The following is a 55,597-nucleotide window of genomic DNA, read 5'->3' as shown; positions in this document are numbered from 1 at the left end:
CGCGCCGCGGGCGCCCTGACCATTGGGCTGCTTGCCTCCCTGACCATCGTCAACACGGTCGCCAGCGGAAGCAGCGTGGAATTCGACGCCAGGCTTGCGGCCTTGGCTGCGGCCGCAGTCGCACTGCTGTTGCGCGCACCTTTCCTGGTGGTGGTCATTGCCGGCGCCGGGGCGGCCGCGCTGGTGCGTTATCTGGGCTGGGCCTGAACCGGCCGCGGCGCCCGATTCCTACTTCTGCGGCCCCGTTGCTCCAGGGCCCGTGGAATAGACGAGCGTCGAGTACGTATTGCCGGGCTCGAGCGCCATTGACACTTTGCTCGGCCGCACCTGGGCGGTGACGGGGATGTCGACGGTGGCAATATTCCTGTCGCAGGGGACCACCAGACCATCCGCGTGGTCCAGGGAAAGCCGCAGATTGCCTTCTCCTTGGCAGACGGCAACCACGGTCAGCCGGGTTCCCCGGTAGGTGCCGAGCTCAGCGGTTGCCATGACCTGGGCGTGGTCGTCCGATCCCATGCCCATGAGTACCTGGGCATCGCCGGGAACCAAGGTCAAGAGGTCCTCCAGCACGGCCGCGGAGGAGGAGGCCGCCGGCGGTTGCGTCGAAGCGGCACACCCGCACATGGCACACGCCAGGCCAAGCGCCGCGCCGACCCGTATGAGCTGTCCCAAGTTCCCGCCCCCAAACTTTGTCACGTGGATCGAGCTTCGCAGAGCCCTTGGCACTTGGCAAGGAAAATGCCAAGGGTTTGCGCCGCAAGTCTTTTTCGCGATGCCGACAAGTGACATGTCGGGGCGGCGGTGGCAAAGTGGAAGCATGATTGTTGCCTTTTCCGTAGCCCCCAGCACCGACAACACCGATGGATCGGTCCACGATGCAGTGGCCGCCGCCGTCAAGGTCGTCCGCGAGTCGGGCCTGCCCAACTCCACCTCCTCGATGTTCACCGAGTTGGAGGGCGAGTGGGACGAGGTCATGGATGTCGTCAAGCGCGCCACCGAGGCCGTTGCCGCCTACGGCTCGCGCGTTTCGCTCGTCCTGAAGGCCGACATCCGGCCCGGCTACAGCGGGGAGATCACCGGAAAGATCGAGCGTCTGGAAAAGGCCATTAGCGAGCAGGAGTAGCAACAATGGACACCTCGGCGACCTCCGCCAGCCCCGTCGACGTCGACAGATTCCTTGTGGAAAAGCTGCTTGCCCCGGAACCGGAAATGGCGGCGGCCCGCGAGCGCGCGCACCAGGCGGGGCTTCCCCGGATTGAGGTCAGCGAGGTGCAGGGCAAGTTCCTGATGCTGCTGGCGCAGATCGCGGGAGCCAAGCGGGTGCTGGAAATCGGAACCCTTGGCGGCTATTCCACCACCTGGCTGGCGCGCGGGGTGGGCCCCGACGGGCACGTGACCACCTGCGAATTCGAGCCGCTGCATGCCCGGGTGGCCGCGGACAACCTGGCCGCCTGCGGGGTCGAGGACCGGGTGGAAATCCGCATTGGCGCGGCCCTCGACACCCTCGACGCGCTTTTGGCCGAGGACGGGGAACCCTTTGACCTGTTCTTCATCGATGCCGACAAGGAAAACAACGCCCACTACATCGACCTGGCGATCATGCTGGGACGTCCGGGCAGCGTCATCGTGGTGGACAACGTGGTGCGCGAGGGAGCGGTCCTGGAGGACGGGGATCCGCTCACCGATGCCGGCCGCCTGGTCAATGGCGTGCGGCGCGGGATCGACGCGCTGGGTGCCAACCCGCGCGTGGATGCCACGGCGCTCCAGACCGTGGGCGTCAAGGGCTGGGACGGTTTTGCCATGGCGGTCGTCCGCTAGCGGCGCCAGGTGCGCCCGCCGCACCGCGGCCACCCGTTGAGGTGCATCACGGCTTTCGTCGCCCGGCCCCCGAAGCACATAGGCTTGCCCCTGTGACTACAGAGCCCTATGCCATTCGCCTTGCCGTGCCCGAAGACATCCCTGCCGCCCTTCAGATGAAGCTGAAGGCCTGGGAAGAGGCCTATGGCAGCCAACGGCCCGCATCATTCTTTGCCAATGCCCGCGCCGCCCTTGAACAGCAGGCCGACTGGTGGATCCGCGGGCTGGCCCAGGGCGCCGAGCTGTGGATCGCCATCGACACCGCCGGGGACATCGTCGGTGTCGCCGGCGGCGGCCCGGCAGCCGACGACGACGCGGACACCGGGATCGGCATCGAATTGCAGCTGCTCTACGTCCTGTCCGCCCACCACGGGACCGGGCTGGGCGGACAGCTGCTGGAGGCCGTGCTGGGGGACCGTGCCGCGGTGCTCTGGGTCCTCGAGCACAACCCGCGCGCCCACGCCTTCTATGCCAAGCACGGATTTGCCGCCGACGGCAGGGTCGAGGCGCTCGCCGACGACTGGAGCGGACTGAACGAGCTCCGCATGGTCCGCCGTGGCGCACACCGTGGCTAAGGGCAAGAACAAGCGCGCCAAGAACGCCTCGGTCGTCCAGGCCGACGCCCCCGCGGCGCCCCAGGACGGCCCCGTCGAGGGGATCTACCCCATCGACACCGGCACCGCCGAACTGGAACGCGACCACTATTCGCCCACCGGCTGGCTGCTGCGGATCAACGACGTTCCCTCCTCGCACGTCGACCTTGCCGCGCCGGGGCACCTGGACTTCGAATACATGCGCTGGATCGCCGCGCTCATCCGCTCCCGCTTCAACCCGGCGCAGGTCGAGGCGCAGGGGCACAAGCTGCGCGCCCTGCACCTGGGCGGCGGTGCCTGTTCCATGGCGCGCTGGGCGTCGGTGACCTACCCCAATGCCCGCCAGGTCGTGGTGGAGCTGGACGGCAAGCTCGCCGCCCTGGTGCGGGCCTGGTTCGACCTGCCGCGCGCCCCGCTGCTGCGCATCCGCGTCGGGGAGGCAGGCGCAGTGCTTGCAACGCTCACCGACGCCACGCGCGACCTGGTCATCCGCGACGTCTTCGCCGGGGACCAGACGCCGCGGGACCTGACCACCCTGGCCTTCACCGCGCATGCGGCCCGGGTGCTGGACGAGACGGGCCTGTATGTGGTCAATTGCGGGGACACCCCGGCGCTGGAAAACGCCCGGCGCGAGGCAGCCACCATCGGCGCGGTCTTCAAGCACGTGGCCATCGTGGCGGACCCGACCATGCTCAAGGGCAGGCGCCACGGAAACGTCATCATTGCCGGCTCCAACGCGCCGATCCCGGCGGGCCCGGAGTTCATCCGCGAACTGCTCGGCGGCGGCGTCCCCGCCCAACACTGGGACGACGCCACGGTGCGCACCTTCGCGCGCCACGCCACCGCGGTGTAGCGATGCGGCAGGGCCAGGCCCGGCAGCGGTGCCGGCCCGCCGCCCACTATAGGCTTGGATCCACTGCGCCGACGTTTCGCGGCACCCATCCCACCCCCGTTGAGCAGGAGCGCCAGCACCGCCATGAACACCCCCGCAACAGTTACCTGGACACATAGCGGCCTGGACCGGACGGCGTTGTGGTCCTCGGCCAACGCCGCCCCGCCGCCGAAGAACATCGTCGTGGTCGACGACTCCCTGGGGGCCGACGAGGCCTACCGGATGGCCACCAACGGCACCGGCATGCTGTTCACCGGGGACTACCACAACGCCCGCCAGCTGCTGAGCGCCATCGCCCGCCGCATCCCGGCCGGGACCAAGGCCAAGCGCAACGCGGCGGCCCCCACCACCGCCGAGCGCTTCTACAAGTACCGCCAGGCACGCACGCACCGGGCGCGGATCCTGTCCATGCTGCTGGTCCCGGTGGGCCCCGGACCCGCCGTTTCCTTGCGCCGCGCCCCGGATGTCACCGAGGCCTGGACCAACGCCTTCGGGCCCGTGGCCGAACCCGCGGTGGTTTCGCTGCAGGAACTGCTCGGTGCCATCGGCGCCCAGCAGTGGCGCAGCACCGGGCTGCACGTCCCGGCGCTGGATGCGAGGATCCACCCCCATTACGGCACCTTCGCCCCGGTGCGCGGCGAATACCTGGACCTGGTGGCGCGCGCCGAACTTCCCGGCCTCGGGCTGGCCTTCGACATCGGCACCGGAACCGGGGTGCTGGCGGCAATCCTGGCCCGGCGCGGGGTTGCCGAGGTCATCGGCACCGACTCGCAGGACCGGGCCGTGGCCTGCGCGCAGGCGAACCTGGCGGCGCTGGGCCTGGGGGACCGGGCGCGGGCCGTGAAGCAGGACATGTTCCCCGAGGGCCGTGCGGACGTCGTGGTGTGCAACCCGCCGTGGCTGCCGGGCACCCCGCAGACACTGCTTGACTACGCGGTCTACGACCCCAAGTCGGCGATGCTGCGCGCCTTCCTCGCGCAGTTGCCCGACCACCTGGCCGAGGGCGGGCAGGGCTGGCTGGTCATCTCCGACCTGGCCGAGCGGCTGGGGTTGCGCACCCGCGGGGAACTGCTGGGATGGATCCAGGACGCAGGCCTGGTGGTGCTGGGGCGCGATGACACCGTTCCGGCCCACGGGCGGGCGGCCGATGCCTCGGACCCGTTTCACGTGGAACGCTCCGGCGAGGTCACCTCGCTGTGGAAACTCGGCGTGAGGTAGCCGCCCCTCCGGGTCGCGGGGCAAAGGGGAAGCGGGCAGGGGACTTGAGTCCCCTGCCCGCTTCCGTGGCCTTGTGCGTGGTTGGCGTGCCTAGATGCCGATGGCCTGCTCGATGACGCCGATGCCGAAGAACAGCACGAAGGCGCCTGCGACGGCCCACATCAGCGGGTGCACCTCGCGGGCCCGGCCCTGGACGGAGCGGATGAAGACGTAGGCGACGAAGCCCGCCCCGATGCCGTTGGCGATCGAATAGGTGAACGGCATCAGCACGAACGTCAGGAACGCCGGAATGGCAACGCCCCAGTCGCTCCAGTCGATCTTGGACACGTGCGAGATCATCATGAACCCGACGACCACCAGGGCCGGCGCGACGGCCTCGAAGGGCACCAGGTGGATCAGCGGGGTCAGGAACATTGCGGCCAGGAACAGGACACCGGTGACGATGGAGGCCAGGCCCGTGCGGGCGCCCTCGCCGATGCCGGCGCCGGATTCGACGTAGATCTGGCTCGAGGAGCCCGAGGCGCCGCCGCCGACGACCGCGCCCATGGCGTCAACCAGCAGCACCTTGTCCACGTCCGGGATGTTCCCGTTCTCATCCACGGTGCCGGCCTCGTTGGCCAGGCCCACCATGGTGCCCATGGCGTCGAAGAAGATCGACAGCAGGATCACGAAGGCCAGCAGCAGGGCGGAGGTGGCGCCCAGGGTGCTGAAGGCGCCGAAGACGTTTGCCTGGCCCACCAGGGACAGGTCGGGAAGCGCCCAGGTGGGCATCGAGGGGGCCACCAGCGACCAGCCCTGCGGGTCCGCCGTGCCGGTGGCCGCGTCGAAGGAGGGGCCGATGTCGAAGACGGCCTCGAGGATGTTTGCCAGGATCGCCGAGACCACGATGCCGATGAGGATGGCGCCCTTGGTCTGGCGCACCACCAGGGCGATGGTGAGCAGCAGGCCAACGATGAACACCAGGATCGGCCAGCCCACCAGCGAGCCGTCAAAGCCCAGGCCCACCGGGACGGTGGTGCCGGCGGCGTCGGGGACGCGGCGCACGAAACCCGCATTGACCAGGCCGATGAGGGCGATGAACATGCCGATGCCGACCACGATGGCCGACTTGAGGCTGGTGGGGACCGCGTTGAACACGGCGGTCCGGAAACCGGTGAGCACCAGCACCAGCATGGTGACACCGGAAATGATGACAAGACCCATGACGTCGGGCCAGGTGAGTCCCGGGTTGGCGGCAACAGTGACGGCGATGAAGGCGTTGACGCCCAGTCCGGCGGCCATGGCGAACGGGTGCTTGGCCCAGGCCCCCATGAGGATCGTCATGATGCCGGCAACCAGCGCGGTGACGGCGGCGACGCGGGCCGAGCCCAGCGCGTCGCCGTTGGAGTCGGCACCGGAAAGAATCAGCGGGTTGAGCACCACGATGTAGCTCATGGCGAAGAAGGTGGCGAAGCCGCCGCGGATCTCCCGCGAGTAGTTCGAGCCGCGTTCGGTGATCTTGAAATACCGGTCCAAACGCGACAGGTCGGTCCTTTGGGGGAGGGTTTTTTCCTGAGGGGGCATGTGGGAATTATAGTGCGGGTTTACGCCGCTAGGCGAAAAAACCGGGGAGAAATGCGCCACGCTCGATTGCGGATAGACCCACGTCACACTGTGGTGAACAATGGGAGTACGGGACCTCGTACGGGGGAAGCCCGGGAGGACTCAGACCGTTACACGTAGGAGTGAAGACGATGAGCGAAAACACCAAGTCCCAGGGTGGCGCCGAGGTCATCGAAGGAATCGTTGTCGGCGTCGACGGTTCGGACCAAGGCCTTTGCGCCCTGAAATGGGCGGCACAGGAAGCCAAGCGGCGCGGAAGCGTCCTGAATATCGTGACCGCGTACACGATCCCGGTTTTCGCCGCGTCCTCCATGGATGCCGGCTACGCCACGCTGGATGACCAACTGATCCGCAACGGCGCGGAGGAGGTCGTCCGCCAGGCACGGGCCACGATCACCGACATGGACATCACGGTGCGCACCTACATCGAGTCGGGCGATCCCGCCGGGGTACTGCTGGACCTGAGCCGCCAGGCCGAACTTGTCGTGGTCGGAACCCGCGGCCGCGGAGGCTTCGTGGGCAGGCTGCTCGGCTCGGTTTCCAGCGCGCTGCCGGCACACGCAAAGTGCCCCACGGTCGTGGTTCCATTGTGCGTGTCCAAGCGCGACGAGGATGCCACGATGGTCCAGGACCGGATCGTCGTCGGTGTCGACGGGTCCGACCGGGCGCGCCTGGCGGTGCTGGTTGCCGCCGAGCTCGCGGCCTCCCGCGGCCTGGCCTTGCGCGTGGTGTGTGCCCTGGCCCCGATCAGCGGAGCGCTGGCCTGGATGCCGGCAACCGTTGACCAGGAGGCCGTCACCGCCGACGTGCGCCACCAGATGGGGATCGGCAAGGCCTGGCTGCAGAGCCTGTTCCCGGGCCTCGAGATCGAAACCGACGTCATCGACGGTGCCCCGGTGGAAATCCTGATCCGCGAATCCGAGTCCGCACTGCTGCTGGTCACCGGCTCGCGCGGCCGCGGCGGCTTCGCGGGGATGCTGCTGGGCTCGACCAGCCAGGGCGTGCTGCACCACTCGAAGGGCCCGGTCATGGTGGTCCCCGACGGGGACGACCCGCGGCTGGCCTCCCGCCAGGAATTCGAGGACAGGGCCAATGGCCTCTAGGCCTTTCGAGCCATCCAATGCGTGAGGGCGTGGCAACCATTGGTTGCCACGCCCTCACGCATAAGTCCCTGGTGCGGTGTGTCTCCTAGTAGCGTCCCGCGTAGGAGTGCAGGTTGTTGACGTAACTCAGAGGCGTCACGGAGATGCCGCTGTTCGGGTTCCGCGCGTGCAGGACCTGTCCGCCGCCAAGGTAGATGGCGACATGGTAGAACGAGTTCCCGCCATTGGACGAGGAGAAGACCAGGTCGCCGGGGCGCAGCTGGCTCAGCGGGACCTTCGTCGGAGCGGCCGCATACTGCTGCGACGAGGTCCGCGGCAGGTAGATGCCTGACTTGGCGTATGCCGCCTTGGTGAAGGACGAGCAGTCGTAGTAGTCGGGGCCGTTGGCACCGTACCTGTACTGCTTGGATTCATCGTTGGCGATCATGCGGCCCCAGGAGAAGGCGGCGTTGTAGTTGCCGGACGACTGCGGCGCCTCGGGCTCCTGGGTGGGCTCGGGCGTCGGCTCGGGCTTGGGCTTGATTGACGGTTTCGGGGCCTGCGGAGCAATCGTCGGCTTGGGCTTCGGCTTGACCGTTTCCTTCGGGGCCTCGGGCTCGGGAGCCGGCTTGGGTTTGGGCTTCGGCTTGACCGTTTCCTTCGGGGCCTCGGGCTCCGGGGCCGGCTTGGGCTTCGGCTTGACGGTTTCCCGTGGCGGCTCGGGCGCGGGAGTTGGCTTCGGGGTGGCCTTGGGCTTCTCCTCGACGGGCTTGGCCGGTGCCGGTTCTTCGGTCGGCGGAATCGCGACGGTGAGCTGCGGGGCCTTGGGTGCGGCAGGCTTGGGAACCAGTGACTGGTTCTGCGGGCGTTCGGTGGGGACCTTGGGCGGGGCAGCCAGCGGCTTGATCTCGGGTGCCTGGCTCCGCGTGGCCTCAAGGGGCTTGGCCTGGGGTGCGTTCTCGATCAGTTCCTGGAGTTTCCTGGCCTCGGCCTCCGCTTCCTTGGCGGCAATGCGCTCGGCTTCCTCGCTGGCGTCGACCTCGTGCAGGTAGGCCAGTTGCCCGATGAGCTCCTCTCGGAGTTGTTCCTGGGGCGCAACGGAGGCCTGGTAGCTGGAAAGCGTCGACGAGGCGTCTGCCGCGGCGATTTGCTGGGCGGCGGTGGCTTCGTCGGCGGCCTTGGCCGCGGCAGCGGCATAGTCCTGCCATGCGGTCCACAGTGCTGCGGCGTCCTCGGCGTTGCTGACCGTCAGGGTGCGGTTGGCGCTCAACGCGTCCATGGTGGAGGCCTTGTACAGGACGTCGTTGTCCTTGGAGTCTTCCAGCAAGGTGACAACGCCCGGATTGATGCCACCGTTGCGGTACAGGTCCGAGGCCAGCGCCCCGACGTCCTTCTTGCTCGAGAGCAGGTACTCGGTGGCCTTTTCCGCCTCGGTGGCGGCTTCGGTGGCGGCCTGGGTGCGTTCGGCGAGCAGTTCATCGGCGGCCAGCAAGTTGTCCTGGGCGTCCAGGGCGGCGGCCTCGGCGGTGATGATGCCCTGGCGCCCGGATTCGATGCGGGCCTCGAGCTGTTCGACCAGCGCCTTGAGCGCCTCCGGATCGGACTTGGCGCTCTGCAACTGTGCCTGGGTGGGGAGCGCGGTGTTGGAAGAGCTGGGCTCCGTCACGACACTAAGGGTTCTTGGTGCTGTAGGCGTTGCCGCTGCTGCCGGGAACGCGCCCGAAAAGCACGTGGCGGCCAATGCAATTGAGCAGGCGGCGACGCCCAGTGTTTCCCTGATTGCCATGCCGTGTTGTTCCTTACCTCGGCGATCGGTGTGCAAGTCCCGCAACAGATGCGGGAAATATGGCCGGAACGGTGCGGCCTGATCGCTGCTTCCTCTAGCACCTTATGGGAAAACTATTCACACTGGCAACACCAGTCACATCAATAACTACAATTACAACGGTGTAATTATTCGGTAATTTTCTCGGTTTTTTGGCGAATTTTCGAAATGGCCCAGCCTCCCTGGAGCGGGTCGCCATAGGTCAGGGCGGAGTGTCGAGTCCCTCGCCTTTTAGCCGGACGTCCGCCGACGCCGGCCGATGGGGGCTATCGGGGGCGCGTGGTGGATATCGGAACGGGCCGGACCAATGCATGCCGACAACCCGGAAATGACGTTCGTTGGCGGGCAACGGGGGATCCCGTGTTGGCCGCGAGCGCTTTCCGCCCGGGCCGCTGGCCTAGCCCCACCCGAGATCGTGCAGCCGTTCGTCGTCGATGCCGAAATGGTGGGCAATCTCGTGAACGATCGTGATGCCAACCTCTTCGACAACCTGTTTCTCGGTGGAGCAGATCTCAAGGATTGCGTCCTTGAAAATGGTGATGCGGTCGGGCATCGCCCCTGCGTCCCATCCCGAATCGCGTTCGGTGAGGGAGATTCCCTCATAAAGCCCCAGCAGTTTGGTTGCGGGATCCTCGCCGGGCAACGGCTTGTACGCATCCTCGATGAAGATGGCGACGTTCTCCATCATGGACAACAGGGCCCCGGGAATTTCATCCAGCGCGCGTTCGGCCACACGCTCAAACTCGTCATCAGTCATTTCGTACCCCATGCTTTGCACTCTACCTATTGCCTGACCGGGTTTCGAAGGCAGTTCAACGAGGTGAAGGGCGGGAAGCCGGGGCATAGGCAACTGTGCCGATCGTCACGCGCGCCCCGTTTTGCGCGGTGGGAAATTTACCTCTATAGTTATTTGAGTCCACTGCGGCGGAGTAATCCAACGCGGTGGTTCCTGGCCCCCATCGTCTAGCGGCCTAGGACACTGCCCTTTCACGGCAGCGGCACGGGTTCGAATCCCGTTGGGGGTACGCACGAAATCTGGATTTTGTTGGAGCGAAAAGCTCTGGTAGAGTTCTTGTCTTGTGAGCGAGGGAGACTTCGCGAATAAGGCCCTGTAGCGCAGTTGGTTAGCGCGCCGCCCTGTCACGGCGGAGGTCGCGGGTTCAAGTCCCGTCAGGGTCGCTTAGGTTTTCCGGTTCGCCGGAAGATCGGGTGATCATCTAGCCTGATGATGCCAGGCTCTGTAGCTCAGTTGGTAGAGCGTTCGACTGAAAATCGAAAGGTCACCGGATCGACGCCGGTCGGAGCCACCATCTAAAACCCCCTTGTTTTCAAGGGGGTTTTTGCTTTAACCGATCATGTGCGGAATCGTTCGCCCCTGCCGCCCCAGCGTCCCCGGAAAAGTGCCGGCGGCGTCCGCGGAACCCCAACCCACCCGCCAATTCTTGCGATGTCCATCACAATCGGCTGTAGGCTGGGGGCGTACGCCGAGCATGGCGAGGCGAGCGCAGAAAGGACCGGACCCATGGATCGTGAACTTTCGGTGCACAACCTGCCCGAAACCGAAGCCAGCGGAACAACGAGAATCACCGACCTGGCCGTCGCCAAGGTCGCCGCGGCCGCCGCGCGCGCCATTCCCGGGGTGCATTCCCTGGGGCTGGGAACCTCGCGGGCGCTGGGCGCCCTGCGCGGCGCGGTGGGTTCCGCCACCGAGCCCGCGCATGGGGTCAGCGTGGAAGTCGGCACACGCCAGGTCGCGATAGACATGATGCTCACCGCGACGTACGGGTACCGCCTGCACGACCTGGCGACGGCGGTGCGCGAGGCTGTATTCAGCGCCGTCCAGGACCTCACGGACTTCGAGGTCATTGAGGTAAACATCGAAATCGGGGACGTGCATATTCCCGCCCCCGAGCCCGTATCCGAAAAACGGCGGAACGCGGCGGCGGAAGGGTTGGCATGAAAGCAACACTCATTGGCGCGCTCGTGGGGGCCATCCTGGCCTGGGCCGCACTTGAGCACGGACTGGGAGGCTTCCTCCTGATGGCATTGTTCATGTCCATCGGCGCCCTGTTGTCCAGGGTCGCGGGCGGGCGGGTCGACATGCGGGCAATCCTTGACGCCCTGACCGGGCGACGATCCTCGTCATGAGCCAGGGCGTCCCACCTGCGGTGCAGCAGGCGGCGAGTGTTCCCCGCGCCGGGCACACCCGGGTCAGCGCACAAGCGCTCACCAGCACCGCGCGGGCTGTGGCGGCCAGCGTCTTTGGCGTGCGCCCCGGACTAGTTCGGGCGTTTCTGCGCGACGATGCCGGCTACCTGGCACTGACCGTCCACCTGCCACTGCCGTTGGCCGGGCCCACGGTGTCCCCCGGATCCACCGTCCTTGACCGGGTGCGCAGCCGGCGGGGCGAGATCGGCAAGCAGTTCAGCGAGTTGACCGGCTCCCTGGTCAGCCGGGTGGACGTGCGGGTCACCGGAATCGTGGACGCCGCCGCGGAACGGAGGCGCTAATGCGGGAGGACAACGCAGACATCAGGGAACGCGAGCTCACCAGCGGCCGCTCGCCGGCCGCCATCGCCGTGGCGCTGCTCGCCCTGCTGGGCTGCCTATACGCCCTTTTGGAGGTGGCGCTCAGGGCCCTGGGCCAGGAAGCATGGCTGGCCGCGCCGGACACCTGGTGGCACTGGGGCTCGACGCTGCCCGGGCGCCTGGAGCCCGCGGCCCAGGTGGCCATTGGCCTCTGTGCCGCGTGCCTTGGCCTGGTGCTGCTGCTGCACGGGCTGCGCCGCGGGCGCCACGCCCGCCACGCGCTTGCCTGCGAGGACGGTGTCCTCGTCGTCGACGACCAGGTGCTTGCGGCGTCGCTGGCCAGGCGAGCACGCGCCGAGGCGGGCGTGGGGCCGGGCCAGGCACTTGTCACCGTGAACCGCGACCGTGTCGACGTGCAGCTGAGCCCGACCTCCGGCACGCCCATCAACCCGGCACTCGTCGTGGCCGGCCTGGAGGACGAGCTGCGCACCAACCTGGTCGAGCCGCTGCCGCAGGTCCACATCAGGGTTGCCGAACGCGGGGTGATCGGCCAATGAACCGCACTCCGCGACTCCTCAACCGGATCCTGCTCACCGTCCTGGGTCTGGCGCTGCTGGCATGCGGCGCACACCTTCTGCTGGCCGGCATTTCGCCGGTCTACGCCGGCGGGTGGCGACGGGTCGCGGCCGACGTGGGTGCACGGGCCAACGACGTCCTTGCGGCCACGACCCTTCCGGGGCAGAGGGAGTCCTGGTTGTGGATCCTCATCGCCGCCCTGCTGCTCTGCCTGATCCTGTTGGTGCTGTGGTGGATCGCGGTGCAGGGCCGCGGCCGCGGCGGCGACTACGTGTCGGCGTACTTCGACGACGAGCCCATGCCCGGGCGCGTCGAAATCTCCCAAACCGCGGTTGAGCAGGCGCTGCGGCATGTCCTGGGGCGGCGCAACGACGTCATCTCGATCGGAGTCAGTGTCTGGGAGCTGGAACCGGCCGCCGGCCTGCGGATCAAGGTCCAGCCGCGCAAGGGCACCGCTCCCGGGCCGCTGGGCCGGGACGTGGCCCGGGCAGCGCAGGTGGTCCAACAGGCCCTGGGTGTCAGCGGGCCCGTGGTGGTGTACCTGGCGGTGGGCACCCGTTCCCGTTTCGCCCGGGTCGAGCGCGTCCTGTAGCCGGGCTCGGCTAGCCCTGGTTCGCGATGACCGCCATGACCAGCAAGGCGGTGAACCCCATGAAGGGCAGGCAGAGCAACGCGTGCAGCCACTTGTGCTCCACCAGCACCGCCACGTACTCGCGCAGGAATGCACTGGGAAGGTAGTACTTTGCGGTGGGCGAGCCCACCACCTCGGCCTCGATTCCCAGCCGGCGGGCCAGCAGGGCCGCCCGCAGCACGTGGTAGTTGTTGGTGACAGCCAGCAGCGGGCCGCTGCGCCCGGCTTCCGCAAAGAGCTTCGTGGAAAACATGAGGTTTTCCTCCGTGTTCACGGCCTTGTCCTCCACCGCGACGTCATCCCGCGCGGCCCCGGCGCCAACCAGGTAGTCCGCCATGGCCACGCCCTCTGGCAGGGGCTCGTCATGGCCCTGGCCGCCGGAAGGGATCAGCAGCGGGCGGGGCGTGGTGCGGTGGTAAATCTCCAGCGCCTTGTCCAGGCGGCTGCGCAGCAACGGCGGGACCCCGCCATCGACCAGCCGCGAGCCCAGCACCACGATTCCCTGCGGCGATTCCTTGAAGGGCATGCGCCCGTAGGCGACGGCATAGGCCAGGAAGACCACGAACACCACGCCGAAATAGCTGCAGAGGAAAAAGAGCAAGGCGGCCAGCCCGATCCCCAGGGGGCTCATGGTGAGCACCAGCAATAGCGCCAGGGGCGGTAACGCGACGAGCAGCAGCCCCGCCACAAGGGACAACAGGTTGCCCGGCCGCCTGCCTTCGGACTTGAGCATCACCGCTCCGTTGCGGAGCAGGGTGGCTGCCAGCGCCAGGATTGCCAGCGGGGCCAGTGCCAGGACCACCAGGAAAACGTATGACATGCCCGGAACCCAGCGGGAGAGCAGATTGCCGATCTCGATCAGGGCCAGGTAGCAGGCGGCCACCAGCACCACCCCGTTGCGCAGCATCCGGCGGTCGCGCCGGCGCAGGAGGAAATACAGGGCAAAGAGCAGCAACGCGGGGATGAACGACACCGTCCGAGACTATCAAGCGCGGGCGGCACCCCGGCCCGGGACGCGGACTAGTTGGCGCGCGCCAGCTGGCGAACCGCCAGCCACCGGTTCGAAAGCCGGCGGTAGGACGCGGCGGCCCCGGTCAGGTCGGATTCGGCCAGCGACTCGATGCCCAGACGCAGGTCGTGCGGTGAGTCGTCGGGCCAGACCAGCGCCGCGATACGCCCGTAGTCGAGCTCGACCACCGATTCCTGGTCAAAGAGCTGCAGCCATTCGCTCAGCGAGGCAAGCTCGTCCAGCAGGTCCATTTCCGGTGCATGGATGGCCAGGGTCGCCGCCGCATAGCGGACCCGGTCCAGGGCCTGGGGCAGGGGCGTGTAGATCCGGCTGGCAAGCAGCTCCTCGCCGTCCTCGATGACATCCACCTCGTCGTCCTCGTGCACCAGGATCAACCAGCCAAAGGGGATGCCCCAGGTCGCGGTGCGGGTATGCATGTGGGCCAGGTCGTCGGTGAAGCGCTGCCGGTCCACGCGCAGCGCGTTTGCCGCGCGGGCGGCGTCGGGAACCAGCAGTTCCAGCAGTGCCGGGCGCATGGATCCGTCGAGCTGTTCCGAGGCAAGGATGGTGCGGGTGGCCAGTTGGTCGGGGCAGTACAGGGTGTTGACGGTCCCGTCCCAGGAGGTGGTGACCAGCTTGCGGAAGGTCTCGTTGTGCAGGTGCGGGAACGGGTCGGAGGCCGGCCGGGTGAGGCGTTGCAGCGCCGCGGCGGCGCTCGCGTCTTCCATGGCCTCGCGGTTGGTCCGGCCGCTGGCCACCGCCAGCCGCTGGTCGGAATCCGAAAAGGCCCGCAGCGGCTCAAAAATGCGCAGGTAGGAGGTCGGCGGGAGGGCCCGCCGGTTGGCTCCGCTGACCTGCACCATGGCTAATCCAGCTCCACGATCACCGGGACATGGTCGGAGGCACCCTTGCCCTTGCGCTCGTTGCGGTCGATCTCGGCACCGATCACGCGGGCGGCCAGCGCGGGGGAGGCCAGCGTGAAGTCGATCCGCATGCCCTCGTTCTTGGGGAAGCGCAGCTGGGTGTAGTCCCAGTAGGTGTAGGTCTTGGGCGTGTCGGTGTACGGGCGCACCACATCGGTGAAGCCCGTTTCGAGGAAGGCCTCGAAGGCGGCGCGCTCCGGAGCCGAGACGTGGGTGAGTTCGTTGGCGAGGAAGAAGTCGATGTCCCAGACGTCCTCGTCGCGCGGGGCGATGTTCCAGTCGCCCATCAGGGCGACCTGCGCCTGGGGGTCCTCGGCCAGCCATCCGGCGGCCTGCTTGTTGAGGGTATCGAGCCAGGAGAGCTTGTAGGGCATGTGCTCGTCCTCAAGGGCCCGGCCGTTGGGCACGTACAGGCTCCAGACGCGCACGCCCCCGCAGGTCGCGGCGATTGCGCGCGCTTCCTGGACGGCGTCCTTGCCGCCCTTGCCGAAGGCCGGCTGGTCAACGAAGGTGCGTTCCACGTCGTCCAGGCCCACGCGGGAGGCGATTGCCACGCCATTCCACTGGCTGAGGCCGAAGTGGGCGACCTCGTAGTCGTTGTTTTCGAACAACTCCCACGGGAAGTTCTCGTCCTTGCACTTGGTTTCCTGGATCGCCAGGACATCGACGTCGGCGCGGCGCAGCCAGTCCTCGACGCGGTCGGCACGGGCACGAAGGGAGTTCACGTTCCAAGTAGCAATCTTCACCCTCCCAACCTATCAACTCTCATCACCGCGGTCAGTTTTGCGCAGCCGCCGGTTGCCCACCTGCCGGGTGGGGGCTCCGTGCCGCGGCGCACGTGCAATGTGCGGCCATGGGCAAGGCCCGGGTGCGGCAAGACCTAGCAATTTAGTAGGAAGTCCGAGTATATTTTTGGGTAACAGGCGTGGTGCGCATCACAGGCCGCTGCCGCGTTCAGGCGAATCTTGCTTAGGAGCATCCATCACATGACCCGCGAATTGACCCACTACGTGGGCGGCGCCCACGCCAAAGGAACTTCCGGCCGCTTCTCCGACGTGTACAACCCCTCCACCGGTGCGGTTCAATCCAGGCTTCCGCTGGCCTCGGCCGACGAGGTCGGCGCGGCCGTCGCCGTCGCCGAGGCCGCGCAGGTCGAATGGGGGCAGACAAATCCCCAGCGCCGGGCCCGCATCCTGAACAAGTTCGTCGAGCTCGTCTACGCAAACATGGACGAACTGGCGGCGCTGCTGACCAGCGAACACGGCAAGACCTTCCCGGATTCCAAGGGAGACATCCAGCGCGGGCTCGAGGTCATCGAGTTCTGTGCCGCCGCCCCGCACCTGCTCAAGGGCGAATTCTCCGACAGCGCCGGAACCGACATCGACGTTCACTCGCTGCGCCAGCCCCTCGGCGTGGTTGCCGGAATCACCCCGTTCAACTTCCCCGCCATGATCCCGCTGTGGAAGGCCGGCCCGGCCCTGGCCGCGGGAAACTCCTACATCCTCAAGCCCTCCGAGCGCGACCCCTCCGTGCCGCTGCGCCTGGCCGAGCTTTTCACCGAGGCAGGGCTGCCGGACGGCGTCTTCAACGTCGTGAACGGGGACAAGGAAGCCGTCGACGCATTGCTCGAGGACCCGCGCGTGAAGGCCATCGGCTTCGTGGGCTCCACCCCGATCGCCCAGAGCATCTACGCCACCGCAGCGGCCAACGGCAAGCGCGCCCAGTGCTTCGGCGGGGCCAAGAACCACATGGTGATCATGCCCGACGCCGACCTGGAAATGGTTGCCGACGCCCTCATGGGCGCCGGGTACGGTTCTGCCGGCGAACGCTGCATGGCCATCTCCGTCGCGATCCCGGTCGGCGAGGCCACCGCCGACGCCCTGGTGTCCAAACTGAAGGAACGCGTGGCGCAGCTCAAGGTGGGCGACGGCATGGACAAGGAATCCGACTTCGGGCCGGTCGTGGCCCAAAGCGCCAGGGAGCGCATCGAGAACTACATCCAGGTCGGCGTCGACGAGGGGGCCTCGCTGCTGGTCGACGGGCGCGGGTTGAAGGTCGAGGGCCGCGAAGGCGGATTCTGGGTCGGCCCCACCCTCTTCGACAACGTCACCGAAAACATGCGGATCTACAAGGAGGAAATCTTCGGCCCGGTGCTCTGCGTGGTGCGGGCCAAGGACTACGAGGAGGCCCTGCGCCTGCCCTCGGAACACGAGTTCGGCAACGGCGTCTCCATCTACACCCGAGACGGCGACACCGCCCGGAACTTCACCTCGCGCGTCCAGGTCGGCATGGTCGGGGTCAACGTGCCCATCCCGGTCCCGATCGCCTACTACACCTTCGGCGGCTGGAAGGCCTCGGGATTCGGGGACCTGAACCAGCACGGCGCCGACGCCTTCCGCTTCTACACCAAGACGAAAACCGTGACCACGCGCTGGCCCTCGGGCATCCGCGAGGGCGCCAGCTTCGTGATGCCGGAAGGAAGCTAGGCGACGTGGACGAACCACAGATCCTTTCCGAGGTGCGCGGCACCCTCGGCGTCATCACGCTGAACCGGCCGCGCGCCGTCAATGCCCTGACCGCTTCCATGGCGGCAACCATGCTCGAGACGCTGACCGCCTGGGCCGCCGACCCGGCGGTGAGCCAGGTGCTGGTGCGCGGATCCGGGGAACGGGGGCTGTGCGCCGGCGGCGACATCGTGGCCATCCACCGCGACATCGCGGCCGGCGGCACGGAGACCGAGGCCTTCTGGGCGACCGAATACCGGCTCAATTCGCTCATCAACGCCTATCCCAAGCCCTACATCGCCTACATGGACGGCCTGGTGCTGGGCGGGGGAGTCGGGATTTCCGCGCACGGTAGCCACCGGCTCGTTACCACGCGGACCCGCAGCGGCATGCCGGAGACCACCATCGGCTTCGTGCCCGACGTCGGCGGCACCTACCTGCTCTCCCGCGCCCCCGGGGAAACCGGCACCCATGCGGCGCTCACCGGCGAACACCTGGGCGCTGCCGAGGTGCTGTACCTGGGGCTCGCCGACCACCTCATCGACTTCGCCCGCGCGGAGGAGCTCTTCGAGGCGCTGGAGTCCACGCCGGTCCACGAGGCGCTGCCGGGATTCGTTCTTCCCGCCCCCGCCTCGAACCTGGAATCCTGGCGGCCCTGGCTTGACAGGGCCTACGGGCAGGACGACATCGAGGGCATCGTTTCCTCGCTGCAGGAGCTGGCACGGGGTGGAAACGAGGAAGCCGAATACGCCGTGGCGACGCTCGCCAAGAAGTCGCCGACCGCGCTGAAGCTCACCCTGGCCTCGCTGCGCCGCGCCAGGGAGCTGGATTCCCTCGAAGAGGCGCTGGAGCAGGAATACCGGGTCGGGCTGCGCCTTCTCGGATCCAGCGACTTCCCCGAGGGAATCCGCGCCCAGGTCATCGACAAGGACTACGCCCCGGCGTGGAATCCCGCCACCCTGGCAAAGGTGCGGCAGGAAGACATCGACGCGTGCTTCGCCCCGCTCGGGGAACGCGAACTCAAACTTAACCCACGCGCCCTGAGCGACGCGGTCGAATAACGCTGGAGGAAGAACATGCCTGAAAAATCGCCCGCCGCCGCGGGCCGGATAGCATTCCTGGGACTCGGGCACATGGGCGAGCCCATGGCCGTGAACCTTATCAAGGCCGGCTTCGACGTGGTGGGATTCGACGTCGTCCCCGCGGCCATGGACGCGGCGGCCAAGGCGGGGGTGCCCTGTGCTGCCTCGGCCATCGAGGCTGCCACCGGCGCACGCATCGTGCTCACGATGTTCCCCTCCGGGGACATCCTGCTCGACGCCTACCGCGGCGTGGGCGGACCCGGGCTGCTGGAAAGCGCCGAGCCGAACACCCTGTTCCTTGACTGCTCCACCATCGACGTGGCCCAGGCCCGCGAGGCCGCGGCGCTCGCACTGGCCGCCGGGCACCGCTCCGCCGACGCGCCGGTTTCCGGCGGCGTGGTCGGAGCCGAGGCCGGGACGCTGACGTTCATGATCGGTGCCGAGGAGGAAGACCTCGGGCACATCACACCGTTGCTGGAGGTCATGGGCAAGAAGCTGGTGCACTGCGGCGGGCACGGGGCAGGGCAGGCGGCGAAGATCTGCAACAACATGCTGTTGGGCATCTCCATGATCGGTGCCGCCGAGGCCTTCGTGCTGGGTGAAAAGCTGGGACTGAGCCACCAGGCGCTGTTCGACGTGATCTCCACGGCCTCGGGACAATGCTGGTCGGTGACGACCAACTGCCCGGTCCCCGGTCCCGTGCCGACCTCGCCGGCCAACCGCGACTATGTTCCGGGGTTTGCCGGGGCGCTGATGGCCAAGGACCTGGGCCTGGCACTGAACGCCGTGGAGAATGCGGGGGTCGCGGCCGAACTGGGCCCGATGGCCGCACAGATCTACCGCAAGTTCGCCGACGAGGGCGGGGCCGGCCGCGACTTCTCCGGCATCATCACCGAGATCCGGGACAGATCCGGAAGCTAGGCAAGGCAGCGTTTCAATCCAGTCGGGGCAGGCCGGGGACCGGCGACGTTCATGACAGGTTTTGTCCTGGACGGTCGTTGGGGCCCGCTCGCTGTGGCCACGCCCTGAAAATCGAGGGAAGCGGGACTTGATGACCATTTTCAGCTGTTCCACCTGCGCCATCGAGCACGCGGATGCCCCGGAGCCGCCCGGGCGCTGCGAGATCTGCGAGGACGAACGCCAATGGGTTCCCGCGTCCGGCCAGTCCTGGACCACCCGGGACGAGCTCGAAGCCCGGGGCTACAGCATGGAGGTCCGGGAGCTGGAGCCCAACCTCCATGCCATCACCACGACACCGAAACTGGGCATTGGACAGCGGGGACTGCTGGTCCGCACCCCCGGCGGCAACCTCCTTTTCGAGCCGCCCGGGTTCATCGATGCGGCCGGTGCGCGGCGCATCGACGAGCTCGGCGGGGTGGCGGCCATTGCCTCGAGCCACCCGCACCTGACCGGCTCGTCGATCCAGTACAGCCATCGCTTCGGACGCGTCCCCGTGTACGTTGCCGCGGCAGATGAGCAGTGGATCCGGCGCCCGGATCCTGTCATCAGGCTATGGGAAGGAAAGGTCGAGATGCTCCCCGGCCTCTGGATGTACCAATGCGGCGGGCACTTCGCCGGCAGCAGCGTCGTGCACTGGCCGGCCGGGCGGAAGGGTGCCGGGGTGCTGGTCAGCGGGGACACCATTGCCGTGGGCGGCGACAGGACATCGGCAAACGCCATGCGCAGCTACGTCAACAACATCCCGCTGCCCGCCAGTGCCATAGAACGCATCCTTGACATCGTGATGCCGCTGGAGTTCACCCGGATGTACAGCGCCTTCGGCGTATTGGAGGAGGACGCCCACACCGCGGTCAAACGGACGCTGCGCCGGTACATTTCGTGGGTCAACGGGGAGATGCCCGAGTAGCGGCAGGGGCGGCACCAATCGACCATATGGTCGATGTGCACGGGTGCGGGAAAACGGAGGATGGGAGATAAGAAGGGGGACATTGCCGCCGGCAAGGCCCCCGCACCATCCACTGAAAGGGAACCTCCCGCCGTGTTCCTCGCAATCCGCGACATCCGCTTCGCCAAGGGCCGCTTCGCTCTCATGGGCTCGGTGGTCGCCCTCATCACGCTGCTGCTGGTCATGCTCTCCGGGCTCACCGCCGGCCTGGGCGACCAATCCACCTCCGCGCTGAAAAACCTCGGCTCGGCGACCACGCCCGTTGACACCATCGCCTTCGGTGCCGCCAGCGGCAACGACCCCAAGGCCTCCTTCACCGAAAGCCAGGTCACCGCGGACCAGGTCGCGGCGTGGGGCAATCGTCCGGGCGTCGCGTCGGCCGAGGCCCTCGGCATCACCCAAACCCGCTTCCAGGGCTCGGCCGCCGGCTCGGAAACCAGCACCGGAACCACCAACGTGGCGGTCTTCGGCCTCCCGGAGGGCAGCTCCCTTGCACCCCTGCCGGTGGCCGGGGGAGAAGTCGTCATCGGCGCGTCCGTGGCCGAGGACCTGTCGCTGCAGACCGGCGACACCGTCTCCATGGCCGGGGTGGACCTGGTCGTCGGAGGGATTGCCGCGGACAACTGGTACTCGCACACCTCGGTGGTCTACACCGACCTCGACTCCTGGGCCAGGCTCGCCCACCTGGGGGACGACACCCAGGCCGGCACCGTCATCGCCGTCACCAACCAGGAGGGGTCCTCCGTTGACACCGACGCGGCGAACACCGCTGCCGCCACCGCCAGCACCACCCGCACCGGCTCCTATGCCGCGCTCGGGTCCTACAAGAGCGAAAACGGCTCGCTGCTGATGATGCAGGGCTTCCTCTACGGCATCTCGGCCCTGGTGATCCTTGCCTTCCTCACGGTCTGGACCGTGCAGCGCACCCGCGACATCGCCGTGCTCAAGGCCCTGGGCGGCTCCGGCCGCTATGTGCTCCGGGACGCCATCACCCAGGCCGGCATCGTCTTGCTGCTCGGTGCCGGGATCGGCGGCGGCATCGGCATTCTCGGCGGCTCCCTCGCCGCCAACGCGGCTCCCTTCCTGCTGGGCCCCACAACCACGCTGCTGCCCATCCTCGGGGTCTTCGCGCTCGGCCTGGCCGGGGCGGCGCTCGCCGTCTCCCGTGTCACCAAGGTCGATCCGCTGATCGCCCTGGGTGGCAACTAGCCCCTCGACAGGCCGCGGCCCACGTCCCTTTCCCGTCCCTTTCCCCGCCCTCCCCGCAAAGGATTCCCATGCGCACCCCTGCCACCACCATGCCCCTGCAACTGATCGACCTGACCCTGGAATATCCGGACGGGCAGGGCACCCTCAAGGCCCTGGACGGCGTCAACCTCGGTGTGGGCGCAGGCCGGATGCTCTCGTTGATCGGCCCCTCGGGCTCCGGAAAGTCCTCGCTGTTGGCCGCCGCCGCCACGCTGATCCGGCCCACCAGCGGCCTGGTCATCATCGACGGAACCACCGCCAGCGACCTGAACGATGCACAGGTGACCGCCCTGCGTCGCGAGAAGGTCGGCATCATCTTCCAGCAACCCAACCTGCTGGCCTCGCTGACCGCCGTCGAACAGCTGATGATCTCCGACCACCTGCGCGGCAGGCCGCTGAAGCCCGCCAGGTCGCGCGCCCTGGAGCTGCTGGACATCGTGGGGCTGGCAGACGCCGCCGGGAAGCGCCCGCATCAACTCTCCGGCGGGCAGCGCCAGCGCGTCAACATCGCCCGCGCCCTGATGGGACAGCCGAAGGTGTTGCTGGTCGACGAGCCCACCGCCGCGCTTGACCATGCGCGCAGCGAATCAATCGTGAGGCTTTTGGCCCAGGTGACCAAGGAGTTTTCGGTGGCCACCGTCATGGTCACGCACGACACCGAATTCATCCCGCTCACCGACTCCGTCGCCACCATGCGCGACGGAAGGCTCGGCCTCGCGCAGCTTGTCGACGCCTAGAAGGCCCCCGGCCAAGGAGACGGGGAAGGGCCCCGCCCTACTTGGGAGCCGGCTCGTCCGCGGAGAAGTCCCCGGCCTCGCGGCGGAACTTGCTGAAGATCCGGATCAACGTGGAAATGTCGCGGTCGGAAAAACCGGAGTCCGCGAAGACCTGGGCATTGAGCTCGACGGTGGCGGCCGCGGCCAGCTCCCTGCCCTGCCGCGTCAGGGCAATGAGCGTGGTGCGCTTGTCGGTCGGATGCTTGGTGCGTGCCACCAGCCCGGCGCCCTCCAGCCGGTCCACGGCGTTGGTCACCGAGGTGGCATGCACCTGCAGCAGGGCACTGGCCCGATTCATGGCCAGTTCGCCGTCGCGGGCAAAGCTCAGCAGTGCGAGCATCTCGTACCGGGCGAACGTCAGCCCGAATGGCTTGAGCACCGTTTCCGCGCGCTGCAAAAGGATCTGCTGCGTCCGCATCAGCGCGGTGATCGCCGCCATGGGTTCGGCGACGTCCTGCCACCCGTGGCGTTCCCAATTGCGTTGCGCTTCCAGGATCGGGTCGCGCGGTAGTGGTTGGCTCAATGTTCCCTCCGGATAGAACTCGTGCCCCAGCTTATCCAAGCCACCTCGGGCATCAGGATTTCAGGGACGGGAAATCGTCGTCGCGGTACTCGACCCCCTGGGGCAGGAGCCCCGCGGCGCCCTCGTGGCGTGCCACCTCGCTGTTGCGCAACTCCACCCGCCGGATCTTTCCCGAAATGGTCTTGGGAAGCTCGGCGAACTCCAGCCGGCGGATCCGCTTGAAGGGGGCCAGGTGTTCCCGGCAGAATCCCAGGATGCTTTCGGCCAGCTCCACCGAGGGCTCGTGGCCCGCGGCCGTGACCACGAAGGCCTTGGGAACCGACAGCCTGAGTTCATCGGGGGAGGGCACCACGGCTGCCTCGGCCACCGCGGGGTGCTGGATCAGCACCGACTCCAGCTCAAAGGGACTGAGCTTGTAGTCGCTGGACTTGAACACGTCATCCCCGCGACCCACGTAGGTGATGACCCCCTGCTCGTCCATTTCGGCCATGTCGCCGGTGTGGTAGACGCCGTCACGGAAGGCATCCGCCGTCTTTTCCGCATCCCCGTAGTAGGACTTCATCAGCCCCAGTGGACGTGGCTCCAGCCGCAGGCAGATTTCCCCCTCGTTGCCGGCTTCCCCGGTGGCGGGGTCGATGAGGACCACGTCGTAGCCGGGCATGGGACGGCCCATGGCGCCGATCTTGATGGGCATTCCCGGCGGGTTGGCGATCTGCACGGTGGTTTCGGTTTGCCCGAAGCCGTCGCGGATCGTTTGTCCCCAGGCGCGGTTGACTTGGTCGATGACCTCGGCGTTCAACGGTTCGCCGGCCGACACCAGCTTGGCCGGAGGGTTCTTCAGCGCCGTCAGGTCGGCCTGGATGAGCAGGCGCCACACCGTGGGCGGGGCGCAGAAGCTCGTGACGGCCTCGGCGTCCATCTGGGCCATGAGCGCCTTGGCGTCGAAGCGTTCGTAGTTGTAGAGGAAGACCGTCGCCTCGGCAATCCAGGGGGTGAAGAAGTTGCTCCACGCGTGCTTGGCCCAGCCCGGGGAAGCGACATTCAGGTGCACGTCCCCGGGCTCCAGGCCGATCCAGAACATCGTGCTCAGGTGCCCGGCCGGGTAAGAGGTATGGGTGTGTTCCACCAGCTTGGCCTTGGACGTGGTGCCGGAGGTGAAATACAGCAGCAGGGTTTCATCTGCCTTGGTTGCGACTTCCGGTTCGAATTCCGCGGGATGCCCGGTGCTCTCGGTGTAGTCCACGGCGCCCGCCGGTGCGTCGCCGTCGACGTGGACCACCGTGTAGTCGCCGGCGACCCGGTCGAACTTATCGGTGTCTCCGCGACCGGCCAGGGCCCAGCGCGCCCCGCCCCGTTCGACCCGGTCCTGCAGGTCCAGATGGGTCATCTGCGTGGTCGTGGGGATCATGACCATCCCCAACTTGATGCCGGCCAGCATGATCTCCCAGAGTTCCACCCGGTTCCCCAACATGACGATCATTTTCTCGCCGCGCTTCATGCCGATCGAGCGCATCCAGTTGGCGACCTGGCCGGAACGGGCAGACAATTCGGCCCACGTGCGGCGCGTTGACGTACCGTCCTTTTCGACAATGACCAGCGCATCGGTGTTTGCGCGCAGCGGGTCCCCGGCCACCTGGTCGAACCAGTCCAGGCCGAAATTGAACTCCGTGAACTCGGGCCACCTGAATTCCTGGCGGGCGCCGGTGTAATTGGTGCGCAATTCCAAAAGCCGGTCGCGTGCTGCACGGAATTCTTCGGTAACCGTCATTGCCGTCCTTTCGCCCGGACCCCAATTAGTAGGAAGCCCTAGTGATTTGAATCACTTGCAAATATACTTGGATATCCAAGGGTTTGGAAGGGCTTGCAAACATCGAGCCAAACATTTCACCGGACAGAAGGAGTCACCCTCTCATGCCATTGAGTGAGAACCAGGCAACCACCGCCGTAGCCGGCATTGAGCGAAACGCCGCGGGGCTGCCGTTTCCGGACGTCGACCTGATGCACATTTGGCAGCAGCTGGAGCCGTCCGAACGTCGGCGCCTGCGCGAAATCCGCACGTTTCTGCAGGACCGGGTGCGCCCCGAATCCCTCGGGTACTGGAACCGCGAGGAGTTCCCGCACCATCTCCTGCCCGAAATGGCAGCCCACGGGCTCGGCGGAATCCAGCTGGACGGCAGCAGCGAACTTTTCAAGGGCCTGGTCTATGTCGAGGCCGCACGCGCCGATGTCTCCCTCTCGGCCCTCATTGGCATCCACAACGAACTCATCGTCGGCATGATCCGGGAATTGGGATCGGCAGGGCAGCAGGAGAAATGGCTGCCCGCACTGACCCAATTCACGGCCCTGGGTGCCTTTGCCCTGACCGAACCCGAGCACGGCTCCGACATTGCCGGGGGACTGGCCACCACGGCCACCCGCGACGGCGACGAATGGGTCATCAGCGGGGCCAAGCGCTGGATCGGTGCGGCCACCATGGCCGACTTCTCCCTGGTGTGGGCACGCGACACGCAGGACCAGGCGATCAAGGCCTTCATCGTCGAATCGGATCGCCCCGGTTTCAGCGCGACCAAGATCTCCAACAAGATCGGCTTGAGGGTCATGCAAAATGCGGATATCCGGTTGGATGCGGTCCGTGTTCCCGAATCCAACAGGCTGCCCGGCGCCAGGAACTTCGCGGCAGCCAACGAACTGCTCAAGCACTCGCGCGCCTGGGTGGGGTGGCAGGCAGCGGGCGTGCAGCTGGGGATCTTCGACATTGCCAGGGACTATGCCCTGGCGCGCACGCAGTTCGGTGCACCCATTGCCGGCTTCCAATTGGTGCAGCTGCCGCTGGCCGAGATCCTGGGCAACGCCATGGCGAGTCTTTCACTCATGGCGGACCTGGCCAGGATCCAGGGGAGCGGGGACCTCGAAATGGTCCAGGCCGCCCTGGCCAAGTCGACCACCACCCGCCTGGCCCGGGAATCCGCGGCCAAGGGACGTGCGCTGTTGGGAGGCAACGGCGTGACCAGCGACTATGAGATGGCCAAGCTTTTCGGGGACGTTGAAGTCCTCTACACCTATGAGGGAACCTACGAAATCAATTCATTGATCGTCGGCCGGGCCGTCACCGGCATCTCGGCGTTCGTCAACCAACATTGACGAACGCCGTTGCGGAGCCCGGGGTGATCTCGGTGCGGCCGGCATCATGGATGACCGGGCCGCTGGCCGAGCGCGCATTCTTCCTGAATGCCTTGGAGTCCAGGCGCTCGATCGACAGCGGGCAGCCGGCCGCACGCCAGGTATCAAGGTCTTGCGGGTTTCCCTCCAGTACCCAGGCAAACAGCGCATGCGCCGCCTGCGCGGCGGCCTTGCCGGTGCTCATCCCCAATGAGTCGTTCAGCGTGATGCGTACCGCCGTCGGATCCATCGGGGAACCCGGCGGCAGGGTCGTTCCCGAGACCTGGAGTTTGGCCAGGCGCTTGGGCAGCGAGTCTGCCTGCATTGGCGCGAATCCCATGGCCCGGGCCGTCCCGATCTGCGCCAGGGTGTGTCCGGGGAATTCCCCGGCGACCTTGGCGAACATCTTGGCGTCGGCCCGGCGGACGCTCTTGGCAAACGCGCCCTGCGCCCACGGTCGCCAATATGGGTGGCGCGGGTTGGCGAGCAGTGCGCCGACCGAGGCAAGCGCCGCGACGGCAATGCCCTCGTCCTCGGGGCAGGGTTCCTCGCGGTCCACCAGCAGGATGATGGGCTGGACCAGCTCGCCGGTCGGCTCCGGAAATTCCGCCTCCGGATTTTCCGGTGCCTCGGGACGTGGGGATGGTTCGTTAAGGGTGCTTTCCACGGGGTCCAGCCTATGCGGTTCCGGCACCGCTCAGGCCTTCCACCAGGTGTCAAAGATGGTGACCGGGGTGGTGCGCTTGTGGCGCGTGCGCAGGAACTTGCCCTCGATCAGGGACGCGGCGGCTTCCGGGATCTCGCGGCCCTCCAGGTAGTCGTCGATGTTCTCGTAGGTGATGCCCAGCTCGTCCTCGTCGGTGCGCAGCGGCTGCCCGTCGAGCAGGTCGGCCGTGGGGACCTTTTCCCACAATTGCTTTGGGGAACCCAGGTGCCTCAGCAGCTCGCGGTTCTGGCGCTTGTTCAATCCGAAGAGCGGCAGGAGGTCCGCACCGCCGTCTCCGAACTTGGTGAAGAACCCGGTGACGGATTCGGCGCCGTGGTCGGTGCCGAGCACCAGGAGGTTCTCCTCGCCGGCCAGCGTGTACTGCGCGATCATGCGCATGCGCGCCTTGATGTTGCCCTTGTTGAAATCCGAGATCGGTGTGCCCACGGCCTTGTGGAAGGCGGATTCGAGGCCATCGACGCCGGCCTTGACGTTAAAGGTTCGTTCGACGTCGGCGGCCACGAAATCCAGGGCGGCCTGCGCGTCGTCCTCGTCGAGCTGGGTTCCGTACGGGAGCCGCACGGCAACGAACTTGGCGTCGGTTCCCGCCGCGCGGAGTTCCTCGACGGCAAGCTGGGCCAGACGCCCGGCCAAGGTGGAATCCAGCCCTCCGGAGATGCCAAGCACGAAACCGTTGGTGTGCGTGGCGGTGAGGTACTCCTTGAGGAAATCAATGCGGGCACGGACCTCCGCGGCGGGGTCGATCCGGGGCTTGACACCCATTTCCTTGATGATGGCAGCCTGTAGTTCGCGCATGTGCCAAGCCTAGCCTGTCACCGGGACGGGAACGTGATGGAAATGCCCTACGCGTCTGCCGGTGGCCTGTTGGGGTCCCAGCCAAGGTTGCCGGCCATCTTCCTCAGGGACTCAACGGTGGTGGCGTACTCCTGGGTGGTGATCCCCGCGCTGGATTCCTCGCGCATGGAGTCGACGATCTCGGTCAGGCGGTCCAGTGACACCGTACCCCGCTCGGTGAGTGTGAAGGTGTGGCCCTCCTCGGCGACCCAGCCCGATTCAACCAGCTCGGCCAGGTGCTCGGACGGGCTGGCGGGCTCGTCCTCCGCCTGGGCCTCCCCAAAGAAGGGAGCCAGGGCGGCGGTGAGCTCGCCGCCGGTGGCAGGACCGCGCGACAGGACGTTGAGCAATTGCCACTGCCGGCGCGTGACGCCGTGCTCTTCGAGGGAGTTGGCGAACTGCTCGGAGATGAGCGAGTCAACCAATTTAAGCCAGTAACCCAATGGGCGAGAATCGGTCATGACCCCACCCTAACCCGGGGACCACCTGCCTGTCTGTAGTCGGGGAGGCTGCGCCCCGGGTGGGGTGTGGCGGGGCCGAAGGTGCCGGCCAAACGATGACACATAGCCGCGGCGATCGCAGGTATGCCATCGGCCAAACTAGAATTGAACCCATGACCAACACTGCCGCGCGCACCCGCCTGCTCGAACTCATCAAGGAACTCGCCGTGGTCCACGGCAAGGTCATCCTTTCCTCCGGCAAGGAGGCCGACTACTACATCGATCTACGCCGCATCACCTTGCACCACGAGGCCGCCCCGCTGGTCGGCTCCGTCATGCTGGAAATGCTCGACGAGGCGGGGATCGAATTCACCAATGCCGGCGGCCTGACCATGGGTGCGGATCCGGTGGGGACCGCGCTCATGCACGCAGCCGGACACTCCGGGCGCGCAATCGACGCGTTCGTGGTCCGCAAGGCGCAGAAGTCCTACGGCATGGGCCGCCAGGTCGAAGGCCCCTCGGTCGAGGGACGCAATGTCGTGGTCCTCGAGGACACCTCCACCACCGGCGGATCCGCGCTGACCGCCGTCGAGGGCGTGCGCAAGGCAGGCGGCAATGTCGTGGCGGTGGCAGTGATCGTTGACCGCGACACCGGCTCAAAGGAGCGCATCGAAGCCGAGGCCGGCGTGCCCTACCTCTACGCCTACGGCAAGGACGAGCTGGGTCTCTAGGAGACCCCGACGCTGCGAGGGCAACGCCAGGGCGTCCCGCCGTTTCCACCCACAGTGGAAACGGCGGGACGTCCTGTCTTTGTCCGAGGTCAGGCAATGGTTGGAAGTCTCTCGTCGCCACCCCGGGAGCCGCGAATCAGCACACGGGCCAAGGTGCTGGCGCGCCAGCCCACGCGCAAGATGGTTGCCGGTTTTCTTCTGCTATTCTTGCCCTATCCACGGACCTCCCGGCGCATCTACCCGCCGGTTGAAGATAACGGGTGGCGTATTTCATTACCGCTGTTGAGAACTGGAGCCCTAGATGCATTTGACCCCGCGTGAGCACGAAAAACTCATGGTGGTTGTTGCCGCCGACCTGGCACGCAGACGCCAGGCCCGCGGACTGCTGCTCAACCACCCCGAGTCCGTAGCCATCATTACCTACGAACTCATTGAGGGTGCCCGGGACGGGCGCACGGTGGCGGATTTGATGAGCTACGGAACCACCATCCTGACCCGCGAGCAGGTCATGGAGGGGGTCGCCGACATGATTCCCGACGTGCAGGTCGAGGCGACCTTCCCCGACGGAACCAAGCTGGTCACCGTCCACAACCCGATTCGCTAGGCCTAAGGGAGAGAAGACCATGAAACCGGGAGAATACATCCTGCGTGACGAGCCCGTGCTCTGCAACGCGGAGCTCGAAACCCGAATCCTGAACCTGGTGAACCACGGGGACCGCCCCATCCAGGTCGGATCGCATTACCACTTTGCCGAGGTCAACCCGCAGCTGGACCTGGACCGGGTCGCGGCCCGCGGCTTCCGCCTGGACATTCCCGCCGGCACCGCGGTGCGTTTCGAACCCGGGGACGCCAAGACCGTCCACCTGGTCGAATTCGCCGGCCGCCGCCACGTCTACGGATTCCAGGACCGCGTGAACGGACCGGTGGGCGAAACCATCCCCGCGGTCGAAACCGAGGCCATTGGCGGTTCTGCCGGCATCAACCCGATCACCGAGGCCGAGCTGGTCGCCGACTACGACATCGACCTGCCCAACCTGGGCCGCGAATCCGTGGGCTTCCACACCGACTTCGGCGTCGACGAGGTCGACGAATCCCTGCCGCCGCACCCCGATGAGGTCCGGCGCGCCAGCGAGGAAGGCGAGGAAGCCGGTTCCAAGGATGCCGTGAATGAGGATCCCGAAGCGGAGGGCACCAAATGAGTTTCGAGATGAGCCGCAAGCACTATGCGGAAATGTACGGCCCCACCACGGGGGACGCCATTCGCCTGGCGGACACCGAGCTGCTGGCCGAGATCGAGCACGACTACACCAACTACGGCGACGAGGTGGTCTTCGGCGGCGGCAAGGTCATCCGCGACGGCATGGGCCAAAACGGCCAGATGACCCGCGACCAGGACATCCCGGACACCGTCATCACCAACGTGGTGGTGCTTGACTACACCGGGATCTACAAGGCCGACGTCGCCCTGCGCGACGGCCATATCTTCAAGATCGGCAAGGCCGGAAACCCCGACATCACCAACGGGGTCAACATCACCATCGGCGCGGCCACCGACATCATCGCCGGCGAGCACAAGATCCTCACTGCCGGGGCCATCGACACCCACATCCACTTCGTGAGCCCCGACCAGATCCCGGTGGCACTGGCCTCCGGAGTCACCACCATGATCGGAGGCGGCGCCGGGCCCTCGGACGCATCCAAGGCCACCACCGTGACGCCCGGGCCCTGGCACATCTCCCGGATGTTGCAGGCCGTGGAAAACCTGCCGATGAACATCGGCCTCCTGGGCAAGGGGCACGCCAGCGCGCGTGCACCGCTGGCCGAGCAGATCCGCGCCGGCGCCATCGGCCTGAAGATCCACGAGGACTGGGGTGCAACCCACTCCTCCATCGACAACTCGCTGAAGATCGCCGACGAATTCGACGTGCAGATCGCCATCCACGCCGACACGCTGAACGAATGCGGCTTCGTCGAGGACACCATCGCGGCCATCGACGGCCGTGTCATCCACACCTTCCACACCGAGGGGGCCGGCGGCGGACACGCGCCGGACATCATCCGCATGGCGGGCCTGTCCAACGTGCTGCCGGCCTCCACCAACCCGACCCTGCCGTATACGAACAACACCGTGGACGAGCACCTCGACATGCTTATGGTGGCCCACCACCTCAACGCTGACATCCCCGAGGACGTCGCGTTCGCCGACTCGCGCATCCGCGCCGAAACCATCGCCGCGGAGGACGTGCTGCACGACATGGGCGTGTTCTCCATGACCTCCTCCGACTCCCAGGCCATGGGACGCGTCGGGGAGACGGTGCTGCGCACCTGGCAGGTCGCCGACGCCATGAAGCGCCAGCGCGGCAAGCTGGAGGGCGACCCGGAGGTCGGGGACAACTTCCGGATCAAGCGGTTCGTGGCGAAGTACACCATCAACCCGGCTATCGCCCACGGCATCGCCGATTCCATCGGAAGCATCGAGGAAGGCAAATTCGCCGACCTGGTGCTCTGGGAACCGGCGTTCTTCGGCGTGAAGCCGGACATGGTGATCAAGGGCGGTTTGATCGTTCAGTCGCTCATGGGCGACGCTAACGGCTCGATCCCCACCCCGCAGCCGCGCACCCTGCGCGAGAACTTCGGTGCGCTGGGCACAGCGGTGCATTCCTCTTCCATCACCTTCCTGTCCCAGGCCGCGATCGAGGAGGGCGTGCCCGAACGCCTGCGGCTGCGCAAGGTCATCCGCCCGGTGTCGGGGATCCGCTCGCTGACCAAGGCCGATATGAAGTTCAACGGGGAAACCCCGGACATCCAGGTCGACCCGCAGACCTACCAGGTCACCGTCGACGGCGTGCTGGCCACCTGCGAGCCCTCCAGCGTGCTGCCCATGGCCCAGCGCTACTTCCTCTTCTAAACCGACGGCGAGAACCACAAGGAGTTTCATGATCATCGAGCAGCTGACGGGGAACAAGAAAGATGTTCCCGAGGCCGAGCTGGCAAAGCTGCACGAAGAAAAAGTCGTGCTGCCCTCCTCGGCCCTGGTCAAGCGCATCCAGCGCGTCACCACCGACCACGGCCGGGAGCTGGGCATCCGCCTGGCCCCGGGACCCGACCTTGTCGACGGGGACATCCTGTTCCGCAACGAGAAGGAAATCATCACGATCTCGGTGCTGCCCACCGACGTGTTGGTCATTGCCCCCGGCAGCATCTTCGAGATGGGGCAGGTGGCGCACGCCCTGGGCAACCGCCACCTGCAGGCCCAGTTCTTCGACGCCGATTCCGACTATGGTGCCGCGGTGATGGTGGTGCAGTACGACCACACCGTGGAGGACTTCCTCAAGCACCACGGAACGCCGTACCAGCGCCGGGAGCGCGTGATGCCGGTGCCGTTCCGCCATGCCGAGCACACCCACTAGCCCCGGGCCGGGCCACCTGCTGACGCTGCTGCAGCTGACCGACTCGGCGCTGCCCACCGGCGCCTTCAGCCACTCCATGGGCCTGGAAAGCTACCTGGACGCCCGGACCGTGCACGACGAGGCCAGCTTCACGCTGTGGCTCGAAAGGTTCATCGCCCAGTCACTGGCCTATACCGACGGGTTGGCGGTGCGCCTTGCCCACGAGGCCGCCGGGGCAGAGGAGCTGGCGCGCATCGATGCGCTGGTGACTGCCGCGGCGGTGCCTAGGCAGATCCGCGAGGCCGGGGTGAAGATGGGTGCGCGCATGCTGCACGTGGCCACCAGCGTCTTCCCCACGCCCGAGCTGGAAGCGTACCGCCTGCAGGTGGAATCCGGGGCATGCTCCGGGCACCCGGGCATCGCCTTCGCGTTGGGCGCGAAAGGTGCCGGCGCCCCGTGCGCGGACACCGTGGCCGCCTACCTGTTCTCGACCGTCACCTCGCTGACGCAGAACGCGATCCGCGGGATCCCCATCGGGCAGAACGCCGGGCAGCGGGTGCTGCGGGCCATGCATGCCCCGGTGCTGGCGGCCGTGGACACCATCTTCACCCTGGATGAGGAAGACCTGGGCGCGGCTGCGCCGGGCCTTGAAATAGCGCAGATGCGCCACGAACACTTGCGCGCCCGCATGTTCATGTCCTGAGCGGACGGACACGCGGCGCGGGAAACCCATGAGATTAAGGAAGTGCATGATGGAACCCATCAAGATTGGCATCGGCGGGCCCGTCGGTGCCGGCAAGACCCAGCTCATCGAGCGGATCACCCGGCGGCTGAACGACGAGGTGTCGATGGCCGCGATCACCAACGACATCTACACCATCGAGGACGCCAAGATCCTGGCGGCCAACGGCGTGCTGCCGCTGGATAGGATCGTCGGCATCGAGACCGGCGGCTGCCCGCATACCGCCATCCGCGAGGACACCTCGATGAACTCCGCGGCCATCGAGGAGCTGAAGGCCAAGCACCCGGACCTGCAGGTCATCTTCGTCGAGTCCGGGGGAGACAACCTCTCCGCGACGTTCTCCCCGGAACTCGTGGACTTCTCCGTCTACATCATCGACGTGGCCCAGGGAGAGAAGATCCCGCGCAAGGCCGGCCAGGGCATGATCAAGTCCGACCTGTTCATCATCAACAAGACCGACCTGGCACCCTACGTGGGCGCCGACCTGTCGGTGATGGAACGCGACTCCAAGGAGTTCCGCGGGGACAAGCCCTTCTGCTTCACCAACCTCAAGACCGACGAGGGACTGGACACCGTGATCGACTGGCTCAAGCACGAGGTGCTGATGCTGGATCTGGGCTAGGGCCAATGGCACCGACAATGGCCGAACCTCCGGCAATCCGGGAGCTGGGCCCCTCGCCCTTTGCGGGAACCAAGCTCGTGGGCGAGCTGCGCCTGCAGGTGGGAACCCGGGCAGGCAAGGCCATCGCCACCCGGCAGTACCACCAGGGCGCGCTGCGGATCCTGCGCCCGCACTACCTCGATGACACGGCCCAGGTCTGCTACACCATCGTGAACCCCGGGGGCGGGTACCTGGGCGGGGACAACTACGGCATCGAGGTCTCGGTGGACGAGGACACCTCGCTGCTGCTGACCACCCAGTCGGCGACCAAGGTCTACAAGACCCCGGGCACCTTTGCCCGCCAGGACATGGTGGTGCGCCTGGGGCCGGGTGCGGTGCTCGAATACGTGCCCGACCAGCTCATCGCCTACCGCGGGGCCAGCTACCGGCAGTTCACGAGCGTCGACATGCACGAAGATTCCAGCTTGCTGTTCTGCGAGGTGCTCACCCCCGGGTGGAGCCCGGACGGGAAGCTCTTCCGCTACGACGAGGTGCGCCTGCGCACCGAGGTCTCGGTGGGCGGGCGCCTGGCGGTGCTGGACAACCTGCTGGTGCGGCCCGGGGAGGATTCGCTGGATTCGCTGCTTTTCCTGCAGGACTTCACGCACGTGGGCATGCTGCTGGCCATCGACGCGAAGATCGGCGCCGGGGACGCGGAGCGCATCCGCGAGCTGGCCTACCGCGTCGGGCAGGCCCAGCGCACGCCGGTGCACCTGGGCATCAGCCAGGTGCCGGGGCCCGGGGTCGCGGTGCGCGCGCTGTCGAACTCCACCGAGGCCATCAATGCGGTCCTGATGGCGGTGGTCGACGAGCTGCGCCACCACCTGCGGGGCCAAAAGCCGCTGAACCTGCGCAAGTATTAGGGGGCGTGCCCCACCCGGCGTCCGCCGATGCCGTTGATCTCCACCAGGTCCACCATGGTGTGGGCAACCCTGGACAGCGCGGCGCGGTCGTGCGAGGCGATGAGGACGGCGGCGCCGGCCGCGGCGCGGGCGGACAACAACCCCAGGATGGCGGCGGTGGTTCCGGCGTCGAGCTGGGCGGTTGGCTCGTCACAGATCAGCACCTCCGGATCCAGGGCCAGGGCGCGGGCCACCATGGCCCGCTGGAGCTGCCCGTCCGAGACCTGGTGCGGATAGTGCCGCAGCAGTGCCGGATCCAATTGCACCTCCTCGGCCAGTTCCGCCAGCCGCTGCGCATGGCGCCGTGGTTGCGGGCGCAGGGCGCGGTCGCGGATGGCCAGCGGGGCGCAAATCAGTGCGTCAAGGCGCAGCCGCGCATCGGCGGCGGCACGCGGGGACTGCAGCACCACGCCAATGGATTGGCGCACCCGACGCGGCACCGGGGTGCCTGGTGCAAATGCCTGGCCGTTGACGAGCACGGCCCCGGAAGCCGCGGGCGTCATCAACGCGGCGATGCGCAGCAACGTCGATTTGCCCGCCCCCGAGGGCGCGCCAAGCCCGGTGATTTCCCCGGCACCGACCCGCAGGCTCAACCCCTCGAGCAGCTTCCCGGATGCCGGGGCGGTGCCGGGGTGGGTGTAGGAAACGTCCGCCAGCTCCAGGCTCATGCCAATGCCCCCAGCAGCGAATCGGTCGCCGGATGCGCCGGGTTGCCGAGCACCTCCGGGGCAGGGCCCGATTCAACGACCAGCCCGTCGTGAACCACTGCCAGGTGGTCCGCGATGCGGCGGGCCAGGTCGAGGTCGTGGGTGACCATCACGACGGTGGTTCCGGCTGCGGCCAGGGACCGCAGCAGTGTTTCCACGTGGCCAACCGTGTCGGAATCCAGGGCGCTGGTGGGCTCGTCCACCAGCAGGATCCGCGCGCCGACGGCAACGCCCAGGGCGAGTGCGACCCGCTGCGCCTGCCCGCCGGAAAGCTCGTGGGAGTAGCGTGCGGCCAGGGATCCGTCGATGGCCGCCGCCTCCAGTGCCGCGAGGGCATCGGCGGGGGAGGATGGCCTCGTTGCGGCCTTGAGCGTTTGGCGCATCTGTGAGGCAACCGTCCGCACGGGATTCAGCGCGGTGCCGGACGAGCCCGGAACCAGTACGGTTTCGGTGCCCCGCGCCGCGGCCAGCCCCGCCGCGTCCAGTGTGCGTCCGCCGACCGCGATGTTTCCCGTGAAACTTGCGCCGGCGGGCGGCAACCCGGCCAGGGTGCGCAGCAGCAGGGACTTTCCCGCCCCGGAGGCGCCGATAATGACATTGATGCGCCCGGCCTCGGCCCGGTAGTCGATCCCCTTGAGCACCAGGGACGTCGCCCCGGGGACGGCGGTCGAGGGGAGCCGGAGGCCCAGGGTGGAGACCAGGATTGCCGCGCCGTCCGGGGATTGGTCCGGATCGGGGTGGGGGGTTGCGCGGGCAACGGCCGGGGCCGTTGCCCGCCGCGTGGTGGATCTTTTGCTGAAGGTACGGGCCAGCCGGCTGCGCAGGCGCGTCGTTCCGGCCGTGCCTGCCAGGGCGGCGGTGGACCAGCTGACCAAAACCAGCAGCCCGGCGGGGAAGGCCAGCAGCCACCAGGCGCCGGCCAGAAGCCCGCCGCGGGCGTCCTCCAGCAGCAGCCCCAGCGATGCGGATTCCGGGGGCAGCCCCACGCCCAGGAAGGACAGCGAGCTTTCGTGCCATATGGCGTGGGGCAGTTGCAACACCAGGGCAATGGCGGCCTGCGGCGCGACCGCCGGAAGCAAGTGGGTGAACCAGATGAAGGCTGTCCCCGCGCCCGAGGCCCGGGCGAGCTGCACGTAGTCTGCCGTGCGCTCGGCCAGCAGCCGCGAACGCACGATCCGTGCCACCTGTGTCCAGTGCGTCAACGCAATGGAAAGCACGATCGCCCACCACTGCCCGCGCCACAAGGCGACAATCACCACCGCCAGCAACAGGTGCGGCAGGGCGTTCGTCGCATCAACCAGGCGCATGGCAACGCGGTCGACAAGACCGCCGCGCCACGCGGCCAACAGCCCGACGCCCACCCCGAGCACGGTGGAGAACCCCGAGGCCAACAAGGCCAGGAGCAGGGACATGCGCAGGCCCTGCGCGGAACGGATCCACACGTCCCGGCCCAAGGGGTCGGTGCCAAAGAAGTGCTGGCCGGAGGGTGCCTGCAGCACCGCGGACAGGTCCACCGCGCGCGGATCCAGCGGTTGCAGCCACGGTACCAACACGGCATAGAGGGCGGCCAGGCCGAGCAGGGCAAGGGGAAGCAGGCGGGGCCTAGACATCGCTGACCCGCGGGTCAAGGACAAGGTAGCAGGCGTCTGCCAGCGCGGACCCGGCAAAGACCGCCGCGCTGGTCAGCGCGGTGACCGCGGCCAGCAGCGGGAAATCGCCCGCGGTCGCCGAGGACACCGTGGCCGAGGCCAGTCCCGGCCAGGAGAACACTGCCTCGATGAGCAGCGCCCCGGTGACCAGTTCGCCCAGCCGGGAGCCCACCACCGTCATGAACGGCAGCAACGCCACCGGCAGCACGTGGGTGCGCAGGACCGTGAACTCGCCCAGCCCGCGTCCACGCGCGGCCAGCACCGCATCGGAATCCAGCGCCTCGAGCACCGAGGCCCGCAAGTTCAGCACCAGCCACGGCAGCAGGGTCACCGCCAGCACGCCCGCCGGCAGAACCAGGTGCAGTGCAATGCCGCCGAGGGTGGGGTCTGCCCCTCCCGACGCGGCGCCTCCGGCCGGCAATCCCAGGCCGATCGCGAAGACGGCGATGGCCGCCAGTCCCAGTACAAACGGCGGGATGGCCTGGGCAAGGTGGACAATGCCCAGCGCCACGGCGTCAACGGCCGATCCCGGTCTTCGGGCTGCACCCACCGCCAACAGCACCGAGAGCGCAATGGCCACGAGCAGCCCCGAGGCCACCAGCAAGGCGGTGTAGGGAAGCCGTTCGGAAACCACCTGTGCCACCGGCTGGCCGAAGACCCGGGAGGTTCCCCAATCCCCGTGGAAGATGCCGGAAACCCAGCGCCCCCAGATCGCGTACCAGGCATCGTTGATCCCCAGTCGGGCCGCCAGCTCATCCCGTTGCGCAGGGGTCGCGTGTTCGTATTGCGAGCCCAGATAGAGGGCCAGCGGGTTGAAGGGGGCCAGGGACGCGAGCCAGAAGACCGCGGCGGTGATCCCGGCCGTGGCCGGAACCCCCACGAGCGTGCGCCGCCCCAGCAGGGAGATAGCCTCGCGGGCACGGGAGCGCCCCCGGGTCAGGAGCGCCGGCGGGGCCTGCGTGCTCATTGCTTGGGGACCCATTGGCCGAGCTTGACCCAGGGGCCCCACGCGGTGCCGTGGTCGTGGGGCTCCAGCAGGGTCCCGGTGCCCTGCCAGGTGTCTGAGACGGCGGCGCGTTGGACGTATGTGTGGTCGATGAACGCGAGCAGGACCATGGATGGTTCGCCCACGTACAGCCGCTGGACCTCGCGGTACGCGGTGGCGCGCTTGGCCGCATCCAGGGTGGTGCGCCCGGTTTCCAGGGCCCGGTCCATGGCCGGATCGGAAAACCTGCTCGGGTTGTCGTAGTAGGCGCCGGTTTCCGGGTAGGAGGAATGCAGCATCTTGTACAGCTGGGTGTCCACGTCGTAGGGGGTGTCGCCGCCTCCAAGCATGATTGCATCGGTGCCCGCCCGGGGCTCGGCCTGGTCGAAGGTCGCGGCTTCGACGGAGACGTCGATGCCGAGCTGCTTCATTTGGGCCGAGAACGCCAGGGACAGGTCGCGGCGCAGCTGGTCCCCGGGGTTGTACATGAGGGTGAACGCGGCCGGGGTCCCGTCCTTGGAGCGCATCGAGTTCTCGCCGACAACCCATCCCGCCTCATCCAACAGCCCTGCGGCGCGCTGCGGGTCGTGGGCGAAGACGGCCCCGGGATCGAAGGCATCGCCGTATTCGGCGGGCACGAAGGTGTGCGCCGGCCGCCCGGCACCGGCCAGGACACCGTCGATCAGCGCTTGCCGGTCCACGGCAAGATTCAGCGCCAGGCGCACCTTGGGGTCGCCGGTCAGCGGATTGTCCGCCGGGAGGGAGAGTCCGCGCCAGTCTGCGGAGGTGGCCGTGACCAGCTCGAATTCGGGGTTTGCGGCAAAGGTCTGGGCCAGCCGCGGGGGCAGTGTGGTGCCGTCGAATTCCCCGGCCAGCATGCGTTGGGCTCGGGCATTGTCATCGGGTGCGGCCTCGTAGGCGACGCGTTTGAGCGCGACCTCGCCGCCGCGGTAATCCGGGTTGGCCGCCAGCACCAGCCGCGAGGGGCCGACCGAATCCACCAGGTATGGTCCGGTGCCCACCGGCGCTCGGTTCAACGCCGATTCCTCCACGCGCTGCCCGGGCACGATGGCTTCGGACGGGGCGATGCCGATGAGCATGGCCGTCTTGAACGAGACCTGGGATTCGCGCAGCGTGAACCGGACGGTGTGCGCATCCAGCGCCTCCACGCGCCGGAGGTTCGATAGGCTGCCGAAGATCGGCGAGGCGCTCGCCGGATCCATGATGGCCTTGTAGCTTGCCACCACGTCGGCGGCATCAAAGTCGGTCCCGTCGCTGAAGCGGGCGTCTCGGCGCAGCGGAACCGTCCAGGTGCGCGCGTCCTTGGAGACCGTCGGTTCCGCCGCGGCCAACAGCGGTACGATCCGGGGCAACTCGTCGGGGGAACCGGCCAGGGTGTAGAGCGATTCATTGACCTTGCCCGTGCCGTTGTTGTCGAACCCCGCCAGCGGGTTCAGCGTCTCCGGCAAGGCCGCGGTGAGCAGGGCCAGCGAGGACCCGGCGCGCTCCGCGCCGGCGGCCCCCGGTGCCGCGGGCGCGCAGGCGGTCCCGGCCAATAGAATGGAGGAAAGAAGGGCCAGCGTCGTCAGGCGTTGTGGATTGCGCACGTTCGGGGTTGGGGCCTTTCATCCAGGTCACCGGCGGGCAAACGGGATGCGGCGACGCACCTACTGTACATCTGTCCAGGTGGACAGATAACGGATTCGGGCAATTGGTCCGGTGATTTTACGCACCAGCCGCCCCAAGGGGAAGGAGGCAATCGCATGCCGGAAACGGAGCACAGCAAGGTCGGGGCGGATGCGGTGGCCGCGTCCGAGCAAAACATGCCCGACTGGATCGATGTCTTTGCCTTGGTTGCGGATGCCACGCGGATGAAGATCCTCATCGCCATGCACGCGGCACCCGACTCCTCGGTGAGCCAGTTGGCGACCGCCACGGCGTTGGGCGCGAACACCGTCACCCAGGCGCTGGCCACCCTGCACAAGGCCGGCGTGGTGGCCGTGCGTGCCGACGGGCGCTACCGGCGCTGGACCCTGACCCACCCCGAGGTCCACAAGCTGCTGCACCAGATGCAGGCGCCGCATTCGCCCCTGCACCCCGAGCACTAGCGGTCATCACCAGGCCCGGCCGCTACACGGCGAAGGCACCCGCCGTTGGGCGGGTGCCTTCGTTAGTGCCTCAGCACTAGGCGACGGGAATCAATATCCCAGGCCGAAGCCGAACGGGTAGAGCTCGCCGTCCGTAGTCTCCTTGTAGCCGGGCAGGTCGCTGAACTGCTCGCGGATCGCCTCGGCGGTTCCGGCAAGTGCGAACGGCATCCTGCCCTGCGGGGCGACCTTGCCGGAGAGGATATCCATCAGCGCGGTGTCGCTCATGCCGAACCCGGCCACGATCGCCCCCGCATCGCGCAGCCCGCTGGCCTCGTCCATGACGAACGGCTGGCGGAAGTACACGTGCAGGACCACCTTGGACGGATCCTCCACCTCGCTCATGACCTGCTTGATGGTGTCCAGCGACGGGGTGATCTTCCACGACTCGGACTCGGCCATGGACGTGAAGTCCAGGATGCTTGACTCCCACGGCAGCGACCCACCGAAGCGCAGTCCGTCGTCGGTGCATTCGGTCGCGCCCTGGGTGACGCAGGCGTCTGCGGCGCCGTAGGGGCTTTGTCCGTCGAGCCCTGCCACGCCTTCCAACACGGAGGGGTTGATGTGCTCGGGGTTCATGCCGGATTCCGGGCTGTTGCTGACGTACGAGCCGGTGTTGGCGTTGTTCACCGTGATGTTGAGCAGGGCGACATCGCTGTCCTTGGCGCTGGGCCGGGCGGCAGGGTCCTTGGTGTTGCCGTTTGTGACGTTGTAGCCGTATTCGGCGACCTTCTCGGCGGAGATGTCTCCCAGGACGTAGACGTCGGACTCGGGCTTCAGCGGCAAGACCTTGCTACCATCCGCGGTTTCCTTGTTCTGCAGCAGGACGGCGGACTTGCGCTGCAGGTCCAGGCCCACCTCGCGGTTCGCCGCGCTGCCGACCACGTCGTTCGCGGCATCGGCGTCGACGTAGGGATTCTCGAACAGGCCCATGCTGAACATCGGTTCGGTCAGCCGCGTGGCGGCGAGCGTGATGCGCTCCTCGCTCAGCAGTCCTGAATCGACCAGGTCGGTGATCGTCTTGACGTCGTGGAAGCCGGAGAGGGTGTCGGTGCCCCCGTTGATCGCAGCGGCAACGCGCTCGGGAACGCTCTTGTCTTCCAGGCCCCAGGCGCGGTCGTTGATGATGCCGGTGTCGGAGTTGACGTAGCCGGCGAAGCCGAGCTTGTCGCGCAGCAGGTCGTTGACGATCTGCTTGGAGAAGGCCATGCCGGTCTGGTCGTAGGTGACGCCGTCGTGGGTGACGTTCACCGGGGCGCCGTAATACGGCATGATCGAGGAGACGCCTGCCTTGATGGCCGCCTCGAAGGGCTTGAGGTGGTAGCCGAAGCCATCGCCCGGGTAGACCTGGGTCTTGCCGAACGAGTAGTGGGCATCCAGGCCCAGCTCCTGCGGCCCGCCGCCCGGGAAGTGCTTCATGGTCAGCGCCACGGCGGTCTCCGGGCTGAGCGAGGAGCCCTCCGCATCCAGCGGTCCCTGCAGGGACTGGACGAGCGTGGTCATGATGTTGGAGTTCAGGTCCGCATCCTCGGTGAACGTTTCGTGCGCGCGGTACCAGCGCGGCTCGGTGGACAGGTCGGCCATGTAGCCGTACATCCCGCGCAGCCCGATGGACTCCCATTCATCGCCCATGACATTCGCGAAGTCCTCGACCACCGACATGTCGCCGGTGGTCGGCGCCTGCCCGGTAGCCAGTGCCTCCTCGCCCAATGCCGCGGCGGCAATGCCTGCCTCCTTGGGGAAGGCGGTGAAGGCGCCGGCGGATTCGTTGATGCCGGCCCGCGCGTTCGGGTCGATGTGGTTTCGCGCGTTGGACTTGTAGAGCATCGGGATGCCCAGGCGGGTGGCCTCGCCAAGCTCCTGGACGGAGTTCATGTACGTTGCCGCTTCCTGCGGCGTCAGGGATGTGCTGGCCTGGAAGCCTCCGCCGGAAGCGCCGCACACGGCCTTGTCCTCGCTGGTGACGGTGTTGCGGAAGATGAAGCGGTGCATCTTCTGGTCGTTGATGTAGCCGGCCGCCGCCGGGTCAAGGGCGCCGCGCTTCTTCGTGACGGGGTCGCAGGCGGCATTGAGCGTGTCGATCAGCATGAGGCCGGACTTCTCCTCCAGCGTCATCAGCGACACCAGGTTCGCCGCGCGCTCGCCGGCGGAAAGCCGCCAGTCCTCGTAGGCGTCGAGCTTGCCGTTGGCGTTGAGGTCCTTGAAGGTGCGGCCCTTGACCGTGATGGTGTCCTTGACGCGGACACCGAGCGTCGGCGGCTTGCCGTGGTTGCCTTCGTTCGTTTGAGCTGCGGCCGGCGCGCCTTGGGCGGCGCCTTCCGTCGGGGGCAGTGCGCTTGCGGATGTCGCCCCCAGGGTGAGGATCAGGGGCAGCGCCAGGGCCGCAGCGGTGCGGCGCCGTTTCGAGGCTGGCGGTAACAATCGGGTCATGGTCGGCTCTCCGTTGAGTCTTGGTACGAGATTCGATGGCGGGACCAGTGTGACGCCCGCCATGGGATGCAGATCCACTGTGACGCGAACCACGGCCAAAGTGCACGTGGTTGCCATATATTGCCCCCGATTTGGGTCTTCTCGCCCGTCGCGGGGCCCCTGCCGGGCCCCGGAAAAGCTGCCTCGAGGTGGTTCTCCGCCGCCGGGCTTAAGCAAATGCGGTGCCGGAACCATTCAATGGTTCCGGCACCGCATCGGGCCGTGGCTTTGGGCTGGGCGTCGCTACTCGGCCAGCAGGCCGAGCACGTCCGGCAGCCACATCGAGAGCTGCGGGATGAAGGTGACGACGAAGAGCATCGCGACCAGGGCCAGGAAGAACGGCACCAGGGCCCTGATGACCGGTTCGGCGCGCAGCCCCGCCACCCGGGCGCCCACGAAGAGCACGTTGCCCACCGGCGGGGTGATGGTGCCCAGGCACAGGTTGAACGTGACCATGATGCCGAAGTGGATCGGGTCCACGCCGAAGGTGGTGACGATCGGCAGGAAGATCGGCACGAAGATCAGGATTGCCGGGGTCGGGTCCATGAACGTGCCGACGATCAGCAGGATCACCATGATCAGGATCAGGATCATGGTCGGGGAATCGGTCAGGCCGAGCAGCCCCGAGGAGATCGCGGCCGGGATGCCGGAGAAGGCCATGACCCAGGCCATGATCGTGGATACGCCGACCAGCAGCATGACGATGGCGGTGGTCAGCGTGGCATCGATGAGGATGCGCGGCAGGTCACCGACCTTGATGGCCTTGTAGATGAAGCCCAGGATCAGGCAGTACACCACGGCGATTGCCGCTGACTCCGTCGGGGTGAAGACGCCGGCGAGGATACCGCCGATGACGATGACGATCATCAGGATCGAGGGCACCGCGCGCCAGATGGTCAGCAGTGCCACCGGCAGCGCGACCTTGGTGTGGTTCTTCAGCTCCGGGCGCTTGCGCACGTAGAGCCAAACCACCAGCATGCAGGCCAGGGCCCACAGGATGCCCGGGATGTAGCCGGCCACGAAGAGCGTGGCGATCGAGGTGCTGGAAACCAGCGAGTACACGATCAGGGTGTTCGACGGCGGGATCAGCATGCCCGAGGGTGCCGAGGCGATGTTGACGGCCGCGGAGAAGTTCCTGTCGTAGCCTTCCTTGCGCTGGCGCGGGCCGATGACCCCGCCGACCGCTGCGGCCGAGGCGACGGCGGCACCGGAGACCGAACCGAAGAGGGCGTTGGCCACGACGTTGGTCTGGGCCAGGGAGCCGGGGGTGCGGCCGACCAGGACCTTGGCCGCATCGATGAGGCGCCCGGCAATGCCGCCGTTGTTCATCAGCACGCCGGCCAGGATGAAGAACGGGATGGCCAAGAGGGTGAAGGAGTTGATGCCGGTGAACATCCGCTGTGCGGAAACGAAGGCTGCTTTTTCCACGCCGATGACCGCGGCCACGGCCAGGAAGGCCGAGATGCCGACGGCGACGGCGATCGGGACGCGTGCCAGCAAGAGCACGGCGATGCCGACAACCAGGACAATGCCTGCTACAAGTGCTGCATCCAAAGCTAGATCGCCTCCCGGATTTCTTCGTCGTTGTCGTTGGGCAGGCCGCGTCCGTGCAGCGCCTCAACCAGGTGGTAGATGGCATAGAAGGCCGTGACGACCCCGGAGATCGGCAGGGCCAGGTACATGGCGCCGATGTTCAGGGGGAGGCCGGAAATCTTCTGGGACCAGGTCAGGTCCACACCGCGAATTCCGCCATAGACCAGGACGAACACGGCGAAGAGCAGGATGACGACCTGGACGAAGACCTCGGTGGTGCGCTTTTCGTTGATCTTGAGGGCGCGCACCAGGAAGTCCACGGCAATGTGGCCGCGGTCGGAAAAGACATAGGCGGAACCGAAGAGGGCCAGCCAGACAAAGAGGTACTGGGCCAGCGACGTGGTCCAGGTGGCCGGGTCGTGCAGGACCTGGCGGCTGAAGACCTGCCAGCAGACCACCAGCACGAGGAAGCTGAAGAGAATGACGCACAGCCACTTCAGCGTGACATCAAGAACTGCCTTGATTGCGTTCACTTGCCGGCCTCCTTGATGTCCTCGTACAGCGCGTGGGCCTTTTCGCCCTTCAGGGCGCCTTCGACCACTGGGGCCAGGGCCTTGCGGAATGCCTCGTCGTCGACGTCGTTGAACTTGGATCCGGAGGCGGTTGCCTTGTCGATGGCCCCCTGCGTGTCCGTCAGCCATAGCTTGACGTGCTCGTCAACGGTCTTCTGCCATTCGGCTTCCAGGATCTTGCGGTCCTCCGGGTTCATCTTCTCCAGGAGCTCCGAGTTGATGAGCATGTAGTCAAGGCCCACCAGGTGGCGGGTGCGGGCCACGTACTTGGCAACCTCGTTGTGCTTCTGGGTGGTGTACGAGACCTCGTTGTTTTCGGCCCCGTCCAGCACGCCCGACTGCATGGCTGTGTAGACCTCGCCGTAGGACATCGGGGTGGCCGAGCCGCCCATGGCATTGAGCATCGCGATGTGGATGTCGGATTCCTGGACGCGGATCTTCATGCCGGCCAGGTCTTCCGGCGTCTTGATGGGGCCCTGGGCCGTGTAGAGGTTCCTGTCGCCCTGGGTGAGTCCGCCCAGGACCGTGAGGTTCTTTGATTCCTCGAGCGAGGAGAACAGCTCGCCAACGATCTGCGGGTTGCGCAGCACGGAGATCTGGTGGTCGATGCTGTTGAAGACCGTCGGGAGGTTCAGCGTGGCGAACTCGGGGTTCAGGTTTTCCAGCTGGGTGCCCGAGGCGATGAGCATGTCGACGGCGCCGTCGGAGACGAGCTGGATGACTTCCTGCTGGGCACCGAGGGTTTCGTTGGGATAGACCTTGATGTCCCAGCGCCCGTCGGTGGCCTGCTTCAGTCGTTCGCCGAAGCCGGTCAGGGCAATGTAGGACGGGTGGGTTTCTGACTGGTTGAGGGAAAGGACCATGGTCTTCCCCTCCTCTGCGGTGCCCGAGATACCAGCGGTGCACGCACTTAGGCCAAGTACGGCCGCTGATGCCAGGGCGACGGCTCGCAATAAGCGAAGTTTCATCTCTGGAGGCTACTTTCCGGCCGGCGAGGGGGCCACGTTGCCCCATTGCCCTTGCGAGGCGATGCCTGCAAAGGCATCTCCCGGCCACATTGACGGTTGCATTGATGATGTACGCCACAGTGCGCGGGGAGCCAATTGTTGCCACTAGTTGCCACAGACTTTCAACTATTGGCCGGGCGCGCAAGGATAGGGGTGTGACCCCCAGGCCCGAAGAACCCCGTCCGGCAACCATCTACGATGTTGCGCGCATCGCGGGAGTTTCCGCATCGACCGTTTCGCGGGCCTTTGCCCGCCCGGGGAGGGTCAGTTTCGCCACGGCCGAACGCATCCGGAAGGTCGCCGACGAGATCGGCTACCAGTCGGTGAGCGTGCGCCGCCCCATGGCCCAGGGACGAAGCCGGCGCGGGACCATTGCCCTGGTGGTGGCCGACATTTCCAACCCGGTGTACTTCGAGATGATCCGCGGCGCCGAGGAGGAGGCCGCCCTGAACGGCTACACCATGCTCCTGGCCCACACCCGGGAATCCGGGGTCATCGAGCGCGAGGCCATCGAACGGTCCATGGACATCGTGGACGGGATCGTGCTCAGCAGCTCGCGCATGTCCGACGCGGCCATCCGCGCCATGGCCAAGCAAAAGCCCACGGTGGTGATGAACCGCGGGGTCAAGGGCGTGGCCAGCGTGATCACCGACAATGTGCGCGGGGTGCGCCGGGCGATCGAGCATTTCAGGGAGCTGGGACACCTGGAGGTTTCCTACCTCGCGGGCCCCGAGGCCTCCTGGGCCGACTCCATGCGCTGGGGGGCCGTGAAACAGGCGGGCCTGGAGCTCGACGTGCGGATCACCAAGGTCGAATCCGCCGCACCCACCATGGACGGCGGGGCGCGGGCGGCGGACAAGGTCGCCACGGGCAAGGCCACAGCGGTGCTTGCCTACAATGACCAGCTGGCGCTCGGGCTCATGCGCAGGCTGCAGGCCAACGGCTTCGGCGTTCCCGAGGACTTCTCGATCATCGGCTTCGACAACTCCTCGGGCGCCTCGTTGATCGTGCCGGGACTTTCCAGCGTGGCCGCCCCCCTGCACGCCCTGGGGGCCACGGCCGTGCGCAGCCTTTTGGCGATCTCGCGGGGCGCGGTTTCCACGCACGAACAGGCCGTGGTGCTGCCGACGAGGTTGGTGCTGCGCGGCTCCACGGCACGCCCCCGCGGCTAGGGGAAAACCGCGACTCCGCGGTAGTGGTGCAACTCATGGCAACTTGTTGCCAATACCTGCCAGAGATACGGACGATCAATACATGCCTTCCTCGATTGCGAACCACCCCGATCGGCTTTTGCCCGCAGACCCCGGTGTCCGCGAGATAGCCCGGTCGCTCCACAAGGACGTGGAAAACCTGCCCATCATTTCGCCCCACGGCCACGTGGACGCGGCGATGATCGCCAACGACACCCCGTTCCCTGACCCCACCGCCCTGCTGCTGAGCCCGGACCACTACGTGACGCGCCTGCTGCACGCCAACGGCGTCCCGCTTCAGCAGCTGCGCGTCGGCGGCACCTCCGAGGTCGGCGCACTGGATGCCTGGCGCACCTTTTGCGCCAACTGGAAGGCCTTCGACGGCACCGCATCGGGGTACTGGCTGCGCCAGGAATTCGTCGACGTCTTCGGCATCGACGACCTTGACATCCGCGAGGAAACCGCCGAGGCGACCTTCAAGGCGCTGCAGGCGAAGATCGACGAGCCGGGCTTCCGCCCGCGCGCACTGATGGACTCCTTCAACATCGAGGTCATGGCCACCACGGACGACCCGCTCGATGACCTGGCGGCGCACCGCGCACTGGCGGCCGACGCGTCCTTCGCCTCCCGCGTGCTGCCGACCTTCCGCCCCGACGCCTACATCAAGTTCTGGGGCGCCGACTTCGCCGCCAAGGCCGACGCGCTGATCCAGGCCGCCGGCCAGGGGGCCACCGGATACGACGGCTACCTGGCCGCGATGGCCAACCGCCGCGCGTACTTCGTCGAGCACGGGGCGGTGTCCTCGGACCACGGTTCGCACTCGGCCGCCACGCTGAAGCTTTCCCGCGACGAGGCCGCCGCGCTCTTTGCCAAGGGCATGGCCGGCACCGCCAGCACCGCCGAGGCCTTCGCCTTCGAGGCGCACATGATGTACCAGCAGGCCGCCATGGCAGTGGAAGACGGACTGGTCATGACGATGCACCCGGGCGTGCACCGCAACACCCACTCCGCCACGCTGAAGACCTTCGGCCCGGACACCGGCCACGACATCCCCTTCGCCGTGGACTTCGCCACCGGACTGCAGCCGCTGCTCAACGACTTCGGCACCGCCAAGGGCTTCCACTTCATCCCCTTCACCATCGACGAGACGGTGTTCTCCCGCGAGATCGCCCCGCTGGCCGGGTTCTACCCGTCGGTGTTCATCGGCGCCCCCTGGTGGTTCCTGGATGCGCCGGATGCCATGATGCGCTTCCGCTCCGCGGTCACCGAGACCGCCGGCTTCTCCCGCTCCTCGGGCTTCATCGACGACACCCGCGCCTTCTGCTCCATCCCGGCGCGGCACGACGCCTCGCGCCGCGTGGAGGCATCCTTCCTGGCCCGCCTGGTCGCCGAGCACCGGATCACCGAGGAACGCGCCCACGAGATCATCGTTGACATCGTCGACGCCGCACCGCGCCGGGCCTTCAAGCTGTGAGCGCCGGAACCGTGGCAACCCGCGAACTGAACCGCACCACCCACCCGGCCGCCAAGGCCGAGGTCCGCATCGTGCACATCGGCCTGGGCGCCTTCCACCGCGCCCACCAGGCCTGGTACACCGCCAAGGCGAACGACGGCTGGGGGATCGCGGCCTTCACCGGACGCAGCGCCACCGCCGCCACCGAGCTCGCCGCGCAGGACGGGCTGTTCACGCTGATCCGGCGCGAGGCCGAGGGCGACACCTTCGAGGTCATCGACTCCATCGTGGAGGCGCACGACGGCAATGACATGGCTGCCCTGACCACGCTGCTGGCCAGCCCCTCCACCGCGATCCTCACCCTGACCATCACCGAGGCCGGCTACAAGATGGCGGCCGGCGCCGGCGAACCGGCCCTTGACCTCAACGACGCGGCGGTGCGCTCCGACCTGTCGGTGCTGCGCGAGCGCTACGACGCCGGGCTCTTCGCCAGCTCCGCGGCGGACTTCGGGCAGCTGCGGCTCTCCACCCCGGCGGCGCGGATCCTGGTGGGCCTGGCGGCCCGCCGCTCGGGGGACGGCTGGCCGCTGGCCATCGTCTCCTGCGACAACTTGCCGGGCAACGGCGCCGTCACCCGCGCCGGCATCCTGGGTTTTGCGCAGTCCGTGGACGCCGAGCTGGCGCGCTGGATCGACGCGAACGTGTCGTTCGTCGACACCTCCATCGACCGCATCACCCCGCGCACCACGGACGCCGACCGCGCCACCGTCGCGGAGCAGACCGGCTTCGCCGACGTGTCCCCGGTGGTCACCGAGCCGTTTTCCTCCTGGGTGCTCTCCGGTGACTTCCCGGCCGGGCGTCCGGCCTGGGAAAAGGCCGGCGCGCAGTTCGTCGAGGACCTCGAGGCCTTCGAACGCCGCAAGCTGTGGCTGCTCAACGGCGCCCACACGCTGATGTCCTTCGCCGGGCAGCTGCGCGGACACGCCACCGTCGCCCAGGCCCTGGCCGACCCGGCGGTTTCCGGATGGGTCGAGGAATTCTGGGACGCCGCCTCCGCGCACCTGACCGAGCCGGAACTCGCCGTCCCCGCCTACCGCCAGGCCCTGCGCGAACGCTTCGAAAACCCGCGCATCGCCCACAACCTGGCCCAGATCGCCACCGACGGATCGATCAAGCTCGCCGCCCGGGCGCTGCCGGTGTTCCGCGCCGAGCGGGAAGCCGGGCGCGACGGCATCGCGGCCTTGCGCCTCCTGGCCGCCTGGTGCGACCAGCTGGCCGCGCAGCACGCCTCCGGCACCGCAGTTGCCGATGCGAACGCAGCCGCGCTGGAAGCGGTTCTCGCCGATTCGTCGATCGGCGCCGGGACCCCGCAGCAGACCGCGGCACTGGTGGCCGTCGTCGATGCGGAGCTGTCCCGGGACGCCGACACGATCGCCTCGATCCATGCCCTGCGCGGGCGCTTTACCAACTGACTTTTCTCCCCGCCACCACCGGTGCACCGTAGCACCGGGCATTTGAAAGGATTGCCATGAAAATCATCAAGGCAGAAGTATTTGTGACCAGCCCGTCACGCAACTTCGTGACCCTCAAGGTCACCACCGAATCCGGCCTGGTCGGCATCGGCGATGCAACCGTGAACGGCCGCGAGCTTGCCGTCGCGTCCTATCTCAAGGACCACGTCGCCCAGCTGCTCATCGGCAAGGATGCGCACCGCATCGAGGACACCTGGCAGTTCCTCTACCGCTCCTCGTACTGGCGCCGCGGGCCGATCACCATGGCAGCCATCGCCGCGGTGGACATGGCCCTGTGGGACATCAAGGGCAAGGCCGCGAACATGCCGGTCTACCAACTGCTGGGCGGCGCCTCGCGCAACGGCCTGCGCGCCTACGGCCACGCCTCGGGCACCGACACCGAGCAGCTCTTCGACTCGATCCGCGAGCACCTGGAACTGGGCTACAAGTCCATCCGCGTGCAGACCGCCGTCCCGGGCATCAAGGCCGTCTACGGCGTTGCCGCCCAGACCCAGGCCTCGGGCGAACGCTACGACTACGAGCCGGCCGGCCGCGGCGCCTACCCGGTGGAAGAGGACTGGGACACCCGCGCCTACCTGCGCCACCTGCCCACCGTCTTCGAGGCCGTGCGCAACGAATTCGGCCCTGAGATCCCGCTGCTGCACGACGGCCACCACCGCATGACCCCGATCCAGGCCGCCAAGCTGGGCAAGTCGCTGGAGCCCTACGACCTGTTCTGGCTCGAGGACTGCACCCCGGGCGAAAACCAGGAGGCGCTGCGCCTGGTCCGCCAGCACACCACCACCCCGATCGCCATCGGCGAGGTCTTCAACACGATCTACGACTTCCAGTCGCTGATCAAGGAACAGCTCATCGACTACGTGCGCGCCGCCTCCACCCACTTCGGCGGCATCTCGCCGCTGAAGAAGGTCATGGACTACGCAGCCCAGTACCAGGTCAAGTCCGGCTTCCACGGCCCGACCGACATCTCCCCGGTGGGCTTCGCCGCCCAGCTGCACGTGGGCCTGGCCATCCACAACTACGGCATCCAGGAGTACATGCAGCACTCGGACGCCACCAACACGGTCTTCGAGCAGTCGATGACCTTCGAGGACGGCTACCTGCACCCGGGCAACAAGCCGGGCCTGGGCGTCGAGTTCAACGAGGAAGCCGCGCTGTCCTACCCGTACCAGCAGGCCTACCTGCCCTACAACCGTCTCATCGACGGCACCGTCCACGACTGGTGAGCGCCGGAACCATGGAAGCCGCCACCGACAACGCCGTCAACGGCGCGGCAGTCACGCTGCACCGGGTCATCGTCATGGGTGTCTCCGGCTGCGGCAAGTCCACCGTGGGCGAGCTCTTGGGCGCGGAGCTGGGGGCGGGGTTCCTCGACGGGGACTCCCTGCACCCGCAGTCGAACATCGACAAGATGGCCGCCGGGCACCCGCTGGACGACGAAGACCGCGAACCGTGGCTGCGCGAGGTGGGCGAACGCCTTGGCTCGGCCGAACCCGGGTCGATGGTCATCGCGTGTTCGGCGCTCAAGCGCTCCTACCGCGACCTGATCCGCTCCGAGGCGCCGGGTACCGTGTTTATCCACCTGCACGGCACGGTCGAACTGCTCACCGAGCGCATGAGCGCCCGCCCCGGGCACTTCATGCCCGTGGGCCTGCTCGAATCCCAGTTGGCCACCCTTGAGCCGCTGGAAAGCGACGAGGCGGGAGTGGTGCTGGACATCGCCGCCACGCCCGCACGGCTGGCGCAGGAAGCCGCCGCCTGGCTGGACGCGCGGGCCTAGGCCAAGGCCGCCGCGGCCCGAAGGGCACGGTGCCGGAGGGAGAAGTCCCCGGCACCGTGCCCTTCGCCGTTTCCAACCGGTGCTTGGCCCCGGCACGCGGGCATGGAAGAGTTGGTGGCGCGCTGCCGGACGCCGGCGGGCCACCGGACGAAGGGGAATGGGCAATGCTCGTGCGCAACGTGAGGCCATGGGGCCGGGACCCGGTGGACCTTGAGCTCGCCGACGGGCGGATCTGCGGCATCGCCCCGCACAACCCGGATCTCCCCGTGGCCGCCGGAATCGACGGCCGGGGCCGTCTGGCGCTTCCGGCGTTCTCCGATGTCCATGTGCACCTGGACTCGACCCGGATCGGGCTGCCGTTCCGCGAACACACCGGGGCTCCGGGGGTCTGGGGCATGATGCTCAACGACCGCAACAACTGGCGCCACGCCGAGGTTCCGCTGCCCGAGAGGGTCGAGGGGACCCTCCGGCGCATGATCGCCCACGGCACCACCCGGGTGCGCAGCTACGCGCAGATCGATGTCGACTGCAAGCTGGAAAAATTCGAGGCGGTGCTTGCAGCCAAGGAAAAACTTGCCGCCAGCGCCGACGTGCAGATCATGGCCTTCCCGCAGGCTGGACTGCTGCTCGAGCCCGGAACGGTTCCCTACCTGGAGGAATCACTGAGGCTCGGGGCCACCGTGATGGGCGGCATCGACCCCTGCCAACTGGACCGTGACCCGGTGCGGCACCTGGACATCGTGTTCGGATTGGCGGAGAAATACCAGGTGGACGTCGACATCCACCTCCATGAGCCCGGCCACCTGGCGTTTTTCAGCACCGAACTCGTCATGGAACGCACCCGGGCACTGGGCATGGAGGGACGGGTGACGCTGTCCCACGCCTACGAGCTGGGCAATATTTCGGAGGCGGCCACGGCCCGCGTCATGGAGGGCATGGGGGACCTGGACATTTCCTGGGCAACAGTGGCCCCGGCGACCTCGGGCAGGCAGTTCAACCTGGCCGCGATGACCTCGGCGGGCATCCGGGTGGGGCTGGGCGAGGACGGCCAGCGCGACTACTGGAGCCCCTACGGGGACTGCGACCTGCTCTCGCGCACCTGGCAGCTGGCCTTCACGCACGGGTTGCGGCAGGACGAACTGATCGAACATGCCGCGGCCATTGCGACCTGGGGCGGGGCGGGAATCATGGACCGGGGCCTGGCCCGGCTGGGCTCGACCACCGACCGCCCGGGCCTGGCCGTGGGGGATCGCGCCGACCTGGTGTTGCTCGCGGGCGAAACCGTGACCAGCGCCGTCATGGACCGCGGGTCCGACCGCACCGTCATCCACGATGGGCGCGTGGTGGCGGACCAGCTGGAGCTTGCCTAGCCGGGGTCGCCGGTGCAGCGGTGGCAGTGCCCGGATGAACCGGGCACTGCCACCGTGACTTGGCTACGGATCAGTCTTCGTGCGGCCCGGAGGCAACGAACGAATCCTCGCCGACGCGTCCCTCGCGAAGCTCGGCCAGGATCTCGGCCACCGAATCATGTTCCACATCCGGGCGGAACGGGAACGATGCCACGTCGCCGGGACGGGTGATTCCCGTGTGGACCAGGATTGTCAGCAATCCCGCCTCCATGCCCGCGACGATGTCGGTGTCCATGCGGTCCCCGATCATCGCGGTGGTTTCCGAATGCGCGTCGATCCGGTTCAGGGCCGAGCGGAACATCATCGGGTTCGGCTTGCCGACCACGTACGGGGCGCTGCCGGTGGCCTGGGTGATCAGCGCCGCGACGGAACCGGTGGCAGGAAGCAGGCCCTCGGGCGAGGGGCCGGTGACATCCGGGTTGGTGGTGATGAAGCGGGCGCCGCCGGCGATCAACCGGATGGCCTTGGTGATGGCCTCGAAGGAGTAGGTGCGGGTCTCGCCCAGCACCACGTACTCCGGGTCCTGGTCGGTCAGGATGAAACCGGCATCGTGCAGCGCCGTGGTCAACCCCGCCTCGCCGATCACGAAGGCCCGGCCGCCCGGCCGCTGGCGGCGCAGGAACTCCGCGGTTGCCATGGCCGAGGTCCAGATGTTGGCCTCGGGCACGTCCAGCCCGGAGGAAAGCAAGCGCGCGCGCAGGTCCCGCGGGGTGTAAATCGAGTTGTTGGTCAGGACCAGGAAGCGTTTTCCGGAAGAGACCCAATGCGCGATCATGTCCGCGGCGCCGGGGATGGCCTGGTTTTCGTGGACGAGCACCCCGTCCATGTCCGTGAGCCAGCATTCAATGTCATGGACGTTGCGTGGTTCATGCGTTGACACGTGTGGGTGTTCCTTTCGAGAGGTTACCTGCTGCCACTAGTCTTTCAGGTTTCCCGGCATTGCACGAAGCCCCGGGCGGACCTAGAGCCAATTGTTCTTCTTGAAGATGGCAAAGAGTCCCACCCCGAGGGCGACCATCAGCCCGACCGCGGCCGGATAGCCAAAAGTGAAGTCCAATTCAGGCATGTGCGTGAAGTTCATGCCGTACACGCCGGTGACGAGGCTCGGGGCAAAGAGGATGGCGGCCCACGCCGAGATCTTCTTCATCTGCTCGTTTTGCGCCAGTCCCGCCTCCGTGGCCCGCTGCGAGGCCAGCGTCGAGGACAGCGACAGCGCGTTGGTCAACAGGGCGCGGAAGGAGGTAATGCGCTCGGTGAGCCGGATCGCGTGGTCCTGGACGTCGATGAGCTTGCGGTCAAGTTCCAGGGCGTCGTCCTCGGAAATGTCGCTGAGCCTGAAATCCCTGCGCAAGCGGGTGAGAACGTCCTCCAGCGGCGCGAGCGCGCGCTGGAATTCAATGACCTCCCGGGACAGCTCGTAGATGCGCCGCGAGACATTCGGGGTCCCGGAGAAGAGCTGGTCCTCGATCTCGTCGATGTCGTTGCTCAGGCCCGCAAACACCGGCTCGTATTCGTCCACGACCTGGTCAACGACCGCGTAGAGGACGGCCTCGGGACCGATCGCCAACAGTCCGGCTTCGTCCTCGAGCCGGTGGCGCACCTGCGCCAGTTTGGGAGACTCGGCATGGCGCACCGTCACCACGAAGTCGGCACCGACGTAGACGTGCAATTCCCCGAACTCGACCTTTTCCGATTCGTCAATGTAGCGGGCCGGTCGAAGCACCACAAAGAGGTGGTCGCCGTAGTGCTCCAGCTTGGGACGCTGGTGGCCGGAGAGCGTGTCCTCCACCGCCAGTTCGTGCAGGCCCAGCTCCTCGGAGACTTCCCGCATTTCCGCTTGGTCGGGTCGGTACAGTCCCAGCCAGGCCATGCCGCCGGACTCTTTCATGGACTCGAACGTGGAGCTGAGGTCCGGAGGATGGATCACGCGCTTGCCCTTGACGTAAATCGCGTTGTCGATGATGGGCATGGACCCCTCCTTGCATGTAGGGCCGGGCAGGAAATCCCGGCGGGCGAATCGTGCCTTAGGTTAGTTTGCCATCAACCGGCCGCAGGCCGGTGCGCGCGTGCTTTCCCGACCTGGTGTTTTAGTGCGGGAATCCGGTGCGGGACCATTGGCGACTACCCTTGAGGAGTGACTTCCGCCGTTGAATCCCCCGCACCAGAGCCCACCGAGTTCGATCCCGTCCATGAGGAACGCCCCGAGGTGGGTGTCGGCCCGTGGGAGGGCGAATTCCCCGCCGGCGACCACTTCGACCGTGAGCTGCTGGAACTGGGGGACAGGCGCAACGTGGCCGACAAGTACCGCTACTGGTCCATGGAGGCGATCATCGCCGACCTCGACGAGCGCCGCCACGACTTCCACATCGCCATTGAGAACTGGCAGCACGACATGAACATCGGCACCGTGGTGCGCACCGCGAACGCCTTTCTGGCCAAGGAGGTGCACATCATCGGCCGCCGGCGCTGGAACAAGCGCGGGGCCATGGTCACCGACCGCTACCAGCACGTGCGCCACCACCCGACGGTCGAGGACTTTGTCGCCTGGGCCCGGGAGGAGGGGCTGGCGATCATCGGGATCGACATTTTTCCCGACTCCCAGAAGCTGGAAACCTATGCACTGCCGCGAAATTGCGTGCTGGTTTTCGGCCAGGAGGGGCCGGGCCTCAGCGAGGAAGTCCACCAAAGCGCCGAGGCGACGTTGTCGATCGAGCAGTTCGGATCGACCCGTTCCATCAATGCCGCCTCGGCCGCCGGAATCGCCATGCATGCGTGGATCCGTCGGCATGTTTTCGACCAGTCGG

Annotated in this window: 56 protein-coding genes, 3 tRNA genes and 1 pseudogene (1 of these 60 cut by a window edge); 38 read left to right on the top strand and 22 right to left on the bottom strand. The window is 67.2% G+C overall.

The features are described from left to right. On the top strand, positions 1-207 hold the 3' portion of the coding sequence (locus AC6CHY_RS19125; protein ID WP_217388951.1) for an AzlD domain-containing protein. It extends 108 nt beyond the left edge of the window; 207 of the gene's 315 nt are visible here — the last part of the coding sequence; its start codon lies beyond the left edge, outside the window; its stop codon occupies positions 205-207. A 21-nt stretch (positions 208-228) separates the two neighbouring features. On the opposite strand, the gene AC6CHY_RS19120 is transcribed toward AC6CHY_RS19125, so the two are convergent. Continuing rightward, the gene (locus AC6CHY_RS19120) at positions 229-672 is read right to left on the bottom strand and encodes a hypothetical protein (protein WP_498227874.1); all 444 of its coding nucleotides are present in this window, start codon (positions 670-672) and stop codon (positions 229-231) included. A 145-nt stretch (positions 673-817) separates the two neighbouring features. On the opposite strand from AC6CHY_RS19120, the gene AC6CHY_RS19115 reads away from it, so the two are divergent. The 5 genes from AC6CHY_RS19115 (at position 818) to AC6CHY_RS19095 (ending at position 4,560) form a co-directional block, all read left to right on the top strand. After that, the gene (locus tag AC6CHY_RS19115) at positions 818-1,123 is read left to right on the top strand and encodes a thiamine-binding protein (RefSeq protein WP_407606921.1); all 306 of its coding nucleotides are present in this window, start codon (positions 818-820) and stop codon (positions 1,121-1,123) included. Between the two features lie 5 nt (positions 1,124-1,128). Further along, on the top strand, positions 1,129-1,818 hold the full coding sequence (locus AC6CHY_RS19110) for an O-methyltransferase (protein WP_217388948.1): 690 nt from the start codon (positions 1,129-1,131) through the stop codon (positions 1,816-1,818). Between the two features lie 92 nt (positions 1,819-1,910). Beyond that, positions 1,911-2,432 (top strand): GNAT family N-acetyltransferase, encoded by a 522-nt coding sequence (locus AC6CHY_RS19105; protein ID WP_498227871.1) that lies wholly within the window; start codon positions 1,911-1,913, stop codon positions 2,430-2,432. After that, positions 2,425-3,303 carry a spermidine synthase gene (locus AC6CHY_RS19100; RefSeq protein WP_498227869.1) on the top strand — a complete coding sequence of 293 codons (879 nt, stop codon included), beginning with the start codon at positions 2,425-2,427 and terminating at the stop codon, positions 3,301-3,303. Before AC6CHY_RS19105 ends, AC6CHY_RS19100 begins: the two co-directional genes overlap by 8 nt. Before the next feature lie 123 nt (positions 3,304-3,426). Continuing rightward, entirely contained in the window at positions 3,427-4,560 is a 1,134-nt protein-coding gene (locus AC6CHY_RS19095) for a methyltransferase (RefSeq protein WP_498227868.1), read from the top strand. 90 nt (positions 4,561-4,650) lie between these two features. Here AC6CHY_RS19095 and AC6CHY_RS19090 read toward each other — a convergent pair whose 3' ends face one another. Then, positions 4,651-6,123, bottom strand: coding sequence for an NCS2 family permease (locus tag AC6CHY_RS19090; RefSeq protein WP_217388944.1), 1,473 nt, complete (start codon positions 6,121-6,123; stop codon positions 4,651-4,653). A 170-nt stretch (positions 6,124-6,293) separates the two neighbouring features. Between AC6CHY_RS19090 and AC6CHY_RS19085 the strand changes: the two genes are divergently transcribed. Further along, positions 6,294-7,265, top strand: coding sequence for a universal stress protein (locus AC6CHY_RS19085; RefSeq protein ID WP_217388943.1), 972 nt, complete (start codon positions 6,294-6,296; stop codon positions 7,263-7,265). Positions 7,266-7,350: 85 nt separating this feature from the next. On the opposite strand, the gene AC6CHY_RS19080 is transcribed toward AC6CHY_RS19085, so the two are convergent. Together AC6CHY_RS19080 and AC6CHY_RS19075 are read right to left on the bottom strand one after the other, a co-directional pair. Then, complete coding sequence (locus tag AC6CHY_RS19080; RefSeq protein WP_498227865.1) at positions 7,351-8,910, bottom strand: C40 family peptidase; 1,560 nt, start codon at positions 8,908-8,910, stop codon at positions 7,351-7,353. Positions 8,911-9,466: 556 nt separating this feature from the next. Next, positions 9,467-9,838 carry a metallopeptidase family protein gene (locus AC6CHY_RS19075; protein ID WP_498227864.1) on the bottom strand — a complete coding sequence of 124 codons (372 nt, stop codon included), beginning with the start codon at positions 9,836-9,838 and terminating at the stop codon, positions 9,467-9,469. Between the two features lie 183 nt (positions 9,839-10,021). Here AC6CHY_RS19075 and AC6CHY_RS19070 point away from each other — a divergent pair. From AC6CHY_RS19070 to AC6CHY_RS19035, 8 genes are all read left to right on the top strand, one after another. Continuing rightward, positions 10,022-10,094: transfer RNA gene (locus tag AC6CHY_RS19070), tRNA-Glu, on the top strand. Positions 10,095-10,174: 80 nt separating this feature from the next. Further along, positions 10,175-10,248 (top strand) — tRNA-Asp (locus AC6CHY_RS19065). 55 nt (positions 10,249-10,303) lie between these two features. After that, positions 10,304-10,379: transfer RNA gene (locus tag AC6CHY_RS19060), tRNA-Phe, on the top strand. 212 nt (positions 10,380-10,591) lie between these two features. Continuing rightward, the gene (locus AC6CHY_RS19055; protein WP_217388940.1) at positions 10,592-11,029 is read left to right on the top strand and encodes an Asp23/Gls24 family envelope stress response protein; all 438 of its coding nucleotides are present in this window, start codon (positions 10,592-10,594) and stop codon (positions 11,027-11,029) included. Beyond that, on the top strand, positions 11,026-11,217 hold the full coding sequence (locus AC6CHY_RS19050; protein ID WP_217388939.1) for a hypothetical protein: 192 nt from the start codon (positions 11,026-11,028) through the stop codon (positions 11,215-11,217). Before AC6CHY_RS19055 ends, AC6CHY_RS19050 begins: the two co-directional genes overlap by 4 nt. Continuing rightward, positions 11,214-11,579, top strand: coding sequence for a hypothetical protein (locus AC6CHY_RS19045; protein ID WP_498227862.1), 366 nt, complete (start codon positions 11,214-11,216; stop codon positions 11,577-11,579). The genes AC6CHY_RS19050 and AC6CHY_RS19045 overlap by 4 nt, the downstream gene beginning before the upstream one ends. Then, on the top strand, positions 11,579-12,154 hold the full coding sequence (locus AC6CHY_RS19040; protein WP_498227861.1) for a hypothetical protein: 576 nt from the start codon (positions 11,579-11,581) through the stop codon (positions 12,152-12,154). Before AC6CHY_RS19045 ends, AC6CHY_RS19040 begins: the two co-directional genes overlap by 1 nt. Beyond that, the gene (locus AC6CHY_RS19035; RefSeq protein ID WP_498227859.1) at positions 12,151-12,765 is read left to right on the top strand and encodes a hypothetical protein; all 615 of its coding nucleotides are present in this window, start codon (positions 12,151-12,153) and stop codon (positions 12,763-12,765) included. The genes AC6CHY_RS19040 and AC6CHY_RS19035 overlap by 4 nt, the downstream gene beginning before the upstream one ends. Positions 12,766-12,775: 10 nt before the next feature. Here AC6CHY_RS19035 and AC6CHY_RS19030 read toward each other — a convergent pair whose 3' ends face one another. The 3 genes from AC6CHY_RS19030 to AC6CHY_RS19020 are packed head-to-tail and all read right to left on the bottom strand — an operon-like array spanning position 12,776 to position 15,482. Then, entirely contained in the window at positions 12,776-13,777 is a 1,002-nt protein-coding gene (locus AC6CHY_RS19030) for a YdcF family protein (RefSeq protein ID WP_498227857.1), read from the bottom strand. A 47-nt stretch (positions 13,778-13,824) separates the two neighbouring features. Beyond that, positions 13,825-14,676 carry a DUF8083 family protein gene (locus AC6CHY_RS19025; protein ID WP_217388934.1) on the bottom strand — a complete coding sequence of 284 codons (852 nt, stop codon included), beginning with the start codon at positions 14,674-14,676 and terminating at the stop codon, positions 13,825-13,827. 2 nt (positions 14,677-14,678) lie between these two features. Continuing rightward, positions 14,679-15,482: an exodeoxyribonuclease III gene (locus AC6CHY_RS19020; RefSeq protein WP_217388933.1), complete on the bottom strand. Its 804-nt coding sequence runs from the start codon at positions 15,480-15,482 to the stop codon at positions 14,679-14,681. A gap of 240 nt (positions 15,483-15,722) precedes the next feature. Between AC6CHY_RS19020 and AC6CHY_RS19015 the strand changes: the two genes are divergently transcribed. The 6 genes from AC6CHY_RS19015 to AC6CHY_RS18990 all read left to right on the top strand — a co-directional run bounded on the left by AC6CHY_RS19015 (position 15,723) and on the right by AC6CHY_RS18990 (position 22,213). Further along, positions 15,723-17,222 (top strand): CoA-acylating methylmalonate-semialdehyde dehydrogenase, encoded by a 1,500-nt coding sequence (locus AC6CHY_RS19015; RefSeq protein ID WP_217388932.1) that lies wholly within the window; start codon positions 15,723-15,725, stop codon positions 17,220-17,222. A gap of 5 nt (positions 17,223-17,227) precedes the next feature. Continuing rightward, a complete protein-coding gene (locus tag AC6CHY_RS19010) occupies positions 17,228-18,301 on the top strand; it encodes an enoyl-CoA hydratase/isomerase family protein (RefSeq protein WP_498227854.1) in 1,074 nt (357 codons plus the stop codon). 15 nt (positions 18,302-18,316) lie between these two features. Next, positions 18,317-19,243, top strand: a complete 927-nt coding sequence (mmsB, locus tag AC6CHY_RS19005) for a 3-hydroxyisobutyrate dehydrogenase (protein WP_498227853.1) — start codon at positions 18,317-18,319, stop codon at positions 19,241-19,243. Positions 19,244-19,373: 130 nt separating this feature from the next. Further along, the gene (locus AC6CHY_RS19000; RefSeq protein ID WP_498227851.1) at positions 19,374-20,189 is read left to right on the top strand and encodes an MBL fold metallo-hydrolase; all 816 of its coding nucleotides are present in this window, start codon (positions 19,374-19,376) and stop codon (positions 20,187-20,189) included. Positions 20,190-20,321: 132 nt separating this feature from the next. Further along, entirely contained in the window at positions 20,322-21,437 is a 1,116-nt protein-coding gene (locus AC6CHY_RS18995; RefSeq protein ID WP_498227849.1) for an ABC transporter permease, read from the top strand. A 68-nt stretch (positions 21,438-21,505) separates the two neighbouring features. Continuing rightward, positions 21,506-22,213, top strand: coding sequence for an ABC transporter ATP-binding protein (locus AC6CHY_RS18990; RefSeq protein ID WP_217388928.1), 708 nt, complete (start codon positions 21,506-21,508; stop codon positions 22,211-22,213). Between the two features lie 37 nt (positions 22,214-22,250). Here AC6CHY_RS18990 and AC6CHY_RS18985 read toward each other — a convergent pair whose 3' ends face one another. Together AC6CHY_RS18985 and AC6CHY_RS18980 are read right to left on the bottom strand one after the other, a co-directional pair. After that, positions 22,251-22,775 carry a MarR family winged helix-turn-helix transcriptional regulator gene (locus AC6CHY_RS18985; RefSeq protein ID WP_217388927.1) on the bottom strand — a complete coding sequence of 175 codons (525 nt, stop codon included), beginning with the start codon at positions 22,773-22,775 and terminating at the stop codon, positions 22,251-22,253. Positions 22,776-22,827: 52 nt separating this feature from the next. After that, positions 22,828-24,543: an AMP-binding protein gene (locus AC6CHY_RS18980; protein ID WP_498227847.1), complete on the bottom strand. Its 1,716-nt coding sequence runs from the start codon at positions 24,541-24,543 to the stop codon at positions 22,828-22,830. A gap of 143 nt (positions 24,544-24,686) precedes the next feature. On the opposite strand from AC6CHY_RS18980, the gene AC6CHY_RS18975 reads away from it, so the two are divergent. After that, complete coding sequence (locus AC6CHY_RS18975) at positions 24,687-25,916, top strand: acyl-CoA dehydrogenase family protein (RefSeq protein ID WP_217388925.1); 1,230 nt, start codon at positions 24,687-24,689, stop codon at positions 25,914-25,916. Here the strand turns inward: AC6CHY_RS18975 and AC6CHY_RS18970 are convergent. The 3 genes from AC6CHY_RS18970 to AC6CHY_RS18960 are packed head-to-tail and all read right to left on the bottom strand — an operon-like array spanning position 25,903 to position 27,956. Further along, positions 25,903-26,601 (bottom strand): peptidyl-tRNA hydrolase, encoded by a 699-nt coding sequence (locus AC6CHY_RS18970; RefSeq protein WP_336245088.1) that lies wholly within the window; start codon positions 26,599-26,601, stop codon positions 25,903-25,905. The genes AC6CHY_RS18975 and AC6CHY_RS18970 overlap by 14 nt on opposite strands. Before the next feature lie 30 nt (positions 26,602-26,631). Next, positions 26,632-27,456 carry an NAD(+) synthase gene (nadE, locus tag AC6CHY_RS18965; RefSeq protein WP_217388924.1) on the bottom strand — a complete coding sequence of 275 codons (825 nt, stop codon included), beginning with the start codon at positions 27,454-27,456 and terminating at the stop codon, positions 26,632-26,634. A gap of 47 nt (positions 27,457-27,503) precedes the next feature. Further along, positions 27,504-27,956: a MarR family winged helix-turn-helix transcriptional regulator gene (locus AC6CHY_RS18960; RefSeq protein WP_217388923.1), complete on the bottom strand. Its 453-nt coding sequence runs from the start codon at positions 27,954-27,956 to the stop codon at positions 27,504-27,506. A gap of 152 nt (positions 27,957-28,108) precedes the next feature. Between AC6CHY_RS18960 and pyrE the strand changes: the two genes are divergently transcribed. The 8 genes and pseudogenes from pyrE (at position 28,109) to AC6CHY_RS18920 (ending at position 34,321) form a co-directional block, all read left to right on the top strand. After that, the gene (pyrE, locus tag AC6CHY_RS18955) at positions 28,109-28,666 is read left to right on the top strand and encodes an orotate phosphoribosyltransferase (RefSeq protein ID WP_217388922.1); all 558 of its coding nucleotides are present in this window, start codon (positions 28,109-28,111) and stop codon (positions 28,664-28,666) included. Positions 28,667-28,967: 301 nt separating this feature from the next. After that, positions 28,968-29,270, top strand: coding sequence for an urease subunit gamma (locus AC6CHY_RS18950; RefSeq protein ID WP_217388921.1), 303 nt, complete (start codon positions 28,968-28,970; stop codon positions 29,268-29,270). A 19-nt stretch (positions 29,271-29,289) separates the two neighbouring features. Next, positions 29,290-29,631, top strand: a pseudogene (locus tag AC6CHY_RS18945) (urease subunit beta); the annotation flags it as partial. A gap of 230 nt (positions 29,632-29,861) precedes the next feature. Further along, the gene (gene ureC / locus AC6CHY_RS18940; RefSeq protein ID WP_217388920.1) at positions 29,862-31,574 is read left to right on the top strand and encodes an urease subunit alpha; all 1,713 of its coding nucleotides are present in this window, start codon (positions 29,862-29,864) and stop codon (positions 31,572-31,574) included. Between the two features lie 28 nt (positions 31,575-31,602). Further along, positions 31,603-32,076: an urease accessory protein UreE gene (gene ureE, locus AC6CHY_RS18935; RefSeq protein ID WP_498227844.1), complete on the top strand. Its 474-nt coding sequence runs from the start codon at positions 31,603-31,605 to the stop codon at positions 32,074-32,076. Further along, positions 32,057-32,758, top strand: a complete 702-nt coding sequence (locus tag AC6CHY_RS18930; RefSeq protein ID WP_498227843.1) for an urease accessory protein UreF — start codon at positions 32,057-32,059, stop codon at positions 32,756-32,758. The genes ureE and AC6CHY_RS18930 overlap by 20 nt, the downstream gene beginning before the upstream one ends. A gap of 46 nt (positions 32,759-32,804) precedes the next feature. Continuing rightward, complete coding sequence (gene ureG, locus AC6CHY_RS18925; RefSeq protein ID WP_217388917.1) at positions 32,805-33,419, top strand: urease accessory protein UreG; 615 nt, start codon at positions 32,805-32,807, stop codon at positions 33,417-33,419. Between the two features lie 17 nt (positions 33,420-33,436). Beyond that, a complete protein-coding gene (locus AC6CHY_RS18920; RefSeq protein ID WP_498227841.1) occupies positions 33,437-34,321 on the top strand; it encodes an urease accessory protein UreD in 885 nt (294 codons plus the stop codon). Here the strand turns inward: AC6CHY_RS18920 and AC6CHY_RS18915 are convergent. From AC6CHY_RS18915 to AC6CHY_RS18900, 4 genes are read right to left on the bottom strand one after another with little or no spacing between them, the layout of a single operon-like run. Further along, positions 34,318-35,028: an ATP-binding cassette domain-containing protein gene (locus AC6CHY_RS18915; protein ID WP_498227840.1), complete on the bottom strand. Its 711-nt coding sequence runs from the start codon at positions 35,026-35,028 to the stop codon at positions 34,318-34,320. The genes AC6CHY_RS18920 and AC6CHY_RS18915 overlap by 4 nt on opposite strands. Then, positions 35,025-36,677, bottom strand: coding sequence for an ABC transporter permease subunit (locus AC6CHY_RS18910; RefSeq protein WP_498227838.1), 1,653 nt, complete (start codon positions 36,675-36,677; stop codon positions 35,025-35,027). The genes AC6CHY_RS18915 and AC6CHY_RS18910 overlap by 4 nt, the downstream gene beginning before the upstream one ends. After that, entirely contained in the window at positions 36,670-37,683 is a 1,014-nt protein-coding gene (locus tag AC6CHY_RS18905) for an ABC transporter permease (protein ID WP_498227837.1), read from the bottom strand. The genes AC6CHY_RS18910 and AC6CHY_RS18905 overlap by 8 nt, the downstream gene beginning before the upstream one ends. Next, positions 37,680-39,308: an ABC transporter substrate-binding protein gene (locus AC6CHY_RS18900; RefSeq protein ID WP_498227835.1), complete on the bottom strand. Its 1,629-nt coding sequence runs from the start codon at positions 39,306-39,308 to the stop codon at positions 37,680-37,682. Before AC6CHY_RS18900 ends, AC6CHY_RS18905 begins: the two co-directional genes overlap by 4 nt. A 156-nt stretch (positions 39,309-39,464) precedes the next feature. Between AC6CHY_RS18900 and AC6CHY_RS18895 the strand changes: the two genes are divergently transcribed. Then, a complete protein-coding gene (locus AC6CHY_RS18895) occupies positions 39,465-39,809 on the top strand; it encodes an ArsR/SmtB family transcription factor (protein WP_498227833.1) in 345 nt (114 codons plus the stop codon). Positions 39,810-39,899: 90 nt separating this feature from the next. Here AC6CHY_RS18895 and AC6CHY_RS18890 read toward each other — a convergent pair whose 3' ends face one another. From AC6CHY_RS18890 to AC6CHY_RS18875, 4 genes are all read right to left on the bottom strand, one after another. Next, positions 39,900-42,278 (bottom strand): glycoside hydrolase family 3 protein, encoded by a 2,379-nt coding sequence (locus AC6CHY_RS18890; protein ID WP_498227832.1) that lies wholly within the window; start codon positions 42,276-42,278, stop codon positions 39,900-39,902. Between the two features lie 282 nt (positions 42,279-42,560). Next, positions 42,561-43,871 carry a TRAP transporter large permease gene (locus AC6CHY_RS18885; RefSeq protein ID WP_217388897.1) on the bottom strand — a complete coding sequence of 437 codons (1,311 nt, stop codon included), beginning with the start codon at positions 43,869-43,871 and terminating at the stop codon, positions 42,561-42,563. 2 nt (positions 43,872-43,873) lie between these two features. Next, positions 43,874-44,383: a TRAP transporter small permease gene (locus AC6CHY_RS18880; RefSeq protein ID WP_217388896.1), complete on the bottom strand. Its 510-nt coding sequence runs from the start codon at positions 44,381-44,383 to the stop codon at positions 43,874-43,876. Beyond that, positions 44,380-45,285 (bottom strand): TRAP transporter substrate-binding protein, encoded by a 906-nt coding sequence (locus AC6CHY_RS18875; protein WP_498227829.1) that lies wholly within the window; start codon positions 45,283-45,285, stop codon positions 44,380-44,382. Before AC6CHY_RS18875 ends, AC6CHY_RS18880 begins: the two co-directional genes overlap by 4 nt. A 299-nt stretch (positions 45,286-45,584) precedes the next feature. Between AC6CHY_RS18875 and AC6CHY_RS18870 the strand changes: the two genes are divergently transcribed. The 6 genes from AC6CHY_RS18870 (at position 45,585) to AC6CHY_RS18845 (ending at position 52,754) form a co-directional block, all read left to right on the top strand. Next, positions 45,585-46,601 (top strand): LacI family DNA-binding transcriptional regulator, encoded by a 1,017-nt coding sequence (locus tag AC6CHY_RS18870; RefSeq protein WP_336245086.1) that lies wholly within the window; start codon positions 45,585-45,587, stop codon positions 46,599-46,601. An 82-nt stretch (positions 46,602-46,683) separates the two neighbouring features. Next, positions 46,684-48,093, top strand: a complete 1,410-nt coding sequence (gene uxaC, locus AC6CHY_RS18865) for a glucuronate isomerase (protein ID WP_498227827.1) — start codon at positions 46,684-46,686, stop codon at positions 48,091-48,093. Then, the gene (locus tag AC6CHY_RS18860; RefSeq protein ID WP_498227825.1) at positions 48,090-49,544 is read left to right on the top strand and encodes a mannitol dehydrogenase family protein; all 1,455 of its coding nucleotides are present in this window, start codon (positions 48,090-48,092) and stop codon (positions 49,542-49,544) included. The genes uxaC and AC6CHY_RS18860 overlap by 4 nt, the downstream gene beginning before the upstream one ends. Positions 49,545-49,600: 56 nt before the next feature. Further along, positions 49,601-50,830: a D-mannonate dehydratase ManD gene (gene manD, locus AC6CHY_RS18855; RefSeq protein WP_217388892.1), complete on the top strand. Its 1,230-nt coding sequence runs from the start codon at positions 49,601-49,603 to the stop codon at positions 50,828-50,830. Further along, entirely contained in the window at positions 50,827-51,384 is a 558-nt protein-coding gene (locus AC6CHY_RS18850) for a gluconokinase (protein WP_498227823.1), read from the top strand. Before manD ends, AC6CHY_RS18850 begins: the two co-directional genes overlap by 4 nt. A 164-nt stretch (positions 51,385-51,548) precedes the next feature. Continuing rightward, a complete protein-coding gene (locus AC6CHY_RS18845) occupies positions 51,549-52,754 on the top strand; it encodes an amidohydrolase family protein (protein ID WP_498227821.1) in 1,206 nt (401 codons plus the stop codon). 70 nt (positions 52,755-52,824) lie between these two features. Here AC6CHY_RS18845 and AC6CHY_RS18840 read toward each other — a convergent pair whose 3' ends face one another. Beyond that, positions 52,825-53,619: an HAD-IIA family hydrolase gene (locus tag AC6CHY_RS18840; protein ID WP_498227907.1), complete on the bottom strand. Its 795-nt coding sequence runs from the start codon at positions 53,617-53,619 to the stop codon at positions 52,825-52,827. Positions 53,620-53,754: 135 nt separating this feature from the next. After that, the gene (corA, locus tag AC6CHY_RS18835) at positions 53,755-54,762 is read right to left on the bottom strand and encodes a magnesium/cobalt transporter CorA (RefSeq protein ID WP_217388890.1); all 1,008 of its coding nucleotides are present in this window, start codon (positions 54,760-54,762) and stop codon (positions 53,755-53,757) included. 165 nt (positions 54,763-54,927) lie between these two features. Between corA and AC6CHY_RS18830 the strand changes: the two genes are divergently transcribed. Further along, the coding region (locus tag AC6CHY_RS18830; RefSeq protein WP_498227819.1) for a TrmH family RNA methyltransferase at positions 54,928-55,597 on the top strand (670 nt) is incomplete at its 3' end.

The organism is Paeniglutamicibacter sp. GQ140 (assembly GCF_059759235.1).
This window is presented reverse-complemented; position numbering and strand designations above follow the sequence as displayed.

Bases quoted from the DNA above. Each gene is read 5' to 3' on its own strand.
- AC6CHY_RS19075 (WP_498227864.1), bottom strand. From the start codon at position 9,838: ATGGGGTACGAAATGACTGATGACGAGTTTGAGCGTGTGGCCGAACGC.
- nadE (WP_217388924.1), bottom strand. From the start codon at position 27,456: ATGCGCGAACTACAGGCTGCCATCATCAAGGAAATGGGTGTCAAGCCC.
- AC6CHY_RS18950 (WP_217388921.1), top strand. From the start codon at position 28,968: ATGCATTTGACCCCGCGTGAGCACGAAAAACTCATGGTGGTTGTTGCC.
- AC6CHY_RS18930 (WP_498227843.1), top strand. From the start codon at position 32,057: ATGCCGAGCACACCCACTAGCCCCGGGCCGGGCCACCTGCTGACGCTG.
- AC6CHY_RS18905 (WP_498227837.1), bottom strand. From the start codon at position 37,683: ATGAGCACGCAGGCCCCGCCGGCGCTCCTGACCCGGGGGCGCTCCCGT.
- mmsB (WP_498227853.1), top strand. From the start codon at position 18,317: ATGCCTGAAAAATCGCCCGCCGCCGCGGGCCGGATAGCATTCCTGGGA.
- AC6CHY_RS19025 (WP_217388934.1), bottom strand. From the start codon at position 14,676: ATGGTGCAGGTCAGCGGAGCCAACCGGCGGGCCCTCCCGCCGACCTCC.
- AC6CHY_RS18975 (WP_217388925.1), top strand. From the start codon at position 24,687: ATGCCATTGAGTGAGAACCAGGCAACCACCGCCGTAGCCGGCATTGAG.
- corA (WP_217388890.1), bottom strand. From the start codon at position 54,762: ATGCCCATCATCGACAACGCGATTTACGTCAAGGGCAAGCGCGTGATC.
- uxaC (WP_498227827.1), top strand. From the start codon at position 46,684: ATGCCTTCCTCGATTGCGAACCACCCCGATCGGCTTTTGCCCGCAGAC.
- manD (WP_217388892.1), top strand. From the start codon at position 49,601: ATGAAAATCATCAAGGCAGAAGTATTTGTGACCAGCCCGTCACGCAAC.
- AC6CHY_RS19035 (WP_498227859.1), top strand. From the start codon at position 12,151: ATGAACCGCACTCCGCGACTCCTCAACCGGATCCTGCTCACCGTCCTG.
- AC6CHY_RS19045 (WP_498227862.1), top strand. From the start codon at position 11,214: ATGAGCCAGGGCGTCCCACCTGCGGTGCAGCAGGCGGCGAGTGTTCCC.
- ureE (WP_498227844.1), top strand. From the start codon at position 31,603: ATGATCATCGAGCAGCTGACGGGGAACAAGAAAGATGTTCCCGAGGCC.
- AC6CHY_RS18875 (WP_498227829.1), bottom strand. From the start codon at position 45,285: ATGGTCCTTTCCCTCAACCAGTCAGAAACCCACCCGTCCTACATTGCC.
- AC6CHY_RS18990 (WP_217388928.1), top strand. From the start codon at position 21,506: ATGCGCACCCCTGCCACCACCATGCCCCTGCAACTGATCGACCTGACC.
- AC6CHY_RS18920 (WP_498227841.1), top strand. From the start codon at position 33,437: ATGGCCGAACCTCCGGCAATCCGGGAGCTGGGCCCCTCGCCCTTTGCG.
- AC6CHY_RS18915 (WP_498227840.1), bottom strand. From the start codon at position 35,028: ATGAGCCTGGAGCTGGCGGACGTTTCCTACACCCACCCCGGCACCGCC.
- pyrE (WP_217388922.1), top strand. From the start codon at position 28,109: ATGACCAACACTGCCGCGCGCACCCGCCTGCTCGAACTCATCAAGGAA.
- AC6CHY_RS19040 (WP_498227861.1), top strand. From the start codon at position 11,579: ATGCGGGAGGACAACGCAGACATCAGGGAACGCGAGCTCACCAGCGGC.
- AC6CHY_RS18890 (WP_498227832.1), bottom strand. From the start codon at position 42,278: ATGACCCGATTGTTACCGCCAGCCTCGAAACGGCGCCGCACCGCTGCG.
- AC6CHY_RS19090 (WP_217388944.1), bottom strand. From the start codon at position 6,123: ATGCCCCCTCAGGAAAAAACCCTCCCCCAAAGGACCGACCTGTCGCGT.
- AC6CHY_RS19015 (WP_217388932.1), top strand. From the start codon at position 15,723: ATGACCCGCGAATTGACCCACTACGTGGGCGGCGCCCACGCCAAAGGA.
- AC6CHY_RS19095 (WP_498227868.1), top strand. From the start codon at position 3,427: ATGAACACCCCCGCAACAGTTACCTGGACACATAGCGGCCTGGACCGG.
- AC6CHY_RS18910 (WP_498227838.1), bottom strand. From the start codon at position 36,677: ATGTCTAGGCCCCGCCTGCTTCCCCTTGCCCTGCTCGGCCTGGCCGCC.
- AC6CHY_RS18980 (WP_498227847.1), bottom strand. From the start codon at position 24,543: ATGACGGTTACCGAAGAATTCCGTGCAGCACGCGACCGGCTTTTGGAA.
- AC6CHY_RS18960 (WP_217388923.1), bottom strand. From the start codon at position 27,956: ATGACCGATTCTCGCCCATTGGGTTACTGGCTTAAATTGGTTGACTCG.
- AC6CHY_RS19000 (WP_498227851.1), top strand. From the start codon at position 19,374: ATGACCATTTTCAGCTGTTCCACCTGCGCCATCGAGCACGCGGATGCC.
- ureG (WP_217388917.1), top strand. From the start codon at position 32,805: ATGATGGAACCCATCAAGATTGGCATCGGCGGGCCCGTCGGTGCCGGC.
- AC6CHY_RS18845 (WP_498227821.1), top strand. From the start codon at position 51,549: ATGCTCGTGCGCAACGTGAGGCCATGGGGCCGGGACCCGGTGGACCTT.
- ureC (WP_217388920.1), top strand. From the start codon at position 29,862: ATGAGTTTCGAGATGAGCCGCAAGCACTATGCGGAAATGTACGGCCCC.
- AC6CHY_RS18895 (WP_498227833.1), top strand. From the start codon at position 39,465: ATGCCGGAAACGGAGCACAGCAAGGTCGGGGCGGATGCGGTGGCCGCG.
- AC6CHY_RS19050 (WP_217388939.1), top strand. From the start codon at position 11,026: ATGAAAGCAACACTCATTGGCGCGCTCGTGGGGGCCATCCTGGCCTGG.
- AC6CHY_RS19085 (WP_217388943.1), top strand. From the start codon at position 6,294: ATGAGCGAAAACACCAAGTCCCAGGGTGGCGCCGAGGTCATCGAAGGA.
- AC6CHY_RS19055 (WP_217388940.1), top strand. From the start codon at position 10,592: ATGGATCGTGAACTTTCGGTGCACAACCTGCCCGAAACCGAAGCCAGC.
- AC6CHY_RS19115 (WP_407606921.1), top strand. From the start codon at position 818: ATGATTGTTGCCTTTTCCGTAGCCCCCAGCACCGACAACACCGATGGA.
- AC6CHY_RS19110 (WP_217388948.1), top strand. From the start codon at position 1,129: ATGGACACCTCGGCGACCTCCGCCAGCCCCGTCGACGTCGACAGATTC.
- AC6CHY_RS18840 (WP_498227907.1), bottom strand. From the start codon at position 53,619: ATGGACGGGGTGCTCGTCCACGAAAACCAGGCCATCCCCGGCGCCGCG.